At 38.1% G+C, this 57,671-nt stretch carries 57 protein-coding genes and 1 tRNA gene (1 of these 58 running past the window's edge); 14 read left to right on the forward strand and 44 right to left on the reverse strand.

Annotation, left to right across the window (positions count from 1 at the left end):
- Positions 1 to 127 precede the first annotated feature (127 nt).
- The 16 genes from atpG to R1T16_RS04720 all read right to left on the reverse strand — a co-directional run bounded on the left by atpG (position 128) and on the right by R1T16_RS04720 (position 13,909).
- Positions 128 to 994 carry an ATP synthase F1 subunit gamma gene (gene atpG / locus R1T16_RS04645; RefSeq protein WP_317499911.1) on the reverse strand — a complete coding sequence of 289 codons (867 nt, stop codon included), beginning with the start codon at positions 992 to 994 and terminating at the stop codon, positions 128 to 130.
- Positions 995 to 1,065: 71 nt separating this feature from the next.
- Positions 1,066 to 2,640 (reverse strand): F0F1 ATP synthase subunit alpha, encoded by a 1,575-nt coding sequence (gene atpA, locus R1T16_RS04650; protein ID WP_317499912.1) that lies wholly within the window; start codon positions 2,638 to 2,640, stop codon positions 1,066 to 1,068.
- A 39-nt stretch (positions 2,641 to 2,679) separates the two neighbouring features.
- Complete coding sequence (atpH, locus tag R1T16_RS04655; protein ID WP_317499913.1) at positions 2,680 to 3,213, reverse strand: ATP synthase F1 subunit delta; 534 nt, start codon at positions 3,211 to 3,213, stop codon at positions 2,680 to 2,682.
- 7 nt (positions 3,214 to 3,220) lie between these two features.
- Positions 3,221 to 3,721: a F0F1 ATP synthase subunit B gene (locus R1T16_RS04660; RefSeq protein WP_317499914.1), complete on the reverse strand. Its 501-nt coding sequence runs from the start codon at positions 3,719 to 3,721 to the stop codon at positions 3,221 to 3,223.
- Between the two features lie 89 nt (positions 3,722 to 3,810).
- The gene (gene atpE, locus R1T16_RS04665) at positions 3,811 to 4,005 is read right to left on the reverse strand and encodes an ATP synthase F0 subunit C (protein ID WP_317499915.1); all 195 of its coding nucleotides are present in this window, start codon (positions 4,003 to 4,005) and stop codon (positions 3,811 to 3,813) included.
- A 39-nt stretch (positions 4,006 to 4,044) separates the two neighbouring features.
- Positions 4,045 to 5,226, reverse strand: a complete 1,182-nt coding sequence (atpB, locus tag R1T16_RS04670; protein ID WP_317499916.1) for a F0F1 ATP synthase subunit A — start codon at positions 5,224 to 5,226, stop codon at positions 4,045 to 4,047.
- A 116-nt stretch (positions 5,227 to 5,342) separates the two neighbouring features.
- A complete protein-coding gene (locus tag R1T16_RS04675; protein ID WP_317499917.1) occupies positions 5,343 to 5,732 on the reverse strand; it encodes a DUF6168 family protein in 390 nt (129 codons plus the stop codon).
- A 3-nt stretch (positions 5,733 to 5,735) separates the two neighbouring features.
- Positions 5,736 to 5,957 (reverse strand): AtpZ/AtpI family protein, encoded by a 222-nt coding sequence (locus R1T16_RS04680; protein WP_317499918.1) that lies wholly within the window; start codon positions 5,955 to 5,957, stop codon positions 5,736 to 5,738.
- Entirely contained in the window at positions 5,938 to 6,333 is a 396-nt protein-coding gene (locus R1T16_RS04685) for a polymer-forming cytoskeletal protein (RefSeq protein ID WP_317499919.1), read from the reverse strand. Before R1T16_RS04685 ends, R1T16_RS04680 begins: the two co-directional genes overlap by 20 nt.
- A 2-nt stretch (positions 6,334 to 6,335) precedes the next feature.
- A complete protein-coding gene (locus R1T16_RS04690) occupies positions 6,336 to 9,197 on the reverse strand; it encodes a gliding motility protein (protein ID WP_317499920.1) in 2,862 nt (953 codons plus the stop codon).
- Between the two features lie 135 nt (positions 9,198 to 9,332).
- On the reverse strand, positions 9,333 to 10,028 hold the full coding sequence (locus tag R1T16_RS04695; protein ID WP_317499921.1) for an ABC transporter ATP-binding protein: 696 nt from the start codon (positions 10,026 to 10,028) through the stop codon (positions 9,333 to 9,335).
- A 22-nt stretch (positions 10,029 to 10,050) separates the two neighbouring features.
- Positions 10,051 to 11,523 carry a DUF5687 family protein gene (locus tag R1T16_RS04700; protein ID WP_317499922.1) on the reverse strand — a complete coding sequence of 491 codons (1,473 nt, stop codon included), beginning with the start codon at positions 11,521 to 11,523 and terminating at the stop codon, positions 10,051 to 10,053.
- A 62-nt stretch (positions 11,524 to 11,585) separates the two neighbouring features.
- The gene (locus R1T16_RS04705) at positions 11,586 to 12,293 is read right to left on the reverse strand and encodes a hypothetical protein (protein ID WP_317499923.1); all 708 of its coding nucleotides are present in this window, start codon (positions 12,291 to 12,293) and stop codon (positions 11,586 to 11,588) included.
- Between the two features lie 9 nt (positions 12,294 to 12,302).
- A complete protein-coding gene (locus R1T16_RS04710; protein WP_317499924.1) occupies positions 12,303 to 12,917 on the reverse strand; it encodes a hypothetical protein in 615 nt (204 codons plus the stop codon).
- A gap of 1 nt (position 12,918) precedes the next feature.
- Positions 12,919 to 13,548 carry a hypothetical protein gene (locus R1T16_RS04715; RefSeq protein WP_317499925.1) on the reverse strand — a complete coding sequence of 210 codons (630 nt, stop codon included), beginning with the start codon at positions 13,546 to 13,548 and terminating at the stop codon, positions 12,919 to 12,921.
- Between the two features lie 13 nt (positions 13,549 to 13,561).
- A complete protein-coding gene (locus tag R1T16_RS04720) occupies positions 13,562 to 13,909 on the reverse strand; it encodes a PadR family transcriptional regulator (RefSeq protein ID WP_317499926.1) in 348 nt (115 codons plus the stop codon).
- Positions 13,910 to 14,038: 129 nt separating this feature from the next.
- Here R1T16_RS04720 and R1T16_RS04725 point away from each other — a divergent pair, with 129 nt between their 5' ends.
- Entirely contained in the window at positions 14,039 to 15,091 is a 1,053-nt protein-coding gene (locus R1T16_RS04725) for a ferredoxin--NADP reductase (RefSeq protein ID WP_317499927.1), read from the forward strand.
- A gap of 101 nt (positions 15,092 to 15,192) precedes the next feature.
- Here the strand turns inward: R1T16_RS04725 and R1T16_RS04730 are convergent, their stop codons facing one another.
- The 3 genes from R1T16_RS04730 to R1T16_RS04740 form a co-directional block, all read right to left on the reverse strand.
- Positions 15,193 to 16,248: a glycosyltransferase family 9 protein gene (locus tag R1T16_RS04730; RefSeq protein ID WP_317499928.1), complete on the reverse strand. Its 1,056-nt coding sequence runs from the start codon at positions 16,246 to 16,248 to the stop codon at positions 15,193 to 15,195.
- Between the two features lie 12 nt (positions 16,249 to 16,260).
- Positions 16,261 to 16,866 carry a DUF4254 domain-containing protein gene (locus R1T16_RS04735; protein ID WP_317499929.1) on the reverse strand — a complete coding sequence of 202 codons (606 nt, stop codon included), beginning with the start codon at positions 16,864 to 16,866 and terminating at the stop codon, positions 16,261 to 16,263.
- A gap of 66 nt (positions 16,867 to 16,932) precedes the next feature.
- A complete protein-coding gene (locus R1T16_RS04740) occupies positions 16,933 to 17,862 on the reverse strand; it encodes a DUF6427 family protein (RefSeq protein ID WP_317499930.1) in 930 nt (309 codons plus the stop codon).
- A gap of 48 nt (positions 17,863 to 17,910) precedes the next feature.
- Between R1T16_RS04740 and R1T16_RS04745 the strand changes: the two genes are divergently transcribed.
- Positions 17,911 to 18,141 carry a DUF6341 family protein gene (locus R1T16_RS04745; protein ID WP_317499931.1) on the forward strand — a complete coding sequence of 77 codons (231 nt, stop codon included), beginning with the start codon at positions 17,911 to 17,913 and terminating at the stop codon, positions 18,139 to 18,141.
- Here the strand turns inward: R1T16_RS04745 and purD are convergent.
- From purD to R1T16_RS04775, 6 genes are read right to left on the reverse strand one after another with little or no spacing between them, the layout of a single operon-like run.
- Complete coding sequence (gene purD, locus R1T16_RS04750; RefSeq protein ID WP_317499932.1) at positions 18,136 to 19,407, reverse strand: phosphoribosylamine--glycine ligase; 1,272 nt, start codon at positions 19,405 to 19,407, stop codon at positions 18,136 to 18,138. The two genes, R1T16_RS04745 and purD, sit on opposite strands and share 6 nt — an antisense overlap.
- A 24-nt stretch (positions 19,408 to 19,431) precedes the next feature.
- Positions 19,432 to 20,799 carry an undecaprenyl-phosphate glucose phosphotransferase gene (locus tag R1T16_RS04755; protein ID WP_317499933.1) on the reverse strand — a complete coding sequence of 456 codons (1,368 nt, stop codon included), beginning with the start codon at positions 20,797 to 20,799 and terminating at the stop codon, positions 19,432 to 19,434.
- The gene (locus R1T16_RS04760; protein ID WP_317499934.1) at positions 20,796 to 21,779 is read right to left on the reverse strand and encodes a UDP-glucuronic acid decarboxylase family protein; all 984 of its coding nucleotides are present in this window, start codon (positions 21,777 to 21,779) and stop codon (positions 20,796 to 20,798) included. Before R1T16_RS04760 ends, R1T16_RS04755 begins: the two co-directional genes overlap by 4 nt.
- Positions 21,724 to 23,094: an O-antigen ligase family protein gene (locus R1T16_RS04765; RefSeq protein WP_317499935.1), complete on the reverse strand. Its 1,371-nt coding sequence runs from the start codon at positions 23,092 to 23,094 to the stop codon at positions 21,724 to 21,726. Before R1T16_RS04765 ends, R1T16_RS04760 begins: the two co-directional genes overlap by 56 nt.
- Positions 23,030 to 24,142, reverse strand: a complete 1,113-nt coding sequence (locus R1T16_RS04770; protein ID WP_317499936.1) for a DUF1972 domain-containing protein — start codon at positions 24,140 to 24,142, stop codon at positions 23,030 to 23,032. The genes R1T16_RS04765 and R1T16_RS04770 overlap by 65 nt, the downstream gene beginning before the upstream one ends.
- A 40-nt stretch (positions 24,143 to 24,182) precedes the next feature.
- Positions 24,183 to 25,289 carry a glycosyltransferase family 4 protein gene (locus tag R1T16_RS04775; protein WP_317499937.1) on the reverse strand — a complete coding sequence of 369 codons (1,107 nt, stop codon included), beginning with the start codon at positions 25,287 to 25,289 and terminating at the stop codon, positions 24,183 to 24,185.
- Positions 25,290 to 25,371: 82 nt separating this feature from the next.
- Here R1T16_RS04775 and wecB point away from each other — a divergent pair, with 82 nt between their 5' ends.
- Entirely contained in the window at positions 25,372 to 26,487 is a 1,116-nt protein-coding gene (wecB, locus tag R1T16_RS04780; protein WP_317499938.1) for a non-hydrolyzing UDP-N-acetylglucosamine 2-epimerase, read from the forward strand.
- Here the strand turns inward: wecB and R1T16_RS04785 are convergent.
- The 9 genes from R1T16_RS04785 to R1T16_RS04825 form a co-directional block, all read right to left on the reverse strand.
- Positions 26,477 to 27,739 carry an O-antigen ligase family protein gene (locus R1T16_RS04785; RefSeq protein ID WP_317499939.1) on the reverse strand — a complete coding sequence of 421 codons (1,263 nt, stop codon included), beginning with the start codon at positions 27,737 to 27,739 and terminating at the stop codon, positions 26,477 to 26,479. The two genes, wecB and R1T16_RS04785, sit on opposite strands and share 11 nt — an antisense overlap.
- Positions 27,740 to 27,769: 30 nt before the next feature.
- Complete coding sequence (locus R1T16_RS04790) at positions 27,770 to 29,035, reverse strand: oligosaccharide flippase family protein (RefSeq protein WP_317499940.1); 1,266 nt, start codon at positions 29,033 to 29,035, stop codon at positions 27,770 to 27,772.
- A complete protein-coding gene (locus R1T16_RS04795; protein ID WP_317499941.1) occupies positions 29,035 to 30,861 on the reverse strand; it encodes a glycosyltransferase family 39 protein in 1,827 nt (608 codons plus the stop codon). The genes R1T16_RS04790 and R1T16_RS04795 overlap by 1 nt, the downstream gene beginning before the upstream one ends.
- Positions 30,862 to 30,895: 34 nt before the next feature.
- Complete coding sequence (locus tag R1T16_RS04800; RefSeq protein WP_317499942.1) at positions 30,896 to 31,855, reverse strand: glycosyltransferase family 2 protein; 960 nt, start codon at positions 31,853 to 31,855, stop codon at positions 30,896 to 30,898.
- Positions 31,856 to 31,875: 20 nt separating this feature from the next.
- A complete protein-coding gene (locus tag R1T16_RS04805; RefSeq protein WP_317499943.1) occupies positions 31,876 to 32,868 on the reverse strand; it encodes a hypothetical protein in 993 nt (330 codons plus the stop codon).
- A gap of 8 nt (positions 32,869 to 32,876) precedes the next feature.
- Positions 32,877 to 34,562, reverse strand: coding sequence for a DUF6909 family protein (locus tag R1T16_RS04810; protein ID WP_317499944.1), 1,686 nt, complete (start codon positions 34,560 to 34,562; stop codon positions 32,877 to 32,879).
- A 103-nt stretch (positions 34,563 to 34,665) separates the two neighbouring features.
- Entirely contained in the window at positions 34,666 to 36,147 is a 1,482-nt protein-coding gene (locus tag R1T16_RS04815; RefSeq protein WP_317499945.1) for a GH3 auxin-responsive promoter family protein, read from the reverse strand.
- 11 nt (positions 36,148 to 36,158) lie between these two features.
- On the reverse strand, positions 36,159 to 36,509 hold the full coding sequence (locus R1T16_RS04820) for an SdpI family protein (protein WP_317499946.1): 351 nt from the start codon (positions 36,507 to 36,509) through the stop codon (positions 36,159 to 36,161).
- Complete coding sequence (locus tag R1T16_RS04825; RefSeq protein WP_317499947.1) at positions 36,509 to 37,378, reverse strand: M23 family metallopeptidase; 870 nt, start codon at positions 37,376 to 37,378, stop codon at positions 36,509 to 36,511. The genes R1T16_RS04820 and R1T16_RS04825 overlap by 1 nt, the downstream gene beginning before the upstream one ends.
- Before the next feature lie 194 nt (positions 37,379 to 37,572).
- On the opposite strand from R1T16_RS04825, the gene tatA reads away from it, so the two are divergent.
- Positions 37,573 to 37,770, forward strand: coding sequence for a twin-arginine translocase TatA/TatE family subunit (gene tatA / locus R1T16_RS04830; protein ID WP_317499948.1), 198 nt, complete (start codon positions 37,573 to 37,575; stop codon positions 37,768 to 37,770).
- A gap of 65 nt (positions 37,771 to 37,835) precedes the next feature.
- Here the strand turns inward: tatA and R1T16_RS04835 are convergent, their stop codons facing one another.
- The 6 genes from R1T16_RS04835 to R1T16_RS04860 all read right to left on the reverse strand — a co-directional run bounded on the left by R1T16_RS04835 (position 37,836) and on the right by R1T16_RS04860 (position 43,655).
- A complete protein-coding gene (locus R1T16_RS04835) occupies positions 37,836 to 38,234 on the reverse strand; it encodes a DUF5684 domain-containing protein (RefSeq protein WP_317499949.1) in 399 nt (132 codons plus the stop codon).
- Between the two features lie 26 nt (positions 38,235 to 38,260).
- The gene (locus R1T16_RS04840; protein ID WP_317499950.1) at positions 38,261 to 40,384 is read right to left on the reverse strand and encodes a Tex family protein; all 2,124 of its coding nucleotides are present in this window, start codon (positions 40,382 to 40,384) and stop codon (positions 38,261 to 38,263) included.
- 34 nt (positions 40,385 to 40,418) lie between these two features.
- Positions 40,419 to 41,000 carry a helix-turn-helix domain-containing protein gene (locus R1T16_RS04845; RefSeq protein WP_317499951.1) on the reverse strand — a complete coding sequence of 194 codons (582 nt, stop codon included), beginning with the start codon at positions 40,998 to 41,000 and terminating at the stop codon, positions 40,419 to 40,421.
- Positions 41,001 to 41,215: 215 nt separating this feature from the next.
- The gene (locus R1T16_RS04850; protein WP_317499952.1) at positions 41,216 to 42,118 is read right to left on the reverse strand and encodes a cation diffusion facilitator family transporter; all 903 of its coding nucleotides are present in this window, start codon (positions 42,116 to 42,118) and stop codon (positions 41,216 to 41,218) included.
- Positions 42,119 to 42,257: 139 nt separating this feature from the next.
- Entirely contained in the window at positions 42,258 to 42,686 is a 429-nt protein-coding gene (rpiB, locus tag R1T16_RS04855) for a ribose 5-phosphate isomerase B (RefSeq protein WP_317499953.1), read from the reverse strand.
- 729 nt (positions 42,687 to 43,415) lie between these two features.
- Positions 43,416 to 43,655 carry a DUF2007 domain-containing protein gene (locus R1T16_RS04860; protein WP_317499954.1) on the reverse strand — a complete coding sequence of 80 codons (240 nt, stop codon included), beginning with the start codon at positions 43,653 to 43,655 and terminating at the stop codon, positions 43,416 to 43,418.
- A gap of 118 nt (positions 43,656 to 43,773) precedes the next feature.
- Here R1T16_RS04860 and rnr point away from each other — a divergent pair, with 118 nt between their 5' ends.
- The 4 genes from rnr (at position 43,774) to R1T16_RS04880 (ending at position 48,286) form a co-directional block, all read left to right on the forward strand.
- Entirely contained in the window at positions 43,774 to 45,954 is a 2,181-nt protein-coding gene (rnr, locus tag R1T16_RS04865) for a ribonuclease R (RefSeq protein ID WP_317499955.1), read from the forward strand.
- Between the two features lie 60 nt (positions 45,955 to 46,014).
- A complete protein-coding gene (locus R1T16_RS04870; RefSeq protein WP_317499956.1) occupies positions 46,015 to 46,689 on the forward strand; it encodes a head GIN domain-containing protein in 675 nt (224 codons plus the stop codon).
- A 139-nt stretch (positions 46,690 to 46,828) separates the two neighbouring features.
- Positions 46,829 to 47,464 (forward strand): GIN domain-containing protein, encoded by a 636-nt coding sequence (locus R1T16_RS04875; RefSeq protein ID WP_317499957.1) that lies wholly within the window; start codon positions 46,829 to 46,831, stop codon positions 47,462 to 47,464.
- Positions 47,465 to 47,608: 144 nt separating this feature from the next.
- Positions 47,609 to 48,286: a LysE family translocator gene (locus R1T16_RS04880; RefSeq protein WP_317499958.1), complete on the forward strand. Its 678-nt coding sequence runs from the start codon at positions 47,609 to 47,611 to the stop codon at positions 48,284 to 48,286.
- Between the two features lie 57 nt (positions 48,287 to 48,343).
- Here the strand turns inward: R1T16_RS04880 and R1T16_RS04885 are convergent.
- Positions 48,344 to 48,414 (reverse strand) — tRNA-Cys (locus tag R1T16_RS04885).
- A gap of 157 nt (positions 48,415 to 48,571) precedes the next feature.
- On the opposite strand from R1T16_RS04885, the gene R1T16_RS04890 reads away from it, so the two are divergent.
- A complete protein-coding gene (locus R1T16_RS04890) occupies positions 48,572 to 50,521 on the forward strand; it encodes an LTA synthase family protein (protein WP_317499959.1) in 1,950 nt (649 codons plus the stop codon).
- 11 nt (positions 50,522 to 50,532) lie between these two features.
- Here the strand turns inward: R1T16_RS04890 and folB are convergent, their stop codons facing one another.
- Positions 50,533 to 50,889: a dihydroneopterin aldolase gene (gene folB / locus R1T16_RS04895; protein WP_317499960.1), complete on the reverse strand. Its 357-nt coding sequence runs from the start codon at positions 50,887 to 50,889 to the stop codon at positions 50,533 to 50,535.
- A gap of 181 nt (positions 50,890 to 51,070) precedes the next feature.
- Between folB and R1T16_RS04900 the strand changes: the two genes are divergently transcribed.
- The 4 genes from R1T16_RS04900 (at position 51,071) to R1T16_RS04915 (ending at position 54,340) form a co-directional block, all read left to right on the forward strand.
- On the forward strand, positions 51,071 to 52,759 hold the full coding sequence (locus R1T16_RS04900; protein ID WP_317499961.1) for a glutamine--tRNA ligase/YqeY domain fusion protein: 1,689 nt from the start codon (positions 51,071 to 51,073) through the stop codon (positions 52,757 to 52,759).
- 636 nt (positions 52,760 to 53,395) lie between these two features.
- The gene (locus tag R1T16_RS04905; protein WP_317499962.1) at positions 53,396 to 53,731 is read left to right on the forward strand and encodes a YtxH domain-containing protein; all 336 of its coding nucleotides are present in this window, start codon (positions 53,396 to 53,398) and stop codon (positions 53,729 to 53,731) included.
- Positions 53,732 to 53,743: 12 nt separating this feature from the next.
- Positions 53,744 to 54,097, forward strand: a complete 354-nt coding sequence (locus tag R1T16_RS04910; protein ID WP_317499963.1) for a competence protein — start codon at positions 53,744 to 53,746, stop codon at positions 54,095 to 54,097.
- A 6-nt stretch (positions 54,098 to 54,103) separates the two neighbouring features.
- Positions 54,104 to 54,340 carry a DUF6327 family protein gene (locus R1T16_RS04915; RefSeq protein WP_317499964.1) on the forward strand — a complete coding sequence of 79 codons (237 nt, stop codon included), beginning with the start codon at positions 54,104 to 54,106 and terminating at the stop codon, positions 54,338 to 54,340.
- Between the two features lie 39 nt (positions 54,341 to 54,379).
- Here the strand turns inward: R1T16_RS04915 and R1T16_RS04920 are convergent, their stop codons facing one another.
- The gene (locus R1T16_RS04920) at positions 54,380 to 55,387 is read right to left on the reverse strand and encodes an SPFH domain-containing protein (RefSeq protein ID WP_317499965.1); all 1,008 of its coding nucleotides are present in this window, start codon (positions 55,385 to 55,387) and stop codon (positions 54,380 to 54,382) included.
- An 81-nt stretch (positions 55,388 to 55,468) separates the two neighbouring features.
- Positions 55,469 to 56,977, reverse strand: coding sequence for a glutamate--tRNA ligase (gene gltX / locus R1T16_RS04925; RefSeq protein WP_317499966.1), 1,509 nt, complete (start codon positions 56,975 to 56,977; stop codon positions 55,469 to 55,471).
- Positions 56,978 to 57,178: 201 nt separating this feature from the next.
- Between gltX and R1T16_RS04930 the strand changes: the two genes are divergently transcribed.
- Positions 57,179 to 57,671, forward strand: the start of a protein-coding gene (locus R1T16_RS04930; protein WP_317499967.1) for a DUF4175 family protein. Its footprint extends 2,882 nt past the window's final position; only the first 493 of its 3,375 coding nucleotides appear in the window; the start codon lies at positions 57,179 to 57,181; the stop codon falls past the right edge of the window.

Raw genomic sequence — 57,671 nt, forward strand, 5'->3', positions numbered from 1 at the left:
TCAAAGTATATGTAAGCTGTGCTTAATACGCACGCTACTATTATTTATTGCGCCATATATACTAAAAGAAACATAAAAAAGGCCGCCCATTAAGGCAGCCTTTTTAAAATATGCTTGTTTTGTACTCTTAATTGTTCAATGCCTCTGCGCCACCTACGATCTCTAAGATCTCGTTTGTAATGGCAGCCTGACGGGCTTTGTTGTATGTAAGCTTAAGCTGATTTCTCAAATCTGTTGCGTTATCAGTAGCTTTATGCATTGCAGTCATACGCGCACCGTGCTCTGAAGCAAAAGAATCACGTACCGCTTTGTAAAGCTGCGTTTTTAACGAAAGCGGCACAAGGCTTAAAACGATTTCTTCTTTTGTAGGTTCAAAGATATAATCGGTAGCAGTATTTGCTGTTTTGTCGGTTACAGGAAGCGGTTCAAGCGGCAAGAACTGCTCTGTTAGAACAACCTGTGTCGCGGCATTTTTAAAATGGTTGTAAACAACCTCGATTTTATCATACTCGCCTTCAGCAAATTTATCCATTAAAGACTGTGCAACTTCGGCTACATGCTCAAATGTAAGGCTGTCAAAAAGCTCGCTTTTGTTGTCAACAACATTGCAGGTCTTTTTAAGTACGTCGTTACCTTTTTTACCAACAGCCAAAACATCAACCTGTTTACCGGCATAAGCCGTTTGAAGGTTTTTGATCTGCTTTATAACGTTGGCATTAAAAGCACCACATAATCCCCTGTTTGAGGTAATGGCAACAATAAGCACTTTATTTACCAGGCGCTGCTCGGCAAATACACCACCATTGTCGCTGTCAAGGGTAGCGCTAAGATTTTGCAGCAGCTCAGTAAGCTTTTCAGAATAAGGCCTCATAGCCGTAATAGCATCCTGTGCTTTTTTAAGCTTGGCTGCAGAAACCATTTTCATCGCACTTGTAATTTGCATCGTGGATGAAACGGAAGTAATCCTGTTACGTATTTCCTTTAAGTTTGCCATTTTCTAATTAAAAAATTAATCAATTAAGCAATGTAGCAATTGTTACATTGCTCAATTGTTAAATTATTATATTAATATTTAGCCGAGATTTCTGCAGCTGCTTTTTCAAGAACATCAGTGATCTCATCTGTAAATTTACCAGCTTTAAGACCATCAAGTGTTGGCCTGTGCTTAGCGTTTAGGTATTCGATATAATCTTTTTCGAATTCTTTTACTTTGTTTACGGGTACATTTCTAAGAAGGTTTTTAGAACCAGCATAGATAATAGCAACCTGATCTTCTACAGTATAAGGATCGTTAACAGCCTGTTTAAGGATCTCAACGTTTCTTCTACCTTTCTCGATAACGTTAAGTGTAACAGCATCAAGGTCAGAACCAAATTTAGCGAAAGCCTCAAGCTCACGGAACTGTGCCTGGTCAAGTTTAAGTGTACCAGATACTTTTTTCATTGATTTGATCTGTGCGTTACCACCCACACGAGATACAGAGATACCTACGTTGATTGCCGGACGTACACCTGAGTTGAAAAGATCTGACTCAAGGAATATCTGACCATCTGTAATAGAAATTACGTTTGTAGGGATATATGCAGAAACGTCACCAGCCTGAGTCTCGATGATAGGAAGCGCAGTAAGCGATCCACCACCTTTAACGATAGGTTTTAACGATTCCGGAAGGTCGTTCATGTTTTTAGCGATATCATCATCAGCGATAACTTTTGCAGCACGCTCAAGAAGCCTTGAGTGAAGGTAGAATACGTCACCCGGGTAAGCCTCACGTCCTGGCGGCCTTCTAAGAAGAAGAGATACCTCACGGTAAGCTACTGCCTGTTTTGATAAATCATCATAAATGATAAGGGCTGGACGGCCAGTATCACGGAAGTACTCTCCAATTGCAGCACCTGCAAAAGGAGCGTATACCTGCATCGCTGCAGGGTCAGAAGCATTAGCCGCAACAATAACTGTATAAGCCATTGCGCCTTTTTCCTCTAATGTTTTAGCGATACCTGCAACTGTAGACGCTTTTTGTCCTACAGCAACATATATACAGAATACTGGTTTACCAGCATCATAAAATTCTTTCTGGTTAAGGATGGTATCGATACAAACTGTTGTTTTACCAGTCTGACGGTCACCAATTACAAGCTCACGCTGTCCACGTCCTACAGGGATCATTGCATCTACTGCTTTTACACCTGTTTGTAGTGGCTCAGTTACCGGCTGACGGAAGATAACTCCGGGAGCTTTACGCTCAAGAGGCATCTCATAAAGGTCACCACCAATAGGGCCTTTACCATCAATTGGGTTACCAAGAGTATCTACCACACGGCCTACCATTTGTTCACCTACTCTAAGTGAAGCGATACGCTGTGTTCTTTTTACTGTAGATCCTTCTACGATACCTGAAGATGTACCAAACAATACTACGCCCACATTGTCTTCTTCAAGATTCAGGACCATAGCCTCTAACCCATTCTCAAACTGTACTAATTCACCATACTGTGCATTAGATAGTCCGTGAATACGGGCAATACCATCTCCTACATTAAGAACTGTTCCCACTTCTTCTAATGTAGCACCCGATTCAAAACCGGACAATTGTTTCTTTAATATTGCTGAAATTTCAGCAGCTTTAATTTCTGCCATGCTTACTTTATAGTTTAAACACTTTCGTGCGATAAAATACTAATTACTTAACTCTCTTCTTAATGTTGTCAGTCCGTTTGCAACAGATGCATTAAACTGCTTATCACCTATCCTGATAATGAAACCGCCAATGATTGCCGGATCCACTACATTATTTATGGTAATGTTCTTGCTTGAAAACTCTTTTATCTTAGCCATTACTTTGGCCTCAAGTTCTTCGGTAAGAGGTATAGCGGTAGTTACCGTTGCAGTCTCAACACCATTAAGTATATCAAACTGGTTTTTATATTCTTCTGCAATTAGCGGAAGTATCTCAAACCTTTTGTTTTCATGCAGCAGGTGGAATAATCCCTGAGTGATATTTTGCGATGAAGCAAAAATCTCTTTAAGCGCCGATTCCTTAACCTCTGCCTTCACCACCGGGCTTGCAACAAAATTGCTAAGCTCGGCATTATCTTTAATAGTAGATGCTATAAGGGCCATGTCTTCATTTACCTGACCTGCAGCTCCTGAAGCCTGAGCCATATCCAGGATAGCCTTTGCATATCGTATTGCAGCTCTTGAACCTGTCATATAGCTATTAGTTTAATTTTACGTCTTCAAGCATTCTCTCAACAAGTGAAGTTTGAGATTCCTTGTTAGACAATTCGTTTTTAAGAATTTTTTCAGCGATCTCAAGAGAGAAACCAGAAACCTGGTTTTTAAGCTCAGCCATAGCAGCGTTTTTCTCGCTTGCGATAGCAGCTTTTGCCTGCTCGATAATTTTTTCGCCCTGTACAGCAGCTTCCGCTTTTGCATCAGCAATCATCTTTTCTTTAATCTCCCTAGCTTCTTTAATCATAGCATCCCTTTCAGCACGTGCTTCGTTAAGAATCCTTTGGTTATCTGCCTGAAGATTGTGCATTTCTTTACGCGCAGCCTCAGCAGATGCTAAAGCATTAGCAATACCAGCTTCTCTTGCAACAATTGCAGTCATGATTGGCTTCCATGCAAACTTAACAAGTAATATTATTAATACCAGAAGGATAAATGCCTGCCAGAAAAATAAACCGTATGAAAAATCATTTACTAACTTTTCCATTGTAGAGTGTATATATTAGTTTCTAATTTAAATCAATCTTTTAAAACAACACCTGCAGCCAACCGCTGCAGGTATGTGTTTAAATTTAATTAAGCTGCGAAAAGAGCTGCGAAAGCAACACCTTCAAGAAGAGCAGCGATAATGATCATCGCAGTCTGGATTTTACCAGCAGCCTCAGGCTGACGAGCAATAGCGTCCATTGCTGAACCACCGATTTTACCTAAACCAAGGCCAGCACCTATTACTACTAAACCTGCTCCAATAATTCCTGGAATTGTTGTCATAACTATTTGATTTATATTAATTAAGATTCTTTATTTTACTTATATTATAATTGGCTCTTCATCTGTATGGCCATCGTGATCTTCTTCATGGTGGTGATCCTGAACTGCCATACCAATGAACAGCGAAGAAAGCATTGTAAATACAAATGCCTGAAGGAATGCCACCAACACCTCTATAACAGAGATGAAAAGAGTAAGACCAAAGAATGATGGTCCTGCAATCCAGTTCTTAAAGAAGAATATTAGGCTTATCAAACTCATAACTACAATGTGACCCGCAGAGATATTTGCATAAAGACGTATCATAAGTGCAAATGGTTTTGTAAGCGTACCTAATATCTCAATTGGTATAAGAGCTATCTTCATTGGTACCGGTACATCCGGCATCCAGAAAATGTGTTTCCAGTAATCTTTGTTTGCGCTAAACTGTGTAACAAAATAAGTAAACAATGCTAAACATGCTGTAATTGCAATGTTACCTGTAACGTTAATTCCAAGCGGCGTAAGACCGATAAGATTTAATATAAGTATAAAGAAAAATACTGTAAGCAGGTAGCCCATGAACTTTCTGTATTTTTTTTCTCCAATATTTGGAATCGCAACTTCATCCCTAACAAAAATGATAAGCGGTTCTAATACCCTGCCCATACCTGTAGGTATAGGACCTTTAGTATATGATTTAGCAAGACCAACAAAAAGGACAAACATAATGATTGCAGTGATAAGCATGGTCACTACGTTTTTCGTAATAGAAAAATCAAGTGGCATTGCATTTGTTGGGTGATGATGCGCATCAAGGTTTAGTGTACCCGCTGCATCTGTCTTATAGATTTTGTTGTGGTGAAGCATATAATAGTTACCATCTACTTCAGCCGGTTTTTCTCCGTGCTCAAATTTTGAAGAAGAGAAAACTTTAAGACCTCCGTCTATAAGTACTACAGGAAGTGGAAAACCAAAATGTTTACCGGTAGCCTCGTCAGAGAAAAAAGTAAAATCATAAGCATCCTGAAGGTGGTGCTGTATGAAAGCTTTGTTTTTTGCCTGACCATCAAGCGGCTCTTGTTCAGCAGCGTGATGAGCAGCTTCAGCATGTACAGGTACAGCAGCATTCTCGCTATGAACTGTTACTGTATCGTTTGCAGAATTTGCAAATGAGATAAAGGGAACTACAGCAAAAAGGGCTGTTAATGTATTTTTGACTATTCTTCCTGGTAACACCATCTTATTAAATATCTTAATTTTACGGTCCTAAAATTTTGTGCAAAGGTACATTTTAAATTAATATTCCAACAAGTCTGCTGAAATTTTTTTTGGATAATTTCAGATTATTCGGCGCTTTATTGTTTATTGTTCAATAAACGAGCAGTATAATATGCTTCGATTGCCAAAAACAAAATGAAAATCACAAAAAAATTAACTTTTTCTGTAGGATTTCCGCCTGCTTGTGCTATAATTGGCCTGGCAAATACGTAGCTTAATGCCATCTTAATACTGGTAAGTAATAAAAATGCATAGCCCAATTGTTCTTTGTTTTTGGTGCTTATTTTAATAAGTATGCCTATAATGATCAAGGAAAATACACAGAAGAAAATATAGGTAACTGGTAATGGATAATAGAACTCCTGGTCAGGAATTAAAATGAACTGAAAAAAAAGAATATTTATAACCAGTAAGACACCAGTAAACAGAATTGTTTTGAAAAAGAAGCTTAAGTAATTTTTATCCATTAATTATTTATTGAGTTGATTAACCTGTCGTATTACGTTATATAGGGATATAAAAACTCCAGCCATGGCAAAGATGATACGATTTGTATTCTTTACATTGCCATAGTGGTCATCAAGCCAGCTGCCAAACCAAGCGAATAAAAAAATGATTACACCCATTTGTACAGGTATATTAATAAGTGCTATCCACTTATTACGTTGTTTTTTATCCGGGGTGCTGCTCATCTGGCTTAGGGGTTTGCTTTTGAGGAGTTCTCATAATACAGGATGCGCTAAACTCTGCTCCCGGTTCTACCGAAAGCTTTCCTGTTATCACTTCGCCTAATATGTGTGCTTTAGATTTTACGTTAAGCATTTCGGCAACTTCAATCTTGCCGTTAAACCTGCCTTCTATATCGGCGCTTTTGCATTTGATGTCGCCGGTAACGCTTCCGGCAGGGCCTATTACAATTTTGCCTCTGGTGGTAAAATTACCTACAAGTTCGCCATCAAGCCTAAAATCGGCCTGAGAAATAATATCTCCTTTTATTGTTGTGCCCTCTACTATCCTGTTGGTTTTACCCAACAGGTCAGTATACGACTTTTGCTGTTTTTCAAACATCCTTACTCTACGGGTGAAAATTGGTTGAAATTCTTTTTGATCTGTACTACCTTATAATCCTCGGCAGACATGATTACCGGCACTTCAGCAACCTTATATTTTTTATAATCCTTTAGTACAGAAACGGCATCCTCGGCAGCAAGTTTACTAATAAAGCCGTGCACCACAAGCATATTTTCTGTTAAGGTGTAAATATCGTTAGAAAGGGTAATAGTGTTATTAAGACCTTCTTTTATAAATTTTTCAATCTTTTCGGTAAGCGGTTTTATTTTAGGGTCATCGGCACTGTCAAATTTGAATACGATTTTCCAGCTTACCGAAGGACGTCCAAATGCTAAAGCTTCAAGAGTTGGTATATCGGTCTTTAAAATCCTGTCTGCTTCTTTACCCTCAGAACTATTAGGATAATTAAGCGCTACATAATTTAGTCCTTTTGCATATTCTTCAAGTCCTGTAAGCCTCGCTGTAGCCTTAACCTTAAGCAATTCAAATTTAGACACGATCTCTTCTCCTGTATAATTATCTATATAATCGTCTACAGCAGCATATACCTCACGAACCTGGCCCTGGTTATATCTTTTAAAAAGTTCAGCATACGCCACATCAGGCGACAGGTTCCTTGCAGCATCAGAAGCAGGGTTCTTAATGATCTCTGCATAACGGCTGTCAGGATATTGAGACAGTATTTGGTTTTTATAGGTTTCGGCTTTTGCCGGATCTATGATCTGGTATATTTTATACAGGTTGTATTTTGACGGAAGCACGAGCCTTTCTTCAGGATTGCTTTTTAGTAATGCTTCAAGTTTATCGGCAGCCAGCCTGTATTCTTTAAACTTTTCCTTATATATAGAACCTAATTGATAATAAGCAAAATTACGGTCTTTAGCAAGGCTGTCTATTACTACCTGAGAGGTAGGCAGCTGAGAGGTATAAAATTCTATTGTAAATCTTGCCTCTACAGGTTTATCTTTTCCTGATTTAGCTGCATCTTGCCCATCTGCAACCGCATCGTCTGTTCCCGTATTCCCTTTTTTAGACTGCTCTGCCGACCAGCGCCAGTTGTCAGATAATGTCCTGCTTCCCCATTTCCTTTTAAATTCCTGCTTGCCATATGACACGGTTGAGGCTGTATAAAAATAGAACTTACCTCCTGCTCCGCCCGGATTGTATCCCGGTACCGACGAACCCGAAGAAGAAGGCGCCGCCGATGAAATACCTGGCCTTTGTTTTAATCCGGTATCAAAAGCGGGTGCATTTAGCATCATGTTTCCTGAACCGCCCGAAGCTGAGGCAAGATTCTCTTGTCGTATCGCTTCGGCTTCAAGCCTTTTTCTTTCTATTTCTTCTTTTTCTTTAATTTTTGCTATATGGTCTTCATAATATGCTTTTCGGCCTGCCTCATCCATCGCAACAACTGTAAGTATACTGTCGTTTGCCTGGGCTATGGCTTCATATTTTATAACATCGGCAAGATTATCCCTTTTCTTCTTGATGCTCCTGTATTCCCTTGACCTGTTATCAAGAAAGACCATTGTACTGTCATAGTACATTCCGGCAGAAACATATTTAGCTTCTTTAAAATTAATTTCTGCAATATTCCTGTGGTTTGAAGCCATCAGGTAACGATCGGCAGAATTTTGGCGAAGTGATTTGTTGTAGTATTCTTTTGCCCGTACAGGATCTTTTTGTTTATCATAAAAAAGAGCCACCTGATGATTTATGATATCAAGGTATGGCCTGTTTTCCCTGTCCTTAAGCAGCTTCCTGTATTTTTCCATAAAGGCAAGCGTATCTCCTTTTGTATGGTCAAACTGGCCTGCCTGCATAGCATGAGCCTGTATTACATATCGCCTTGGCGATTTACGCTTCATGTCTATTACTCTTTGATACTCGACATAAGAACTGTCAGCATTTTTTTCTTTCGCATAAAGCTGGCCAAGTATGAAATGGTACCTGGCCTTCTGATCGTTATTTTTTGTGAACTGCGCGGCGCTTTTAAGCACTGTTATAGCGCTGTCATTTGCCTGCATTTTTAAATAGCCTTCGGCAAGAATAGCGTTGGCATCGGCAAATGTTTGCTGATCCATAGTGTTCTTCTTGGTTTCGATAAGTTCTTTAAGATTTTTTACAGCGACACCTTCATTGTCCAGGCGGATGTTTGTTTTTTCCCTCCAGATCTTTGCGTCATCTATACCATCGCTCGACGGATACTTTAGAAGTATATAATTAAACGCCTCCATAGCCGGCAGGAAACGGTTTTCATAATATCTTGATTTACCTAAAAGCATGTGCGCTTCATCAATCTGCGGATTCCTTTCGGTACCGCCTATATTCATAGAATGCTTTTGTATTGCTTTGGTTGCTTTTTCTTCAGCTCTTTTAAAGTTGGCTGTTTGTCCTTGTGGCCCTGACTGGGCATTTGCCGCTACCTGGCCTCCGGCTGCCCCTGCATTACCTTTCCCTCCTTTTAAAGCGTTAATGCCGCCAGGAGATTCACCCCCACCCAATTTACCGCCGTCTTTTTGAAAACCTCCTTTAGTGTCCGGCTTTCCACCTGCTTTAGATGGGCTCGATGGCAATGTTGAAGCTGATGGCGCCCCTGCTGCTGCAACCGGTTCCTCTTTTGCGGGAAGTACTGGCTGGGTACGCTCTACAGGAAGCACATCCCAAAAATTATCCTGATAGGTGGCAGAAAGTTCTGTTAAACCCGCGTTAAGCGCAATGTTGCCGTTATACAGCACATTGTACTCTGTATTAACAGCATGGAAGTTTCGGTTTACAAACGAGTCTTTTTTGGTCGAGCACGCAATCGCGAAACCTACCGTACCAAAAAGAATAACATATTTAGAAGTACTGGTTTTCAATGTAAAAGCTTTTTTATCTTTTAACTTTCAAAATCTCAATTTAGTATAAAAGAGGGTAAAAATACGCTTCTTTTTGTTATATGGTGCTTTTTTGGCAAAAAAAATCCCCCTTGAAACAAGGAGGAGAATATTGCATTAAACCGCAAAGAATTCTTCGAGTTCCTTAAGCGTTTGTTCAGATGTCCTGATGTCTTTTACGATTTCGCCTTTATGCATGGCCACAATCCTGTCAGACACTTCTGTAGTATGCGCCAGGTCGTGGCTGGATACCAATATAGTTACATTTTTATCGTCGGCCAGTTCCTTGATTATCTTCTTTAGCCTGAACTGTGTTGTAGGGTCAAGGTTTGCAAAAGGCTCATCAAGAATTATAACTTCAGGATTACCTATAAGCGTGGCAATGATGCCTACTTTCTTTTGATTTCCTTTACTAAGGTCTCTCAGGTATTTCTTTTTATTTAGAATTTCTCCGTTAAAAAAGTCTTCGTGTTTTTTTAGCAGCGCATTAACGTCGGCTTTGTTTTGACCGCGCAATTCGCCAATAAAATAGAAGTACTCTTCAGGTGTAAGATACCCTATTAAAAACGTCTCGTCAAGAAATGCTGCTGTAAATGGTTTCCACGCTTCGCTCTCATTTACTTGGACACCATTGGATTTTATATATCCCCTGGTTGGCTCTATAAGATCCAGCAGCAGGCTGAATAACGTAGTCTTACCTGCGCCGTTGTTACCTACAAGGCCAAAGCTCTCGCCTTTTTGAATTTCAAGGTTATTTATATTTAGTACGGTTACCCCGTTATATACTTTTACAAGATTATTTATTTGTATCATGATCGTTTAGTTGATGTAGTGGTTAGTTCTTTTGTTTGTAAGCTGCAATTGTTTCGTACTTCTCTGTGATGTAAACTTTTTCTATCAAGGAGAATACTTTATTTCTCAAGGCAAATCCAAGTAATCCGGCAATGGCTACAAATGCAATACCTGCCATTGGGCTGATTGCGTAATTGCCAATAGCATAAAACATCATAGGGAATAAAAGTTTAGGTATTGTAAGCATCAATGTTTTGAGGTTAAATGCTTTTTTGTCACCAAAGGCCTGCTTGGCACTGGCAAGGTCTATTGGGGTTTTTATATATGCTCCGCCCAATAGCACAAGATGAGAATTTACACCTATATTATATACGGCGCCCGCTAAGATTAGAAGGTACATCTCTAAACCAAAGTAAAGGTAAAAACTTGCAACTACTGAACTTGCCAGGGTAACCACTACTATTAGCCACCATTTAGCGGTAATGTATTCGCGATACTTTATATTCTGACTCATCATTAACGGATAGTAAGCGCTATCCCAGCTAGGAACAAACTGTCCAAATGTAAACATGAAGCCCCCGGTAACAAATATTCCGCCAAATACTTTCCACATTGGCCCCTCATATACTTCTAATGCGCCGCTGCCAAATAACAATGCATAAAACAGGAACATTACGGTTGCAAGGATAGTCTGCTTAGACCTTTTGTTCCTAAGTATAAGTTTGATGTCATTTTTAATGAACGTCCCTGTAACGCCAAACCTGTTTAGCCAGGTGTAATCCTGTGTCTGGGCAATTTCGTGTTTGCCTTTAAGGCCGGTATCAAGGTACAGCGCTTTAGAAAAATATCTGAAACAAATGTAATACAGCCCGGCAAGTGCTGCTAACGGAATTAAAATCATATAATAGGTAGCATACAGTCCATGATAAAATACAGATGTTACCATTGTAATATCAAAATAGCTGTAATACTGTATAAAGCCAAGCCCTCCTAAAATTATAGCTACGGTCCAGAATACCCAGTCTTTATCATTTATAAGGATATTTATAAAGTTATTGCAGTAGATAAGCGCCATCATACCTATGTGCCAAAGTACCACACTTACAGGGTCATACCCCTCAATCAGCAGGACTACCGAAAATGGAATGAAAAAGAAAGAATGGATAATGTTGAAGAAAGACGTCACGGTTTTGCCCAACGCAAAATTGACTATCGTTCCTCTTTTTATGGGCAATACAAGCAAAGGCCTGATGTTGATTACGGGTATCTTCTGGATAAAGAAGCGCATAAGCAAATCTGCCACCATGTAATAGATCATAAATTTACTTACCACCACCAGCGGATCCTGATTAAGTCCTTCTTTAATAAGATAAAATGCACCTACACCAAGGGCAAGAAATGCGACTCCAAAATAAATTGCCCCAAGGATCATGAAAATCTTAATAACCACATTGGCCGTAAAAGACGATGATCTCCTGAATGCCTTCCATTCAAGGCTGATAAAACGTTTAAACATTTTAATTGATTGTTGGTTCTATACAATAGGTAATCAAAAAACCGAAAACGTTACAGTTTTTACTATGAAATCTCAAAATTATATTCAGGATACGTTTTTAACAGGTGTTCTTCGGCTCTGCGGGGTATAACAAAGAGTGTTACATAATTGAACAGCGCAAAAACAACAAAAAGTGCAGCCATGATCCACAGTAACAACATGGATGGCTCTTCCCTATAAAAATAATAAAGGATATGGTAAGGTGCAACCATGCTTCCTCCGGTTCTCATTAAAATGCTTTCCAGCAGCCATTTTTTACCTGTCTGCTTTACTTTTAACCTGTGCTGTATATTAAGCTGTATAAGCCTGGCTAAGCTAACCACTATTACACCCATAAGTAGTGTAGAATAAAGATCCATGCTATATCTCCCTAATTTATAAGCACATATAACCAGCACTAAAGTAAGTATAACCTTAGGCAGACTTAGAAAATCCTTAAGACAAGTCCATATTAGCTTTTCATATCTTTTACCTAATGCCAGTTGTCGTTTTTCTACAATACCTGTAAAGCCAAAAATACCAAACTTTTTGAACTCAAAATGAAGCGCTTCGTTAAAGCCAAGGTTTGGCTGCGTTTCCCAGCGCTCTTCAATGGCATTGGCAAGGTGGTCAACAAGTTCGCACTGCACATCATAGTATTCTACATAGTGTTTGCGGGTAAACTCAAACAACATATCCATCTGTTCTGCCGTAACTTTTTTAAGTTCCCGGTTCAAAGTTGTCACTTTCATTTGTGTCTTTTAAATATATTGTTTAGCATACTGTTTCCTGTAGCGGTAAAGGCTTATTAGCAACACAAGCATAAGGGCAGGCGTTAATGACGCACTAATCCTTATTAGTATTGTTCTAACGACTCTGTTGCCTATGCTGTAACTTGCAATTATGACGGTTTGGTAGGAAAAATAAAATACAGTCTGCAAAAGTACCATAGGGCGGAGAACAGAAATTTTTTTATGATCCCTGCCCAGCCAAAAAAGCGGAAGCGTCATTATAAACCAAACTAAACTTCCAAACATTGTAATATCTCTGTCATCTATATAATAAACAGACCCAAAATACAAAGCCAAGAACAACGCAGAACCAGATAAAAAGGCTACGGGGCTAAGCATCGTTTTAAGGTAAAACTTTATCGCGCTTACAATCGCAGTTAGCTTAGCGGCACGGTACTGTTTAATCAATTGTAGCCTATTCATAATGAAATATTCTTCAAAGTTATCTTCGAAATCGCCCTGCTTTTCTTCAAGAACAGAGGCTATATGGTCTACCATCTCATAGCGTATGTCAACATACTCGATACCTATATAGAAAAGTTCGTCATCAATATGTTCTATTTGTTCTGGCGTTAACTTCTTCATATTAAACAACCCTGTATCTTGATTTATAAAATTTTGTCAAAAAACTGTATGTAAACCAAATAGCAATATAAAAACTTATTACAAAGGCGTAATACAGCAATTTAACAGCATCGTTGATTTCCAATTTATCTATTATATCTCTTAGGGGAAAGGCCATTAGAAATATAATACCATTAACCCTCATTAAAAGTCTTTCAGCAGTAGAAAATAATTCTGTACTCCTCGTAAAATTTATAATTCCCCAGCATATCCAGAATACTGATATAGATACACAACAAATTATCAAAAATATATTTGTAGCATCCTCAAACTCCTCATACTTATACTCTGCAAATAGTAGCGCGTATACTGATGCCAATATCATGAAGAAACGAACCGTAAACATATTGCTTATCAGTAGTTTGACTGCCTTTATAGATGCATTCATGCTAAACTGGCGATAATTTTTTTTCAGTTCTTTTTTGTTCTCAAAAATGTACTTTTTAAGCCTTCTCTCAAAACTGCCTTCCATTGATTCTATTGTGGCAGCGGCATGATCTGTCATTTCTATACGGATGTCAAGGTATTTTATACCTATATCCCACAATGCCTTATCAACGGCGGTTATCTGTTCCTGTGTAAGCTTTTCCATAACTTATACTGTATTAAAACTGAAGGTCTGGTTTAGGAGCGGGGTTCACAAGATTCTGCATATTGCGAATAAATTCCTCAAGCTCAGCAAGGCGGTTTACCGTTTCTTTAGTGCCGCTTTCGGTAAGCTTATAGTATTTACGGAGCCTGTTATCTACCTTTTCTACCTCTACATCAAGAAAGCCGTCGGCTTCGAGTTTATGCAGCGCAGGGTACAATGCACCCTCAGTAATATTAAGTTCGCCGGCGGTTATAAGTTTTACCTTTTGGGTGATCTCATATCCATACATCCTGCCGTTCTCTTCCAAAAGCTTCATTATGATGGTGTTAAGACTGCCCTTATATAGTTGAGAGTTTTTCATCTTGTGTTTGTTCGTTAAAACAAATGTATACATAATTTTCTTATGCATAATAATTTGAGGTATTATTTTAAGTCAGGTAATTTTATAAACCTGTTTGGAATGCTTATTTTTGCAGTCAAATTAGCACACATGTCAACATTTCATACGCTTAAAATAAAGGAAGTAAGGAGAGAAACGCCCGATGCTGTCTCTATCGCTTTTGAGATTCCTGATAACCTGCGTGACGATTATAACTTCGTAGCAGGCCAGTACATTAATATAAAAACAATATTTGAAGGGCAGGATATCCGCAAAGCCTATTCAATATGTTCTGCACCGGGGAGCAATGAGCTTCGCGTTGCCATTAAAGCGGTAAAAAATGGAGGGTTCTCTGTTTATGCCAACGAAAAACTTGCTGCAGGCCATACTATGGAAGTAGGCACGCCAGAAGGTAAGTTTACATTTGAACCAAAGCCGGACCGCCAGCGCAACTATGCTGCATTTTCGGCAGGCAGCGGTATCACGCCGGTGTTATCTATCATACAATCGGTATTGCAAAGTGAGCCGGAAAGTACTTTTGTTCTTGTTTATGGCAATAAAACGCCACAGGATACTATCTTTCACCAGTTCCTGCACGATCTTCAGCAGGAGTATGTAGGCCGCTTTTTTGTGCATTTTGTGTACAGTCAGGCAAAAGCCGAAGAGGCATTATTTGGCCGAATAGAACGCGCTGCAGTAAACTTTGTAATCAAGAACAAGCATAAGGAAAAGGAATTTGAGAAATTTTACCTGTGCGGCCCTGAGCAAATGATACTTACTGTTAACGAAGTGCTTAGAGAAAATAACATTCCTGAAAAGAATATAAAGTTCGAACTTTTCTCTACGCCAATAGCCGAGAAAAAAATTGAAGAAAACCTTGACGGACAAACCAAGATCACGGTATTAGTAGACGATGACGAAGTTACTTTTGTAATGTCTCAGCAAATGACCATTCTTGATGCAGCCCTTAAACAGGGTGTAGATGCTCCTTACTCATGCCAGGGCGGTATTTGCAGCAGCTGTATGGCAAGGATAACTAACGGTACTGCAGAAATGAAAAAGAATGCCATCCTTACTGATGGCGAAATTGCCGAAGGCCTTATACTTACCTGCCAAGCACACCCTACATCTCCTGAAATTTATGTTGATTTTGATGATGTATAATCGTTAGTATATATGACTAGTCCTAAAATAGGTTGACTATTTTAGGACTAGTCATGTTTAATCTATCATTCTTATTACAGCGGAGCAGAGGAATCTCTAATTTATTTCGAATCAAATAACCTTCCTAAAATCCCACTTATCTTACCTACAACAGTCTGTGGTGTAATAGTGCGCATGGCATCTTCATAACCTTCTACAATTTTGTTACCGTAAATAGATGTGGGCAATAGCGGATATTTTTCTCTGTCGGCCGTCAACGTATAATCTAACGGCTGGCCAAAAGGCGCAAAACCGGCATAAGGATGTGTCGCGCCCCAAAGCGTAATAACCTTTATCCCAAAAATGGCGGCCATGTGGGCATTACCGCTATCCATACTCAACATAAGGTCAAGGTGGCTTATAAGGCTAAGTTCCTGCTGTAGTTTTAGCTTTCCTGCCGTAACGATTACATTGGCACGCCCTTGCGCAAACTGTTCCAGTAATGCTGTTTCTGCTGCACCTCCACCAAAAAGGAATAATGTATAACCCGGCCTTTCCGCCAGCAGATCTATTACCTCCTGCATTAGACCCTGAGGATATACCTTTCCCTGATGTTGTGCAAATGGTGCAATGCCTATCCAGTGTCCCGATTTGTTTCCTGCAATAACAGCAGCTTCGTTGCTAAGAGGTTTCGGGTCAGGAAACAAAGCTTTGGAAAGGTCTACAGGATAGCCTAATTTTGTTAACGTCTGCAAATGGCGTTCTACAATAGGTGTCAGTTGCCTGAAAATTTTATTTTCGGCTCTTGTAAGCGTTTTTTTCTCTTTACGTGCCTTATCAGTCGTCGCAGTGCGCTTTCCGGTAAGTGCAAACAGCCTAGTGATTATTTTGGAACGCAATACATTATGAAAATCTGCCACAGCATCAATATGCAATGCTCTCAGTTCGCCAAATAATTTTAGCAGCCCAAAAAAACCTTCGTGCTTTCCGTTTACATCGGCAGCAAAAAAGGCTGTGCGTGGAATATCGTCAAAAAAAGGCTTAAAGAAAGCTTTAGACAGTACCGTAACTTTTACGCCTGGGTATTGAGCAACTAAGGCTTTCAGCAGCGGAACCGTCATTGCGACGTCTCCCATTGCTGAAAGCCTTATAATCAGTATATTTTTAGTACCTGACATAATGATCAGGTATTATTTTTTGTTTTGGTACAATACCGGGTTTAGTTCCTCGTCATTGTACATTTTCATTTGCTTATACACTTTCATGTACTTATCACCATTCTCAATGTCAGTAATAAGATCATCAATAGCAGTCGTAAGGTCTTTTTTCTGCTCAAGCAATACATTCAGCTTCTCGCCGCATTTTGCCCTGTGCTCTTCAGATGCTTCTGCGCGGTTTGCCTCTTCGTCCATGTGGAATATCTTAAGGGCAAGAATAGAAAGCCTGTCTAATGCCCATGCCGGACTTTCAGAGTTTATCTTAGCATCTGCATTAGGCGTTACACCGCTGTATTTTTGCAAAAAATAGCTGTCTATGTATTCTACCATATCGGTACGCACCTGATTAGAAGCGTCTATCTTTCTTTTAAGTACAAGTGCCTCAACAGGGTCAATCTCCGGGTTACGGATAATATCCTCGTAATGCCATTGTACAGTGTCTACCCAGTTTTTAGCATACAGCAGGTGCTCTATCTGGTCCTTTGCATACGGATTGTCTATAGGCTGGTCTACGCTGTCATATTTATGATAGTCGTTTATGCTCTGCTCAAATATTGGGAAAGCGATTTTAGAAAACATAGTGTATGGTTTTAATTGTACAAATATAAGTTTATTACTTGTAACCTGCTAACAGGTTAATTCGTGTTATAACTGCGATGTAAAGAGCAGGAGTGCTATTGCTACGAAAAGGCCAAGCGCTATTTCTTTGAACCAATTATTCTCCTGGCTCTCAAAATAGTTAGCTCCCATTATTGCCAATGGCGCAAACGTAAAGGCCAGAAAGCTATTGTTTTTGTTAGCCGAAAGCACATAAATTGCCACGCCTATCAAAAAAGAATAAATTATCTTTTTGTGTGACGACTGAAGGTTAAGCGGTTTGCTGGTTATAGAAAAGATATATGGAAAAGCAAACAATACCGCAATTGCAGAGAATACTGCAAGGGCAATATTTTGGTAAATGTTCTCAAAATAGGTAAAATCAAAGCTGATTGCGATATTTTCTGAAATAGTTTCAAAAAATCCTTCGCCCATCATAAGGCCTGCCATAAGGTACAAAACACCTACTGCAAAAAAGGCTATAAAAGGTATAAGCCAGTTCCTGTAATCGCGCGATACGTGAAACACAATAGAGATGAAAACCAGCACGATATGAATGATGCTCCAAAAGTGAAATATAGCCGCAGCAAAAATCCAGAACGAGGCATCAAATATTTTTTCTTTAGGCGTGATAAGCGACTGAAGCGATATTAACCTCCTGAGCGCCAGCAATAAGAAAAAATTTGAGATTATCACATTAGTGTTAACCAGCGTGGTAGGCAGTAATATTAAAAACACCATAAAAAGGAACATGGCATAGGTATTTGCCTTGCTCAGCGTGTTGCGGCGGGTTATAAAATTTGTAAGGAAAAGCGCTCCTGCCAATAGCAGCAGGAGACCCGCCTTTTGTAGTATAAGAAGATAACTGTTTGTCCAGGAAGTGTCTTTTGTCAGGTACAAAAAGTAGCTCAAAACCAGGATAACGCCTATCAAAATATAATTTACAGGCCTTGATTTATTAAAAACACTTGCTAGCATGTGATTATTTTATATTTTTGTGACTGTAAATATAATACTTGTTTAAAAATGAAAGCATTTTTCGAAGCGATAGGCTACCTGTTTACAGATATCCTGTTTTTACCACTAAACTTTTTCCGCAGCCTTGAGCTTCAAAACTGGTGGCTTGCGAATATCATAACCTGGATCTTTATCCTTATCTGTATCGCTGCTAATGTATATTGGCTAAAACAGCTTAAGATCTTTAAAGAAAATAACGAAGACGATCAAGATACAACGGCACACTCTTTCTTATCATAAGTCAAAGCCGATATCTTTTCTAAAATACATCTTATCAAAACTTAGTTTATCTATGTTTTGGTAAGATTTTTTTATGGCTTCATTAAAGTCACTTCCGTATGATGTAACTGCAATTACACGGCCTCCGCTGGTTACAACATTTCCGTTATCAAGCTTTGTACCTGCATGAAAAGCTATAGATCCCTCTACATTTTCAAGGCCAGATATCACCATCCCTTTATCATAATCTTCGGGATATCCGCCAGATACAACCATAATTGTAGAAGCTGTCCTTTCGTCTATCTCTAAATTTACTGTATCCAGCTCCTGTTTTGCAACCGCCTGGAAAAGTTCCACAAGGTCAGACTTTAATCTTGGTATAACAACTTCTGTTTCGGGGTCACCCATCCTTACATTATATTCTATAACAAGCGGGTCGCCGCCTACATTAAACAGGCCAATAAATATAAAGCCTTTGTAATCTATATGGGCATCTTTAAGACCTTCTATTGTTGGCTTAACGATACGGTTTTCTATTTTCTCCATAAACGCAGCATCAGCAAAAGGAACCGGCGATACAGCACCCATACCACCTGTATTAAGGCCCGTGTCTCCTTCACCTATGCGTTTGTAATCTTTTGCTGTTGGCAAAATTTTATAGCTCTTGCCATCTGTAAGTACAAAGCAGCTAAGTTCTATTCCGTTAAGGAATTCTTCTATCACAACTTTAGTACTTGCCTGGCCAAATTTTTCGCCTACAAGCATGTTTCTAAGTTCGTCCTGGGCTTCTGAAAGGTCCTGGATAACAAGCACACCTTTACCGGCGGCAAGTCCGTCTGCTTTTAATACATATGGCGCCTTAAGCGTAGTAAGGAACGTACATCCCTCTTCTAAAGTTTCTTTAGTAAAACTCTCGTAAGCAGGAGTAGGAATGTTATTTTTTACCATGAACTGTTTTGCAAATTCCTTGCTTCCTTCCAGCTGTGCACCTACTTTAGATGGACCTATTACAGGGATGTTCTTAAGCGCTTCGTCTTTTTTAAAGTAATCATAAATACCTTTTACCAGCGGATCTTCGGGCCCTACAACAACCATGTTTATTTCTTCCTGCAGTACAAAGCCTTTAATAGATTCAAAATCCAGCGGATTGATATCTACATTTGCCGCGATGCCGGCAGTACCGGCATTACCCGGCGCAACAAACAGTTTATCGCAAAGCGGGCTTAGCAGCATTTTCCATGCCAGTGCATGTTCTCTTCCTCCAGATCCTAATAGTAAAATTTTCATGTCGCTATGTATTTCAGGTAAATATTAATAGGCTTTCTCATCGCCCATAAAAATATTTACAACAGTTTGTATTATAATTTTTATATCAAGCAAAATAGACCAGTTATCTATGTAAAATACGTCATATTTTATCCTGTTTATCATGTCTTCATCGGCATTTATCTCGCCACGCGCACCCCTTACCTGTGCCAGTCCTGTAATGCCCGGTTTAACCCTGTGTCTAAGCACATATTTCTTGATCCTGTCGCCGTACTTAGTATTTATGGGACCAATGTGCGGCCTCGGCCCAACTACCGACATATCGCCTAAAAACACGTTCATGAACTGTGGCATTTCATCAAGGCTTGTCTTTCTTAAAAAGCGCCCAACCTTAGTAACCCGCGGATCGTTTTTAACTGCTAGCTGGTCTGTATTATTGTTTACCTGCATAGACCGGAACTTAAAACAACTAAAATGATCTCCATTTATACCCGCCCTGCTTTGTTTAAAAAATATAGGCCCTTTAGATTCTATTCGTATAAAAAGAGCGATTATCGGCGTAAGCCAAGATAATAACAGCACGATTACTAAAAAAGAAAAGACAATATCAAACACCCTTTTTACCAGTTTTGCAATGGGCTCATCAAACGGACTTTTTTGCAAAGATAGTAACGGAAAAAATTCATAGTAGTCTATTCTCAGATTTTTTGAAAATATCTCGTTGCTGTCAGGAATAAATTTTATAGTCTTATTATTCGCCTCGGCATATGCAATAAGATCTTTTAAGTGTGTGTTGCTTATATCGCTTAGTGAACAGTAAATATCATCTATGTTATGCAACGTAGCATAAGCGGCAATATCCGCCGTTTTGCCTTTTACATCAATATTTGTTTTTTTGTCTGAAAAGAAACCCATAAAATGATAACCATAGTCTACCCTTGTTTCAAACAAGGCTTTTAAACGTAAAGCCTGCGGTGAACAACCTATAATTATTACTCTCCTTAGGTTGCTGCCTGAAACTATCCTGTGCTTTTTAAGCGCATAAAACGTTAAGAACTTAAACATTATAATAAATACAAAAGCAGTAACTAAAAATTCTGCTATGCGCTGGCCGCTAAAAACGGTATGTTTGGCAAAAGGGAAAAAGGCAATAACAGACAACAGGAAAATTGTACCCTGTTTCACTATTTTAGATAAAATAGTTATAGGCTCTGTATATCTGTACACTTCATAAAAGCCCGAAAAATAAGATATTACAGACCAACATGCAATTTGGTACATGGTATAATGAACATATTGCACTCCCAGTTCTTTAAAGAAATAGTGTGGCAGGATGCTTATAACCACTAAATCAAAAAGAATAGTGACTGGCCTTAAATATTTTGAATATCGTCCTCTACCGGATAAAATCATTTTATAAATCCTGAAAAGTCTTTATGTTCTTCTTTTAATAACTCTTCTTTAGAAAGCGACCTGAAATAATCGTACGTAATCTTCATTCCTTCCGCACGTCCTATTTTAGGCTCCCATCCCAGCAATTCTTTTGCACGGGTAATATCGGGCTGCCTTTGCAGCGGGTCGTTTACGGGAAGCGGCCTGTAAACCACTTTTTGATTCGTTCCTGTAAGCTTTATTATTTCTTCGGCAAAATCTTTTATCGTGATCTCGTCGGGGTTACCTATGTTTACCGGCTGTGTGTAATCCGAATGCAGTAACCTGAAGATACCTTCTACCTGGTCATCTACGAAACAAAAAGAACGCGTTTGCATACCATCACCAAAGATGGTAAGGTCTTCTCCACGTAATGCCTGGCCAATAAACGCCGGTATTACACGGCCGTCATTAAGCCTCATGCGCGGCCCATAGGTATTAAATATCCTTACTATCCTGGTTTCAACGCCATGAAAGGTGTAGTAGGCCATTGTAATGGATTCCTGAAAACGCTTTGCTTCGTCATACACTCCCCTTGGCCCAATGGTGTTTACGTTACCGTAATAATCTTCGGTTTGTGGATGTACTAAAGGATCTCCATACACTTCTGATGTTGAAGCTATAAGTATCCTGGCTTTTTTTACCCTTGCCAAACCTAAAAGGTTATGTGTGCCAAGGGAACCCACCTTCAGGGTTTGTATAGGTATTTTTAGATAATCTATAGGACTTGCAGGTGATGCAAAGTGCAGTATATAATCCAGCTGTCCCGGGATGTTTACAAACTTTGTAACATCATGGTGGTAGAACTCAAAATTTTCAAGCTTAAAAAGATGCTCAATATTTTTAAGGTCACCCGTTATAAGATTATCCATCCCAATAACAAAATAACCTTCTTTAATAAACCTGTCACACAGATGCGACCCCAGGAAGCCTGCTGCTCCCGTTATGAGTATTCTTTTCATATTTTTCTTTTTTAGCGCCTTTTAGCAATATTCCATTAAAAAGGCAATAAAATATTGTAAAAAACACTACACCTCTTTGTCTCCATAAAAAAGATTCGGTCAAAAATAAGGCTATCATAAGAATTGCAAAAGCAATATGTATAAAATCTTTGTTTTTAAGCGAATTTTTAAGGTTAACACCCAGCATTACAACAATGATCAGTAATCCAAAAATGCCAAGATCTGCAAATACCTCAACATATTGGTTATGAAAATTCATTTTGCTGTACGTCATCTGCTCATCATTAGACTGATAAAGTGTATGCTCCTCTCCTTTTTCAGTAATTTTCTCTAACGATGCATTAAGCCCATAGCCGGTAAAAAGAATTCTGTCGCGCTGCAGCATTTCTGTAAAAATACGTATCTGGTATACCCTGAAAGCTATGCCGTTAAAATAATCGTTGCCTTTAAAGTTTTGTTTTGTCCATGCCTCATGTATGGTTACATTATGCAACTCAGTTTCATCTACAGCTTCTGTTTGTACATTTGGCGTAAACTCTTCCACAATACGATCTTTAATCATACTGTTATACCCTATAACGCCAACAAACGCAAAAAATAAAACTACCGATGTTATTTTTGCTTTTACCGTTAATGGCGAATAAAATAGATAGTAGGCAGCTATAAGCAGCACATTAATTATGATTATAGTTTTTGACGATAGCAGGAATATAAAACCTAAAAGAAACAAAAATGAAGCATATCCCCAAAAACTTCTATGCTGCTTAACCAAGAACCAAAGCATTGCCGGAGAAACTATTGCCGAAAGGTATATTGCATTAATGGCATTTGTAGCCAGCTCATGATAAAAAAACACGTTAGCACCTTCGCCTCCAATGTATCTTATATAGGCCCTGATTAAAAAATATAGCGCGTAAACGCACATGCCCAGGCTATAATTGTTAAGCACCTGCAAAGCAAGTCGTTTTGTGTAGTGTCTGTTCAGGCAAAATGCAAGCGGAATAAACAGTAATGAAGCTTCTTTACTTAATGCTTTTGCAGAGCTCTTAAAATTTATGCTCCAAAAAAGCGATAGTGCCATCAAGACAAATAGCAGTATTGGTAGCAGCAGTTCCTTATTAAACGTAATGTTTTCTTTTTTTGCAGCCAGTATAGAGTAAAGCACAAACAAAATTATGGCTATACTGTTGTATGTGTTACCAAGAGGTATTGTAAGCATTACAGCCGATATAAGAAATACCAAAAGCCTTTTACCTGGTGACAGCCCTATTTTTTGCAGTAAAGCATTCCTTGAAAAATTGTAGATAGTCGCCATTTATTTTTTCCCAGTTAAAATCATTTTGTATTGCTTCAGCGTTATTCGCAATCAGTTTCAGGTTATCATTTTTAGTAAGGCTTGTAAGCAGTCCGGCTGCTTCTTTAGCCGTTTTAAAATAGTATGCATTGTCCTTAAGAACGCCCCGGTTAAAATCGTTATTGTGGGCAGCGATAAGCGTATTAGATGCCATTGCCTCTAACAATGAAGGATTTGTACCGCCCACAGAGTGCCCATGAAAATATATTTTAGAATAATACCTAAGGCTATTCAAGTGGTCTATATTATACAGGCCGCCAATAAAACGTATGTGCGGATAATCTTTAAACTTGTTTTTAAGATAAGTGCCATATTTGGTTTCATGTTTACCAATTACCAGTATAGGAGTTGTATCACCGCTTAAGGCAACCCCATCTAAAACCATATCGATGTTGTTCTCGGGCTCAAAGCGGGCCATAACCATATTATAGTTTTCCTTTTCAACACCGTACTCGGTAAGGATGGCATCATTTGGCGCAGTAAACAGGTTAGCGCCGTAAGCAATATAACGCGATTCTTTATTGTAGAGCTTTTTAAGCGATTTTTGTATACCTAATGAATCGGCTACAAGATAGTCACTGCTTTTTGCGGCTAGCCATTCGGCAAATCTTAAAAATTTACGCATAGGCCACGGGTATTTTGACCGTTTCCATTCCAGCCCGTCCATATTTGTAATAAGAACCGGTTTTTTAGGCATCATGTAGAACCATACCGAACTACTGGTATAACCTAGCTGAAGTATAATGTCAAAATCCCTTTTCCTGATGTCTTTAATGCAATTTCTGTCGTAGATAAATTGCCCAAACGAACCCATTTTATATTCGGGGTCATATTGATGAAGGATATTTACTCCATTAAAGGTTTTTTCCTGATACGGGTGATTGTGCGAGTTGTATACATAAACATCGTGCCCGTTGTCATGCAGGTAAACCGAAAAGTATTCGGCAAACTGCTCAAAGCCCCCATAATAATTTGGCACTCCCCTCGTACCTAATATAGCTATCTTCATTAACCTTTAGTTCTTACTGAACAACTCAGACATCTTTATTTTAAATGATACCTAACGCCAGTTTATATCCTTTAATTGTTTCTTCGGCTGTTTTTTCCCATATATAGTTTCTCAGCACTTTTTCTTTCAGCTCAGGATTTACATCTGCTTCATAAGCCGCATCTATTGCCATGCGTATTGAAGGAACATCGTCTGGCTCGCAGTAGTAAGCATAATCGCCAAAATAATCGTACGTATCGCCCTTTGGTGTAACCACAATATTGCAATCCATAGCTGCTGCCTCTAAAGAAGATAATCCGGGTGTTTCCATCCAGCTTATAAGCGCGTGGACTTTAGCAACATGGTATAACTCTCTCAACTCATTGTGCGGAAGTACTCCAAGAAAATGGATATTTGGCCCGGCCTCTTTGTGTACCTGCTCAACAAATTTCTTTTGATTAGTTGATTCTTTACCCACCAGTACAAGTTTATAAGGTGAATCGTTTACGGCTTGTACAAGGGTAAGGGTAGATTTTCTGCCCTCTATCCTTGCGGCGCAAATTATGCAATCTTTATACTTGTCATATTTACCTGAATAACCGCCCTGCATATCAAAAACACTTTTATCTATTGCATTTGGTACGCTAAAATAGGCTGGTTTCTTAATTTTAAATTCTGTAGCCACCCTGTTCATCTCAGAGTGCGAATTGGGCAGGAACACGCTCGTATTGTCTACAATCTCCTTCATAAGGCCGTAGTAGCCTTTAAAAAGCATCTTGTATACTCCTTTATGCATTTTCTTATCAGAATAGCTTTTTACCAGCGTTTTTATATAGCCTATCTGGTAAGGAGAGAGCACATTTGCAACACGCTGAAAAAGACCGCCCCTGGCTTTTCTTTCAAATTCGGTATAAAGTCCGTATATCGTAGAAAGCACTACTTTTTTTCCCTGTCTCTTGGCATTCATTACCTGTAGGTAAATGTCCTGGGGCTCCATAAGGTTAAAAACATGTACCAGGTCGTAACCTGACAAATCTGGTTCATAGTCTAAAGATATATCTACCTTCACACCTTGTTTTTCCAGATATTCGCGGGTTTTTTCCATTTGGACTAAATCTCCGCCCGGCGCACTGTAAAGGCTTGTCCTGGATTGAAAAAGTACTTTCATTCAAGCTTTTTTTTAAAGTGTTACAAATATAGTTTTTATTAGTAGTTTTACGCGCTGTTAAGCTACTTGTATATCTTTTGCTATGAAAAAAATACTGTTCCTTTTTGGTACCCGACCTGAAGCTATAAAAATGGCCCCACTTATTAAAGTCTTTTCGCAGGACAGTGATTTTGATGTCAGAGTAGGTGTAACTGCGCAACACAGGGAAATGCTGGACCAGGTGCTGGACTTTTTTAAGATAGATATACATTACGACCTAAACATCATGATGCCTAACCAAACCCTGCACGATCTTACTGCCGGGTTAATTTCCAGAATAACAAACGAAATATTGCTTAAGGAAAAATTTGACCTCGTTTTTGTACAGGGCGATACCACTACGGTACTTGCATCTGCGCTAGCGGCATTTTACCAAAAGATTAAAATAGCGCATATTGAAGCCGGATTGAGAAGCCATGATATGCAGTCTCCCTTTCCCGAAGAAATGAACAGGGTGATTACCTCAAGACTGGCTGATTTTCATTTTTGCCCTACCGAAAATTCTCGCGATAATCTGATCAAGGAAAATACGGCCAATGATGTTTATGTAGTGGGCAATACTGTAATAGATGCCCTGCTTGAAGGTCTTGCTATAACAAAACAAAACGGTGACGAACCGCTTTCCGAAAAATTTTCATTTATAGATTTTACTAAGAAAATAATATTGGTTACCTGCCACCGCAGGGAAAACTTTGGAGAACCTTTTTTGGACATATGCAATGCTTTACTTGAGATTGCAGACGAATATGCCGATGTGGAAATCGTTTATCCTGTACACCTTAATCCTAATATAAAAGAGATTGCGCATTCTACTCTTAAAAGAGATAATATAAAACTTATTCATCCGCTGGATTACAACGAGCTAATATGGATGATGGATAAAAGCACCATTATACTTACAGATTCGGGCGGAATTCAGGAAGAAGCGCCAAGCCTTGGTAAGCCCGTACTTGTGTTAAGAGAGGTTACAGAACGCATGGAAGGGGTAGATGCAGGAACAGCATTGCTTGTAGGCCATAATAAAACTACAATAACAGACGAAACAGCAAGACTGCTAAATGACACCGTTTACTACAGTAAGATTGCCACAGCCATAAATCCTTATGGTGACGGAACAACCGCTCTTAAAATAAAAAATATTATAAGCGCTACGCTGTAACTAGCGGTATATCTTCTTCTTGTTTTTGCCTTCTTATAAGTATTTCGCGATAGGCTATCATAAAGCCCACAACAATTGATTTGGTATCGGCAGAAAAATAGAAGCCCAAAAAAACCCAATAAGATAGTATCATATAAACGCCGGTTCCTAAAATAAGGTAATTAAGCGTTTGTATGAGCGGGTCGTTGTTTTTCTTATTCCTGAAAAAAAGCGATATTGAGTAGAGTAAGACCAGTATGCCTATTATCCCTGATTTCAAAAATACTGTCATAAAACCATTGTGCATAAACGGTATGTATCTCATATAACTCGTTTGCAGCCACACCTTTTTATGAAGATCTATAGACGATCCCGCCCCTTTACCAAAAATAACTGCTTCGGTTCCTGCCTGCGGCACCTGCCTAAGGGTTAGTATGGTTTCGTAAGAACGGTAATTGTCATTAAAGTCTTTCCAGTTATCTACATTTATCTTTGTCTTAAAAGGCTCAATAGGAGCATTTTTTATTTTATATAAAAGCGCTTCAAGGCCGTGCACACTCCTTTGCGGATTATAATAATAAATAGCTCCATACGCGCTGACAGCAAATATCACAGTAGCTATTAAAACTCTGACCGCCCTTTTGTTTAAAACAAAGTATCCTTTAAGTGCCATGAAAAGAAGCCCAAATTGTATAAAATTTGTTCGTGCAAAATAGAAGAAGATAGATATGGATAATAGCACCACACCGATAAAAAATAATTCATGAGATATCTTTAATCTAAAATCTTTTCTGAAAAGCAATACTATTATGGCATATACTTCAAAATCACTAAAGTAACCTGATTCTTCTCTTAAACGTGGCATATTAGGCACCCTCATTACAAATACCGCATATACTATTATGAGCAAATGCAGGATAGCAATAAGTAGTCCGGTATAGACAACAAGCTCCATGGGGTTCTTTAGATAATCTTTACAGAGCTGATATCCTGCAAGCAGCCCAACAATTGGTTTCAGCAGATAGGTTATGTCTTTTATAAACTCATACAAATGGGTTTCCCTAAACAATCCCACTATTAATGCAATTATTAAAATTGCCATAAATGAAGCCAACATCTTAATTAGCGTAACCGAATAGCTGTTTCTAAACGTTGCTAAAACCGTTGTAAGCCATATTGCCAGTGTGGCCTCATAAGTATCCAGATAAGGCACAGCAATACATGCAAAGAAAAGTATCTTATATATAATCTGCTTTTGTAGCACTACACTCATTATCTCGATTTATTTCTGTTAAATTTAAAATTATACTGTTTGGGCAGTTCCAAATAACTTTTCCCTAATCCCGTACATATATAGCAAGGCTGTTATGCCCTCTGTTATTATAAGCGAAGCAAACACTCCGGATATTCCATAAAAATGCAGCAGTGCTGCCATAAGCAAGCCGTTAAAAACAACTAATGCCATGGTTAACCTAACGTATAGTTTTTGATGATCCCAGCCAAGCAGTAATTGTCTTAAAGGCATAGAAATGGTAAGCATCACGGGTAAAGGGACCGCAAGGCGCAACAGCTTTGCAACCTCATCAGGATTTTTAGGGCCAAAATAAGCAACCACCGGTACTGCCATAACGTACAGTGTACCCATTGCTATAGCAACAAATATAAAATTTGCGCCATTGTATTGTTTCCAGAAACGCATGCCGGCTTTTAGGTTAACCTCTAAAAGGTAGCACACCTTTGGGTACACGTAGTTAGAAAACAAAATAATATACGTTTTAAACATACCCACTATCTGCTCAACTATTCTAAATATTCCGGCCATAATGCCGCCGCCCATAAAATTTATCAAAACGATTGGGAAATAAAGCTGTGCTGATACAAAAAGCTGCGAAAAGGATAGCGAAAAATTTGCCTTTATATATCCCGCTACCTTTTCTTTAGATGTGTTTCTTAAAGAAATATTATATTTTGACCTCAAGTAGATAAGCGATATAAGGTTTGCCGTTATAGTTCCCGCTCCCCACAGTAAATTAGAATAAATATAATCCCCGGAATCGTGTATGACTATAAAAACCCCGGCAGCATATAAAATCTTTGACAATATGTTCAGGATCGTAATCCACGAAAAGTTTTCTATCCCCTGCAAAATCCAGGTTGGGTTTATAAACTGCCCTATAACAATGGGAAGGCTCAGGAAATAAAGCATTTTTTCATTGCTAAAAAAAGGAACTATATAAAAAAGAAATGAAGCGATCGCTAAAATCCCTGTCAAAAGTAAAAATCGCGATACATAGGCAGTACTCATTATTTCTTCCAGTTTGGCCTTATTATGCCTGTTAACCGAAATATCCTTAACCCCTGTAATATCAATGCCGTAGTCTACCATGACTATCAGGAAAAAAGAGATAGCCATTGCCGTACCTATTTTTCCGTAGCCGTCTACCCCGCAAACATATACTAGGTATGGAGCGACTAGTAATGGTGTGACCAAATTAAATCCTTGCCCAATCCCATATATCACGAGATTAGAAAATTGTTTGTTTGATTTAATTCTGGTGAAATTAAGCATTATTCAATCTTATTAATCTTCACAGAATAAAGCGTTGCATTCCTATCCTGATTATTTTCGTAAATATCATTGTCATATATAAGTTCTATTCTGCCTTTTGAAGATTTTAAACAGGTAAATGATATAGTCTTTTCCGGCTTTTCCGGCTTCTCACTCAAATAAACCCTTCCTATAACATTACCGGCAAATTTTACTGTAAAATGAGCGTTTTCGCCTTTAACCGGAACTTCTGGCGTACTCACACCGCTTATCTTCAAATTATATAAACCTTTTTCCAAGCTTATCTTTTTTGATTTAAAAACGCCATTTTCAAGAAATACCTTAGTCCCTAAAAAAACATATTCTGATCCGTCGGGTTGTTTACCCATTCCCTTATATGATTTTGGCACATAATAATTAGCCCAAATATCGTACTGATTGAGTTTTTTAACGGTTATAAAATTAGCATCGAGATACTCCTGGCCCTGAACACTTAGTTCATATGGCCTTCCATTAAAATCAACATACCAAAATGGAGTTGTAGGCAGCTTTCCTTCCTTGATACCTTCAACCTGCTGTTCTAATGTGTTATTTATTATTTGCTGTTCTGGCAAATCGCTAAAATAATAAGGCAGTATCCAGCTGTAGAACGTAACTATAGTGGACATTTGCGAATTATCTTCTTTAAGCTCTGCTGCAAGTTCCTTGTATTGCGTCTTTGTAATTTTATTATAATAATCTGTTACTACAAACAAGTGTATCAATGAGAGGCTAACAATGGTGAACAAAACCGTTAACTGTAATAACCTATTTTTTATTAACACAACTCCAACTGATATAGTAATAATCAAAGCAGCGAGCACACTAATAAAATATCGGGTTACCATCATAGAAGCACCCAGGTAAGATTTGATTAGGGGCAATATCAAGGATATAGAAAGCCATACTAAGAGAAAAATAAAACTAAATACATTTTTATTACCCGCAATAAATGCAAAGTCATATCGTTGGTGTTTTTGCCCAAAAATCCTAAACATATAATATAAAACTACACTATTTAAAGTGAAAAGCAACATTTCAGACTGGCCAAAAAATTCTCTAAACATAGCGGTATAAACCGATGCATCAGGCTTTGTCATCCAAAAGGATTCTATTTTGAATACCCTTATAAAAGGTTCTGTGGCAGGTAATGCCAGTAAAAGCGCAACACCTGCTGAAATGAGCATATTTTTAAAGAAATGTGCCCTTTCCGCCTTAGGTTTGAGGCTTAAGAAATACAATAGAATGAGACTTTGAGAAAAGATAGTTATAACACCAAAAAAATGTGCGTTAAGTATTAGCCCTGTAAATATACCGTAGTAAACTGCATTTTTAATCGAAGGCACTTTTATAAAAACCGCCAGCCTATAGATTGAAAGTGTAGTAAATAGAAACAACATTCCGTAAGGCCTTATTTCCTGAGAATAGGAAATATGATATATGTTTACTGCCAGCAGTGTTGCAGCAACGAGACCCGCTTTTTTACTAAACAGCTCTTTGCCTAAAAGATAAATGGCATAAACTCCTATAACACCTATAACGGCCGAAAATAGTCTGGCAACAAGACTTGTATATCCAAAAATATCAAAAATTAGCCTGTTAAGAAAATAGTAAAGATGCGGAATATATTCCCAAAACATCACACTCCTATAAAATTCTTTTAAGCTTAGCTTAGGATTGGCAGAATTCATGGTTAGCACCTCATCCAGCCATAAATTTTGAAAGTCGCATTTATACAACCTCAATACTGCAGCGAGTATAAGAATTAAAGCTAATAAAAATTTCGTATTGCGTATAGGTAATTTCATCGACTGGTTTTGTATCGGTACTTTATTTGTACACTTATAATGTAGAATTCTGCTTTTTTATCTCTTTGCCCTCCTGCAGTAATTTATCTACTATAAACAAAGGCCTGTTTCTTACCTGGTTATATATCCTTAAAACATATTCGCCTATCAAGCCTAAGGAAATCAGCTGAACGCCACTAAACAGTATTATCGCCATAAGAGTAGCTGTAAATCCCTGCGGAACGTCGTCAAACACAACTTTTCTAACGATAATGTAACACAAATACAGCAGTGACAACAGTATTGTAAAAAAGCCAAGGCGCGTAATTACCCTTACAGGAAAATCGCTAAAATTAAAAATGCCGTTAAATGCAAGCTCAAATAACTTCTTCCAGCTATATTTTGTCTCGCCGGCCTGCCTTTCGTCCCTATTATATTCATATCCCGTCTGCTTAAAGCCTATCCAAGAGCGCATACCCCTCAAATAACGGCTTTGCTCAGGCATATCGTTCATGTGGTCCACCACTCTCCTGCTTAGCATAGAGAAATCGCCACTATCTATAGGAATATTAAAGTTTGATATTTTCTTCTGCAGCCTGTAGTATATCCAGTATGCAAACCTCTTTATTACGCTTTCTTTCCTGTTTTTTCTTACGGCATAGATAACATCATAACCCCGCATAAGAAGGTTATGAAATTCTGTTACTAATTCCGGCGGATCCTGCAGGTCACCATCAATGACCATTACACCCTGCCTTCCCCTTGTATGCGCAAGGCCTGCTGTAACCGCCAGCTGATGTCCGTGGTTGCGCGATAACAGCACACCGGTAAAGCGTGTGTCCTTATGACACAAATCTTCTAATAAATCTGCCGTCTTATCAGAGCTCCCGTCGTTTACCATAACTACTTCGCAGCTAAAAGGCACGCTATCCATTACATCTGTAAGCCTTTTGGCCAGCTGACTAAAAACCTGTTCTTCATTATAAAGCGGTACAACAATTGAAATATCTATCAAAACCGGTATTTTTAAATGTTTTATGCTTCTGTGATAACTATCTGGCGTTTATTAACCTGGCTTTTATAGTAATTTTTAAATCTGGCTGCAACGACAAATAGCAATAAAAATAAAATTGGCATTACGAATTTCATTTTACCATTCAGAAAACTATCATCACCTCCGTTAAATACTGCACTTGTATCGTTGATAATCTTATTAAAATTTACTTTATCTATCTTGTTTCTGCCCTGCTCTTTTACCAGTTTATTTTTTTGTTTTATAACTTCATCAAGGCTTGCATTATCATTTAATACAAGATTAGCTCCAGATCCTCCTGCTTTTGCAGTGCTGTTAAGAATGCCATCAATCTGCTTTATAAGCGTGTCATTAGCAGCTATCTTAACATCAAGATTTTTTATATATTCTGTCTGAAGCGTCTTATAATAAGGATTAGCGTTAAGGAAATCCATAATAGGCTTTATATCATTTTCAGATATAACCTTCTTAGTCGTTATGGTAAGAGTATGTAGTTTATAATTTTTACTCGTAACCTCATCCTTAAGCATTTTTGACATATCGCCATTTTCACTGATAAGCTTAAATAACTGATAATTCCTGTCATTTTCATCTATTTCTTTAGCAGGGTCGTCTATAAAATTATAGATATCAATTACAGGCTCAATCTTTAAACCTGATAACTTTTTATCCGCATTAATTCCTGTTTTTTTTCTAAATTCAGGGTTGTGCATTTTAGAACTCAGGTTTTTAACCTGATTGTATAGGTAATCTGTACTATTAAAATTAGGGGCTAAAAAAACCTTTGTCTGATACTTATAGCCTGTGATGTCTGCATAAAATCCATAAGCGGCACCGGCTATAACTACCATAGCTAACGCAATACTATTTCTTTTTATAAAAAGTATACCGTCAAAAAATGAATCGTTAACGCTTGAAAAATAACCTTTTACCTTTTTGGAAACATGTGTAAGATTAATTTCCTGGTTTTCGGTATTGTTTGTTTGGTTTGTCATAACACAAATTAAATGTTAAATATTTGTTCTAAAATTTTTATAGTAATTACGTATGTTGGTTTTACTCCTGTGGTACCTAAACCTCCCGAAGCAAGCGTGCTGCCTGTTTCAAGCGGATTATCTGATGCGTAATATGCATAACGCACCTTAACATTGGGATTGATGCTCTTTCTAATCCTTGATGCCGACTGCACCGCTTTTTGATAATGTGAGCCTTCCATTTCCAGGCCTATCACTCCCCAGCTCGATTCATTAAAGAATTTAAGAAGGTCTTTGTTTTGCAGTGATGTTCCAAGCACCGTTATCATGGGGCCGCTATATATCGGAATACCCTGTCCTTCAAACATCTCAGCTGTAAGCTCGTTCTCAAAAGGATAATTATCGCCTGTACCCTCATTTATATGAGCCGAAGGTATCATTATATCGCCCTTGCCGCCTTCAAGAATACCCGCTTTACCCATTATAGAAACCGATTCTACATTAAGCAGCGTCCTCAGTTTTCCTTCTTTAAACGGTTTCAGCAGCTCATCTATTGTTTCATATGCCTGCTCGCCAAAAGCATAGTCCATAACAACAATAACCGGTTTTTCTCCTGGTGGATTTGCATTTGGAAACGCCGTTTTGGTAAAATCTATTTTAGCAGTGTCAAATATCTGTACGTCTATGTTTGTGCCAGATGTATCGGGCATTGCAATCATACCGTTTGTAAGCGCCACCTCTTCTACCTTATCCCTAAGAGGGCCATTATTTGTTTTACTCAGATCTTCATAGATGCCAAAATCACTTTTGTCCTTGTACTTTCCCTTTAACACATGCGGGGCAAAAACAGAGTTCATTACACTGTGCATATTTGCACTAATAATGTGTATTGGCCTTTCTAAAAGCCCATTTTGCTTAAGCACCATCTTAATGTTATCTGCCCATATCTCACCGTGTATATGGTGACCCAGCCGCTCGCGAAGTATAGGGCTAAAAGTTATTGTACGTTTTGCACCTCCTGTAGCCTCATCCAATGCGAGTTTGCCCAGCCAGTAGATTACATGCAAAAACCGGTCGGGCTGAGCCGCAGTCGCAAAAGCATCATAAATATCAGTAACCTCTGCAAAAGAGCGGCCCAGTATGTTAGACGTATGCGATATAGCCTGTTCCCTTTCTATAAGATTAAGTTTTGCACCTGCCTGGATAACCTGTTCTAACTTTACCCAGTCGCGGGTTATTTCACCATTATCGTCTATTAAAATGCGGTTCTTTATCTTGTGCGATTCTATGTAAATAAACGTAAGATGGGTTAGAATATCGTAGATATCAGATCTTCCTCGTGTAATTTCAACGTTCATCTGCTCATCGTCTATCCTGTAACAGTTCCTTTTTCGCTTAGGCGGAACAATGGCCTTAAAATGCGATTTAGAATAACCTTCGTCTGACGTTAAATTTACAAACCGGCATTCTTCTATCCCCACAGGTAATCGCTCTATGACATAAAGCAAGCCGTTAAGCTCTGCCTTCTCTTCGGCGATAGAACCATATATCTCAGGGCGTAAAGACAACAATGCTTCGCGAAGCGAATCGCCCGACACGCCCATAGGCTTATAGAAACCCCTGTTAAAAAGGTGCCTCATGGTAATGTATAATCGCTCAATTGCCGCCGAAGATTCCTGCGCCCTTGATCGTGAAATATTTTTAGTGCCCTGCATAACTTTAAGTGCCTACGGCAAATGTAGGACTTTATTTTTAGTCATTATCGTAACCTAATTCTTCTTCTTAAGGATGAAAATAACCAACAATAGTTGCTTTTACCTATGTAAAGAAATCTGCAATTTTACGGTCATTGGCTAATCTCGGCAGCTTGTTCTGCCCCCCCAGCTTACCAATAGATTTCATATATTCCTGGAAACCGTTTTTCTGCACTTTCGTTATCACAACCGAACGCAACACACTGCCTACTATTAAATCATCATAATACACGTTCTGTTTTCGCATAGCTGTATCTATCTTCAACGCAAACGCATCCATGTCGGCCGGTTCTCTTTCAAACTCTATCAGCCACTCATGATATGGCAATCCATTATGCGGATTGATCTGAGGGGCAACGGTAAATTCGTTTACTGTAATTTCAGTCCCTTCCATCGCTTCTTTAAGCGCAGTCTCCACTTCTTTACCTATTACGTGCTCGCCAAAGGCTGATATGTAGTGTTTAATCCTTCCGCTTACTATTAACCTGTAAGGGCTTAATGAGGTGAACTGTACTGTATCACCTATGTTATACGCCCAAAGGCCCGCATTGGTAGAAATGACAAGTGCATAATTTACTCCTGTTTCCACCTCGCCAATAGTATATCGGCGCGGGTTTTCGGTAAAAAATTCATCGGCTTTTATAAATTCATAAAAGATGCCGGAGTTAAGCAGCAACAGCATACCTTTTTCTGTCTGTGTATCCTGGTAGGCAAAAAACCCTTCAGATGCGGGAAACAGCTCAATGCTATCTACCTTACGCCCTATAAGATTTTCAAATTTGGCCCTGTAAGGTTCATAATTAACGCCACCGTAAATAAAAAGGCTGAAGTTTTTAAATATATCGCCAACTTTCCTGCCTTCTTTTTGCTGCAGTTTTTCAAAATACATTTGTACCCACGACGGTATGCCAGATATTACAGCCATATCCTCTTTGTAGGTTTCTTCTACAATGGCATTTACTTTTGTTTCCCAGTCTTCAATGCAATTGGTTTCCCAGCTTGGCATGCGGTTTTTTTGCAGATAGGCAGGAACAAAATGGGCAACTATGCCTGATAGCCTGCCAAAGTTGATACCGTGTTTTTCATCAAGTTCAGGGCTTCCCTGTAGGAATATCATTTTACCGTCTACAAAGTCGGCATTGCCTGTTTCATGTACATACGAAAGTATGGCATTACGTGCCGCCTTAATATGAAAAGGCATAGACTCTTTTGTAAGCGGAATATATTTAGCCCCTGATGTAGTTCCCGATGTCTTTGCAAAATACAGCGGCTTTCCGGGCCACAGGATATCTTCTTCCCCATACACTACTTTATCTACATAACTTTTGAGCGCTTCATAGTCGCGTACCGGAACTTGTTTTGCAAAATCAGTATATGTATTTATAGACTCAAAATTATGGTCTTTTCCAAACTGGGTTGCTTTGGCAGCTGCCAAAAGTTTTTCAAAAACCTTTTGCTGGGTTTCCACAGGATGCTGTGCCCACTTTTGGGTGCTTTTGTGAATTATACCCGCGAATATTTTAGCACCGAATGTTTTTAAAGACATTGCCTGTGTATTTAATTCTTAAATCTTTTTTTTAATGCTGCTTCGGTAGTACCGTACATGTATCGTATAGCAAATACCACTATGAAAATTGAAATCCATAACCTAAGATCTTTGGATTCTGGAAGCCAAATTCCGATAATTGAAAAAGCTGCTACCATTATGGCTGCTTTTGCCATTTGTGTGGCAAAGTATTTCTGCGAAAAATCCCATTGCTCCTGAGATCGTATAGATCGTGGGGTACGGTATCCATAAAAATGATTCACTTTCTTTCTTGGAAAAAAATACAGTATGCCTGCCGTTACTAAAAAACAAACAGCAAACATAAGACTAAGCAGAAATGTATTATCTAAAAATGCTTTCATTATTCAAAATCAATAAACTGGGTTGGATTTATAGGGTATCCGTCTTTCCATAATTCAAAATGCAGGTGCACACCCGTAGACTGCGTTCCTGTAGAACCGGCCATAGCTATAACCTCGCCCGATTTTACAATATCACCCTGCTCTTTAGTCAGCGACGCAGCATGTTTATAAACCGATATGATCCCGTCATTATGGCGGACTATTATCACGTTGCCATTAGTAGGTGTCCAGTCGGCCAGGATAACTGTACCCGCCGCAACCGATTTTATAGGTGTGTCTTTTGCCAGGGCAATATCTACTGCAAAATGTTTGCTCTTGCTGCTGTAAGCGTCTGTGATATGTCCTTTAACCGGAGGGAAAAGCACAAGCCCCACTTTAGGTTTTGCCTGTTCAAAAAGATTATATTTGTCTTCAAGAGCTACCTCATCACGCAGTTTTTTATCCGCGTCAGACGGTCCGGGGTCTACATTATTCAAGTCCTTTTGTTCGGCAGGCTGTATGGAGTCACGGCTTAGCTTTGTGTGTTCAAGATCGCCGGTAAGCACTTTTTTTATGGATGCAAGGTAAACACCATTCTCATCTATAATTTTTTGCAGGGAGTCGCTTTTAATAGCATTTTGGGTGGCTTCGCGCTTAAGCTTTGTAGAAGCATACCCGGGAATGTATTCCCTTAGCGGAGTGAAGGCAATAATATAGGTGGTAAGGGCAATCATAACGATACTTATAGATGTTATGGCCACAAATACATTCATTAGGTTTAGCTTAAAAGAAAAAAGTTCTTCAAAAGTGTCTTCGTTCAATATAACCAGGCGGTTCTTAGTGAACAATTTTTTTTTGATTATCTGCCTTTTAAGCCTTTTTGCATTCATAGTAACTCTTTAATTGACAAATATAGTAATACTGCCCTATTTTATGATTTTATAAACAGTAAACATTAAGTCAAATCAACATGTTAAATTAAATTATCTTTATTTAACGCAAACCAAACTTAAATATTTGACGTAAATAGTTGCTGTAATTAGTTTTATATTTAACTTTGCCTTAATAATTTAAATTTGTTGTCATGGGAAAACTTGGTTTAACAGAAATACTGGTAATATTAGTGATTGTTGTACTGCTTTTCGGAGGAAGAAAAATTCCGGAACTAATGAAAGGGCTTGGTACCGGTATTAAAGAATTCAAGAACGCAGCTAAAGACGGTGATGACCACCAGACTTCTGCGCCAAGAAAGCAACAGTCACACGACGATAACAAACTATAATATTTTATATAGTATGACAAAGCCCGCTAAGATTTAGCGGGCTTTGTGTTTTATTAATGAACTGATTAGTAATTCTCTTTACCTATATAATCCATTTCGTTTGTATTGTTGTAAATGTATTGTGTCGATTTGCTAAAAGCCAATATAGGGTAAAAGATATACGGCAGGAACAATACTCCTATAGTAAAGCCCTCGTCTTTACCAAAACTTTTTACAAACAGGTTAACAGCCCATATTGCCCACACTATACCTGCAAACGGTATCATCATCAGCAATAGCCACCACCATGGTTTTCTAATGATTTCAAGCAATACCAGGGTACTGTAAATTGGCACAATTACTGCCCATCCCGGTTTATTTGCTTTTGTATACAGTTTCCACATACTTACAGTAATAAGTATAATGAATGGCAATGTTACTAAAAACATCATTAAAAAAATCTCTACAAATCCGATTCTGTCCATAGTATAGTTGTTTAATTGGTTGCAAATTATAAAATCATTGTAAGCGCTATCCTTTTCCTGGCCTCATCTACTTCGGTCACTTTTACCTGAACGTGCTGGTGCAGTTTTACCACCTCGTTTACATCGCTTACAAAACCTTCCTTAAGTTGAGAAATATGCACCAAGCCGCTTTCTTTAACCCCTACATCTACAAAACAGCCAAAGTTGGTAATGTTATTAACTATACCCGGTAATACCATCCCTGTACGCAGGTCGGCAATGGTTCTTATATTAGGGTCAAATTCAAACACTTTTGCCGCTTTACGAGGGTCGAGCCCCGGTTTTTCCAGTTCCTTCAATATATCTTTAAGGCCAAGAAGCCCAATAGTATCGGTTATATATTTGTCGGCAGGCACTTTTGCAATGGCTTCTTTGTTTGATATCAGGTCAGCCGGTTTGAGTTTCATGTCTTTCGCCATCTTTTCTACTACGGCATAAGCCTCGGGATGTACGGCAGAATTATCAAGCGGGTTCTTAGCATTCGGAATCCTTACGAATGCCGCTGCCTGCTGATAGGCCTTCTCCCCCAGCCTTGGCACTTTCTTTAGCTGCTTGCGGTCTTCAAACGGGCCGTTCTCGCTCCTGTAAGCTACAATGTTCTCTGCCAGCTTCTCACCAATGCCCGAAACGTAGCCCAGGAGCGATTTACTTGCCGTATTGATGTTAACACCCACCGAGTTCACACAGCGCATCACCACGGTGTCCAGTTCGTCTTTAAGCGCGCTTTGGTCTACATCGTGCTGGTACTGCCCTACACCTATCGCTTTCGGGTCTATTTTTACCAGTTCAGCTAACGGGTCGCTCAGCCTTCGCCCGATAGATACCGCTCCCCTAACCGTTACATCATAACTGCCAAATTCGTCCCGTGCTATTTTTGATGCCGAATATACCGATGCCCCGGCTTCGCTCACCACGAATACCTGAAGCGGTTTATCGAACGCAATTTTTTTGATGAAATGCTCTGTTTCGCGCGATGCTGTTCCGTTGCCTATAGATATCGCATCAATCTTGTAGGCATTCACCATAGAACGTATCTTTTTCATGGCGATAGCCGTTTCGTTTTGCGGCGCATGCGGAAAAATGGTTTCGTTGTATAGCAGGTCGCCTTTTTCGTCAAGGCATACTACTTTACAACCTGTTCTGAAACCCGGGTCTAATGCCAGGATACGCTTTTCGCCCAACGGCGGAGCAAGCAATAGCTGACCTAAATTTCCAGCGAATACCTGTATGGCAACAGCATCGGCTTTAGCCTTAGCTTCCTGCAATACTTCATTGCTTATGGCCGGGGCGAGCAGCCGCTTGTAACTGTCTTCTATTGCCAGCTTTAGCTGGCCCGCGGTTTCGCGGTTATTTTTTATGATCGATTGTTCTACCAGTTCGATGGCTTCCTCGTTCTCAATCTCAACCTTAAATTTAATGAAGCCTTCGTTCTCGGCGCGCAGCATAGCCAGCAGCCTGTGCGATGGCGCTTTGGCAAGATTTTCTGACCAGTCAAAATACTGTTCAAATTTCTTCGCCTTTTCGTCTTCCTTGCCGGCCTTTGTAATCTTGGTTGTTATTGCCGCTTTGCGGCCGAAAATCCTGCGAAGCGATTTACGCACGTACACATTTTCATTGACCCATTCGGCAATGATATCGCGTGCACCCTGAAGCGCAACATCTTCATTAACTACCTTATCATTGAGGTATTTTGAAGCGATAAAATCAATATCATCGGCATTTTGTGCCATAATTATTTTTGCCAGTGGCTCAAGCCCGTTTTCACGTGCCGTGTCGGCTCTGGTCTTCTTTTTCTTTTTGTATGGCAGGTAAAAGTCTTCCAGTTCGGTAAGGTCAAAGCTGGCGTTTATCTTAGCCGATAATTCACTCGTAAGAGCGTTTTGCTCAGTAATGCTTTTAATGATAGCATCTTTACGCTTTACAATAGCATCAAAACCCTGGTTTAGTTTTGCTATCTGTTCAATAATCACCTCATCAAGATTGCCGGTGGCATCTTTTCGGTAGCGTGCAATAAACGGAATGGTACAGTCTTCAGAAAGTAATTTCAATGTGGCTTCAATGCCTTTTTTTGGAGCAGTTACCTGTCCGGCAATGTATTCTAGGTTTGTCATCTGGATTTAAAATAGGAACACAAACATAGTGTTCTTATTTTATAAATCTAAACGCCGCAGGGTAGAAATTTTTAACCTGGCCCCTATTTATCTTTATCGCAATTACAATAGGATAAATGAAGTTTATACTACATATAAAGAAAAAGATATACATTATTAAATTCGGGTTTTTTAATGGCCATACCGAAAACATGTGTGTAATTTTAATCAACACATAAGATATAAAAAGCACATTGGTTATTATTGTCCAGAAGATTTGATAATTCAAAATATTGGCTCCCTGCTTTTGGACCTGCATTATTTTGTCACGTTTGTTAAGCCATAATATTAACGGCAGTATAATGTTTCCAAAAGGTATAACGGGAAATACAATTACCGAAAGATGCAGGTACATAAGATAGTTCTTATCCTCAAATTTACCATAGTCAACGATATCCTCTATGTTTATATGCAGGGCGTCACATATTCCTTTCAGGCTGTTACCGCGGGGTTCGGTTTCCCCTTTTTCGATGCGCTGCAATGTGCGAAGATTAATTTTTGCCTGCTCTGAAACTTCTTCCTGCGTTAAGCCTTTTTGCTTCCTGATCTCTGCAATTTTTTTACCGATGGTTTCCATAATTTTGGTTTTGATTTATGGGTCAAAATTAGCCGTGAAGATAGGCTTTTGATAACGGTTTTGCTACGGCATTTTTACGGCATTCGTGTCAAAGGGCTGAATTTATTGATGTTTGGAAGAAAACGATTTACTTACAATTTTTGTTTTTGTTTTATCTGGGATTTCTCCACTCCATTTCATTTCGGTCGAAATGACAGTGATGAACGAAAACTAAATCAATCCTGCACGATAAAATCCTTTGGGTCTTCTTTTTTAAATTCCGGCTGGATGTTCACGTGATTGATGCTGAATTTTTCATACAGCACATCTTCAATTTTGTGCAACAGTATGTTAAATTGGGATAGTGTCATATCATCAGAACAATCAAGGTGGGCCTCCAGGTGAAGTTCTTCTTCATTTAAATGCCACACATGAATATGATGCAAATGGGCGCAGCCCGAAATTTTGTGGACTTCGGAGATAATTTCTTCTATATTAACCTCGTCGGGCGTAAAAAGCATCAGCATGTGTGTTGATTGTTTTAGAAGGTCAAAGGCTACTACAATCAGGTATATCGCTATGCCTAATGTCATCACACTATCTATCCAATAGATTTGAAAATACTTCATAAGAATTCCTCCTATCAGTACAGCTATAGATGCCAGCATATCGGTAAGCAAATGCAGATAGGCCGATTTCATATTCAGGTTATGGTCGGCATCTTTCTTTAAAAGCACCACGCTTAATCCGTTAGCCACTATCCCCAAAGCCGAAAGCCATATTACAAGCGTTGGCGCAATAGCAACCGGATTAAAGAAACGCAGTGTAGCTTCATAGATAAGTATAATGGCGACAACTATAAGCGTAAGCGCATTTACAAAAGCGGCGATCAGCTCTGCTCTTTTTAGTCCGAAAGTTTGTTTAAGTGTAGCCGCCCTTTGCGAAAGCTTATGAGCAACAAAACTAATAACCAGCGACAACACATCGCTAAAATTGTGCAATGCATCAGACAATAGCGAAAGACTTCCTGATATGATACCTCCCACAACCTGTGCTGCAGTTATGATTACATTCAGAAATATAGAAACCAATAGGTTTTTTCCCTCTACGGTATGTTTATGAATTCTTGGGTTTGACACGGTATAAGCCAGTTGGATAAGCCGCCAAAGTTATTAGAAAACAATAACGGGCATATTACTTAATTGTTAATAATTTTTGCCAATGAAAAGGTATAAAAAAAGCTGCAATTACTTGCAGCTCTGTATATCATAATGCTTTTTAGCACGGAATCTTGTTTACCCTTTTCTGGTGACGGCCACCTTCAAAAGGAGTATTTAAAAACGTATCTACCATTTCTATACACTGCTGTATAGAAGTATATCTCGCAGGCAGGCTTATTACGTTAGCGTCATTATGCTGGCGCGCTAGCGCCGCGATTTCTTTTATCCAGCAAAGTGCTGCCCTAATCTTTTGGTGTTTGTTAACCGACATGGCTACTCCATTTCCGCTTCCGCAAATGATAATGCCAAAATCTGCAACACCGTTCTCTACATCATTAGCTACCGGGTGAACAAAATCAGGATAGTCTACGCTGTCAAAAGAATCAGTTCCGTGGTTTATCACTTCTATACCTTTATCTTCAAGGTATTTTACAATAGCTTTTTTGTAATCCGGTCCTGCGTGGTCGTTACCGATAGATATTTTCATGTAAAAATAGTTTAGGCTGTAAAATTATAAATAATTGCTTTGTACATAACTATAAACTTATATAATTGTTCTGTTCAATGCGATAAACAGTTTAAAGGCTATCCTGACACAGACTAAAAATAAAGGTTTATAAACAATGTCTGGACAATCGCATTCCTAAAACAGTTTATTCCTTAAAAATCAATATTTTACATTTTTTAAGCACTTAAAATATATCGATAAAATTGTTAAAATGCAACGATGTTGATAACATTCCTAATCTACTGACTTTAAAGGGAGTTGAAAATTAACATTATTTGTTGATAACTAAAGATGAAAAAAGAGAACATTTTTTAGAAGTCAGCGATATTTTTTCTAATCCAAAACCCAACTTAGAAATCCAAATTTATTTTTTACTTTTTTACAAAATGTTATGAAAACATTAAGAAGAGTTATTAACAACAATTAACAATGAAACTTATCAATAAAAGATATAGAAAAAAGGTAATCAACCATTGTTAATAACCTGTTTCAAAAAATACAAAACATACTGATTTCTAAAATTTTTCATTTACTTAACATTGTTGATAGCTTTGTATAAAATTGTATAACTCTAAAATCGGCAGTCTCAAAAAAAAGTTTTCGCACTTATCAACAAGCTATAATAACCATCAAAAATTTTAAATTTTTAAAAATCTTTTTTTGTTGTTTTTAATAACTGTTGAAAACCTTTTTTCTGATAAGCTTGTTTTAAACTATTTTTAGGTGTGTAGTTGTATTAAGTGTATCCAGAATTTCTTGTACAGTAGCTAAATCGTTTGGATGAACCTTAAGCCTGATACCTCCCATTGCGTAAGAATACATTGGAAGGAGATCTGCCATGGTTTCGTTTTCAAAATAGTACTGAAGTCCCTCATCCTCTAAAAGGTGTCTTAGAATTGTTATTTCATGTGGATAATTAAATACGGCAGCGGTAATAAAGTGTTCCATATAAATGAGTTTCAGTATTATCTGACTATAAAGTTATATACTTATGCGTTATTATTTCATTAAAAATTCTATAATATCTCCCAGTTATTTGTAATTTTCAGCATTATTTTAAGATTATATGAAGAAGAAGAACGGAAAACCGTCAGCAAAAAAGGAAAAAGATTTTTCCGCAAAAATTTACAAGATACTTTCTAAAGACCCTAATAAGTCGTTTAACTATAAACAGATAGCTGCTATATTATTGCTTGATGACACTAAAAGCAGGAACGAGATTATAAAAGAACTCAAGATACTTGCATCTCAGGAAAAGATAGAAGAAACCGAAAGAGGCAAGTACAAAGTATTGGCAAAAGCCGATTATGTAGAAGGGACAATAGACATGACGAGCAGGAAAACTGCTTATTTTGTTTCTCCTGAACTTGAAGATGATGTATTTATACCTACCAACAACCTTAACAAAGCACTTGATAAAGACAAGGTTAAGGTATATATCTATAACCGTAGAAGAGGCAGGAAGCCTGAAGGTGAAGTTGTTGAAATTATAGAAAGGGCTAAGACAGAATTTGTGGGTGTTATAGATATCCAAAAGAATTTCTCTTTTGTATCTACAGCTAACCCTAAGATGTACACTGATATCTTTATTCCTAAAGGAAAAGAAGGCAATGCAGAAAATGGCGATGTCGTACTGGTAAAACTTGACGACTGGCCGGCTAAGGCTGACAGTCCTTTTGGAGAAGTGATACGTGTTCTTGGTAAACCCGGAGAACACAATACAGAGATACATGCCATACTTGCAGAATACGGACTTCCGTATGATTTTCCTATTGATGTAGAGGTATATGCACAAAAGCTTGATACTGCGATACATCCTGAAGAAATAGCAAAAAGGAGGGATATGAGAGATGTACTTACATTTACCATTGACCCGCGTGATGCAAAAGACTTTGATGATGCCTTATCATTTCAAAAGCTTGATAATGGCAATTATGAGATAGGCGTTCACATTGCAGATGTTTCGTACTATCTGGAACCGGGAACTATTTTAGATGAGGAGGCTTATAACCGTGCAACATCGGTTTACCTGGTAGACAGGGTAGTACCTATGCTTCCTGAAGTGCTTTCTAACTTTGCCTGTTCGTTACGCCCGCATGAAGAGAAATATACATTCTCTGCCATTTTCCAGCTTAATGATAAAGCAGAAGTGGTAGAGCAGTGGTTTGGACGTACCGTTATTTATTCTGACCAGCGTTTTGCTTATGAAGAGGCACAGCATATTATTGAAACCGAAGGAAATGTAATTCCGGAAGAAATTTCGATAACAGGACAGGAGTACAGTGTCAGCGATGACATTCGTACTGCTACGCTTAAAATGAATGAGCTTGCTAAAATACTGAGAAGGAAAAGAATGGCAAACGGTGCTATTTCTTTTGATAAGGTAGAAGTAAAATTCCATCTTAACGAAGAAGCAGAGCCTACCGGTGTTTACTTTAAAGTAGCTAAAGATGCCAATCATCTTATCGAAGAATTCATGCTATTGGCTAACAGAAAAGTAGCTGAGTTTATTGGTAAGCAGGATAAGACTTTTGTATACCGTATTCACGACGAACCGGATGAAGACAAGCTTATGAACCTGCAGGGTGTGATCTCTAAATTTGGTTACAGCATTAATTTCAGGGATAAGTCATCAGTATCAAAATCGCTTAATAATTTATTGACCGAAGTACAAGGTAAAAAAGAACAAAACCTTGTAGATACACTGGCGATACGAACAATGAGCAAGGCAAAATATTCTACTCATAACATTGGGCATTATGGTTTGGCTTTCGACTATTATTCGCATTTTACATCGCCTATACGTAGGTATCCTGATGTTATGGCACACAGATTGCTTCAGTATTATTTAGATGGCGGTAAATCTGCCGACGAAGAGGTACTGGAAGAACAGTGTATGCATTCGTCTAACATGGAGAACCTGGCTGCAAATGCAGAGCGTGACAGTATTAAATACATGCAGGTTAAGTATATGTTAGACCATAAGGATGAAGAGTTCTTAGGAGTGATCTCTGGCGTTACTGAGTGGGGTATATACGTAGAGATCGTATCTAATAAGTGCGAAGGCATGTGCCGCATTCGCGAAATTAAAGATGATTATTACACCTTTGACGACAAACAATATGCACTGGTAGGAGAGGTTACAAATAATATCCTTCAGCTGGGTGACGAGGTTTACGTAAAAGTAAAAAATGCCGACCTTGTTAAAAAGCAGCTTGATTTCCAGTTCTTAAAAAAGAAAGACTAAGGCTGTAACAAATAGAATAGTATACAGTCTTTAAAAAGATAAAAACTAAAATAAACCATTATGAAAAAAATGATTGTATTTGCAGCAATCATGCTGTTTCAGTTAGTTTCTGCACAGGAACGTACACAAAACATAGGCGATTTTACAGCTGTAAGGGCTTTTGACCAGATTGATGTACTGCTTGTAAAGAGCAGCGAAAACAAGATTGTTATTAAAGGATCGCGTAAAGATGATGTAGAAGTTGTTACAAAGAACAATGAACTTAAGATCAGGATGAAGTTTAGTAAACTGCTTAAAGGAGATGATATAAGCGTTACCGTTTATTATAATACCAATATAGATCAGGTTGATGCCAGCGAAGGTGCGAGAGTAGCATCTCAGGATATATTTAAAGCTACTGCATTTGCTATAAGCGCTAAAGAAGGTGCTGAAGTAAAGTTGAAATTGGATGTTAAAAAGCTAACATCTAAAGCTTATTCAGGAGGTATACTTGATATTACCGGAACATCTGATAATCATGATATTGTAATCAATACAGGTGGTATTTTTAAAGGCAGGCAATTTATTACTAAACAAACCTCTGTAAGCGTTAATGCTGGTGGAGAAGCAGACGTAAATGCTACCGAATTTGTAGATGCCAGGACTAAAGCAGGTGGTAACATTAACGTTTATGGTAATCCTCCGCAGGTTAATAAAAAGACCTTTGCAGGTGGCGACATCAACATTAAAAGCTAATATCGCATATTAACAATACATTATCCCGGAGCGCATTATATGTACTTCGGGATTTTTTTTGCTTAAAAGTGTAACAATGAAACAAGAGACACAGTCTTTACTATTATATACACAACCAATCATTTAAAAATATATAATTATGAAAACAATTTTTGCAATTACAGCACTTATAAGTTTACAATTTGCATCAGCACAAAAAACTGTAAAGCTTCAGGATTTTAAAAGTATTACCGTAGGAAGTGAGATAAAAATAGATATGGTAAAAGGTAATGAAAACAAGCTTGTTTTTAACGGAGGAGAAGCTTTTGATGTACAGTATAACAATGGGGGAGTGGCATTTGAAGGAGAAGGCAGTGCAACCTTGTATTTTAAAAATGAACTTGAAAGTATTACCATTGGTTCTGATGCAGAAATCAGTGGTAAAGATGAAATAATAGGAAAACATTTTAATTTAACAGCTGGATCTGACAGTGAAGTAGCGCTTAACCTGAATGTCCAGGAATTGCATGTAACTGCTGGATCTGATTCTAAGGTTTCCCTTAGCGGAAAGGCCGGTTCAATGAGAGCTACTGTAGGATCTGACGGAGCATATCATACCGAAGAATTGAAGGTAGGAGATGTCACAGTAAACCTGGGCTCAGATGCTGAAGGAACTGTCTATTCAAACGGAATTGTAAATGCAAATGTAGGCTCAGATGGTTCACTTAAAGTATATGGAAAGCCTAAAAAAGTGAACGAAATAAAAGGTTCGGATGCATCAATCAAAGTGATGTAACATATTTTCTATTAAAGTGGTAATTACGAAATCCCTGAAAAAGTGTACTTCTTAGTGCCTTTTCAGGGATTTTTTTTGATGTATTCTAATGTTATGATTATTTAAAAATTTAAAATGGTAACTTGCATCACTTAATATAATTTGATGTTACAGGATATTTTAAGCGCCATTCCGTTAGGTTTTTTTTTAAGCATCATGCCCGGTGCAGTTTTTTTTGTACTGCTGGAAACCAGCGTTATAAAAGGCTTCAGGGCTGCAGTTGCATTTGACGCAGGTGCTATAACATCTGACATTATTTTTATACTCATAGCCTATTTCAGCAGTTATAAATTGCTTGAAAATATTAAGGATGATCCTTCATTGTTCATTTTTGGAGGATTAATAATGGTTACTTATGGCATCATTTCTTTTCTTAAAATAAAGAAATCGGCTAAGAATGACCTTTTAGATGATGAGGCAAAAGACATCCTTAAAAAGAATTACATAAGCCTTTTTATAAAAGGTTTCCTGCTTAATTTTATCAATATCGGTGTACTTGGTTTTTGGCTTGCTATTATTATTACCTGGGGGCCAAGGCTTGATATGCAGCCGTCAAGAATAATAATATTCTTTATCTCTGTTATAGCTTCATATTTTACATTAGATGTATGTAAGATTCTTTTAGCTAAACAGTTACGAAGCAAATTAACCATTAATAATATTATGAGGATAAAAAAGGCTATAAGCGTAATCCTGGTAGTATTTGGTGTAGCATTATTGTTTCAGGGATTGTTTCCTAACAAAGGAAATAAGATGATAGAACACTTTGAACATTCAAAATAAGATGATTGTCAAAAGGATATAAAAAAAGCTTCAGTATGTACTGAAGCTTTTTTGTTGAGGCATCTAGCGGATTCGAACCGCTGTAGCAGGTTTTGCAGACCTGTGCCTAGCCGCTCGGCCAAGATGCCCTTTGTTGTATGGATGGCAAATTTACATATATTTTATTCTAACGCAAGAAAAATTACACCAAATTTTATTTTCCTTTTTAATTGCTTAAATTTTAAATAATTCGGTATTGATTCAGAATAAGTTAATAATTTCGTAAAAATTTTTTAACATTTTATTATGAAGAGATTCGTATACCTCAGGTCAATTGCCAATTTTATACTTTTGGGTCTTGTAATTACTACGCTAAGCCGATTGATACTGTTTTTTATCTTTAAAGAGAGGATAAATGACACCCCTGACTACTGGTATATTTTTCCGATAGGTTTACGATTTGACCTTATACTTCTATGTTATTTATCGTTTTTACCTTTTTTATTACTAACGTTCATCCCGAATAAACATTTGCATTATATAGACAGGTTTTTAAATACTTATTACATACTTTTTATATCGCTGATACTTATCATGGAACTTTCCAGTCCTGATTTTATAAAACAATATGATACAAGGCCTAACAGGTTATTCCTGGATTATCTTATCTATCCTAAAGAGGTTATGGGCACGCTTATCAAAAGCTACCTGGGATCTATTATCCTTACAGTTGTTGTCATGGGCAGCTTTATCTATCTGTTGGTTAAAAAAAGGAGGTCTTTATTTAGTACCCCTAATGCAGAATATCGTTTTAAGCTTATTATGTTTCTTCCTGTAGCCTTTCTATTATTTTTTGGTGCCAGAGGAAGTTTGACATCAAAAAGGCCTATAAACGGCAGTAATGCCGTATTCTCGTTTGACCAGCTTACCAACTGTATGGGCCTAAATTCTTTTTATACGGTTGCCTTTGCTGCTTATTCTTTAAAAAACGAAGATAACCCCTCGAAGATGTACGGTAAAATGGATGAGAATGAGGCTTACAAAAGGGTTAAAAAATACATGACTGCTGAAACCGGAGATTTTACAGATCCTGAATTTCCTTTATTGCATACCCAAAATCCTGATACTCTTTCTGCCCAGCCTATGAATGTGGTAATCTTTCTTCAGGAAAGCCTTGGTGCAGAATATGTGGGGAGCCTTGGAGGTAAACCGCTTACACCAAATTTTGACAAGCTTACCAATGATGGGTTATTGTTTACCAATCTGTATTGTACAGGTACGCGAAGTGTTAGGGGTATTGAGGCAGTGGTGACAGGATTTTTACCTTCGCCATCTGAAAGTGTTGTGAAGTTAAGCAACTCGCAATCAGGATTCTTTACATTGGCAGACTTATTTAAAGAGAATGGATATGACACCAGCTTTATTTATGGAGGTATGGCGAACTTTGATAATATGGCTTCTTTTTTTAACGGTAATGGTTTTGATAACATTATAGATGAAGAAGATTTTGATAAGGATGGTAACAAGTATGCGCTTAAAGGGACATGGGGTTACAGCGATGAAGATCTTGTTGTAAAAGCCAACGATTATTTTAAAAGCCAGAGGGGTAAACCGTTCTTTTCTATGATGTTTTCAACATCAAATCATGAGCCTTTCGAATTTCCTGACGGTAGGATAGAATTGTTTGACAAGCAAAAGAATACTGTTAACAATGCCATGAAATATGCCGATTTTGCTATTGGTAAATTCTTTGAACTGGCTAAAAAGGAAGATTATTTTAAAAACACTATTTTCATCGTGGTAGCTGACCATAACACAAGGACTTACGGTAAGAATTTAGTACCTATCAATAAGTTTCACATACCGGCGCTTATCATTGGCCCGGGGGTTAAAAAAGGTTCTAAATTCACCAGGCTTTGCAGCCAGATAGACCTTGCACCAACGCTTTTAGACTTTGCAGGAATGAAGGTTGAAACACCGATGCCAGGGCGTAATCTAAAGAAACTGAAGGCAGATACTAAAGGCAGGTCTATCATGCAGTTTCACGAGATTAATGCTTTCAGGATAGAAGACCAGGTAGTAATTATGCAGCCTAAAAAGGAGCCGCTGCAGTTTAAGATTACTAAAGATACTGTACTTATAGAAGTACCGCTGGATAAGGAAATGGCAAAAGATGCATTGGCCCATGTAACCGCTGCATCTAATCTCTACAGTAAAGGAAAATATAAGATGAAACACAAAAAAGCCGGTAAGTAACCGGCTTTTTTTTATCTGTTTTCTTCTATTTGTATCGTTACCGACTGTACATCGCCACCTATTGGAGGATTGATTTTAGAAACGTCCACTATAACATTCATTACTGCAGGAATCTCCTTTAATACCCTGTTTACAATACGTTTAGCTACGTGTTCCAATAGCTTTGAGCGTATTGCCATTTCTTCGGTTACAATTTTATTAAGGTGCACATAATCAACAGTATCTTCAAGCTCATCGGTTTGCATAGAGCGTTTTAAATCTGCCTTTATCTGAAGGTCTACCGTATAATCAGAACCTATTTTAGATTCTTCCACAAGGCAGCCGTGATAAGAGAATGTACGTATGTTTTTGAGTTTAATGATATCCATTTTTTAAAAAGTTGCTTAGTTACTTAGGCGCTTAGTGCCTGAGAATAGGCAACAAAGGTACAAAGTTTTTGAAGTATCAAAATGTTAGCATGGTTTTTTAAAAACTCAGCACCTAAGACCCTTAGTTACTAAGGCTCTCATTAAAAAATTAACTACATTTGCAATCTTATTATTTATAGCTATGTCGACTGAAGAGAGATCACTTAATTTTATTGAGCAGATTATTGAAGAGGATTTAGGAAATGGGTTAACGCAGGATAAATTGCGTTTTCGTTTTCCTCCTGAACCTAACGGTTACCTGCACATAGGCCATGCCAGTTCTATATGCCTTAATTTTGGATTAGGACTTAGGTATAATGCGCCTGTTAACTTGCGTTTTGATGATACAAATCCTGCAAAAGAAGAGCAGGAATATGTAGATGCCATTAAAAAAGACGTACAGTGGTTAGGTTACGAATGGGCAGAGGAGCGTTACGCATCAGACTATTTCCAGGAGTTGTATGACTGGGCCGTTCAGTTCATTAAGAACGGAAAAGCGTATGTAGACAGCCAGAGCAGTGAAGATATGGCAAAACAAAAAGGAACCCCGTCTCAACCGGGTACAGACAGCCCATACAGAAATCGTTCTGTAGAGGAAAACCTTGACCTTTTTGAACGCATGAAAAATGGTGAATTCCCTGAAGGGACACACATTTTAAGGGCTAAGATAGACATGGCATCAAACAATATGCTTATGCGTGACCCTATCATGTACAGAATTTTACACAAACATCATCACCGTACAGGTGAGGCCTGGAAAATATACCCAATGTATGATTGGGCGCATGGAGAAAGTGATTATGTTGAAGAAATTTCGCATTCATTTTGTACCCTTGAGTTCCTTATGCACAGGGAATTATACGACTGGTTCCTTGACCAGGTGTATAGCGAAGGGAGAGTAAGGCCAAAACAGCGCGAGTTTGCACGCCGTAACCTTAGCCATACCGTAGTTAGTAAAAGAAAGCTGTTGCAACTCGTTCAGGAAGGCCATGTAAAAGGCTGGGATGACCCAAGGATGTCTACCATTTCGGGGATGAGAAGAAGGGGTTATACCGCTGCAGCTATCCGTAATTTTGCCGATACAATTGGTATTGCAAAACGTACAAATCTTATAGATGTTTCATTATTAGAGTTTTGCGTAAGGGAAGATTTAAATAAGATTGCCCCAAGGGTAATGGCAGTTCTTGATCCTGTTAAGCTTATTATCACTAATTATCCTGAAGGAAAAGAAGAGTGGCTGGAGGCTGAAAACAATCCGGAAGATCAAAGCGCAGGCTTTAGGGAGGTACCTTTTTCAAGAGAACTTTTTATTGAAAGGGAAGACTTTATGGAAGCGGCCAACAATAAATATTTCCGTCTTACTTTAGGTAAAGAAGTTCGCCTTAAAAATGCATATATCATTAAAGGAGAAAGCGTTGTAAAAGATGCTGAAGGAAATATAACCGAAATTCACTGTACGTATGATACTGACAGTAAGAGCGGTAGTGGTAGCGAAGCAAGCTTGCGTAAAATAAAAGGGACTATACATTGGGTTTCTATACCTCATGCTGTTGAAGCAGAAGTAAGGATCTACGATCGTTTATTTACGCATGAAGCTCCGGATGCTGATAAAGAAATTGACTTTAAAGATTATATCAACCCAAAATCACTGGAAGTTATTAAAGGTTACCTTGAACCAAGCCTGAAAAGTGCCGAAGCAGGGGAGCGTTATCAATTCCAGAGATTAGGATATTTCTGTGTAGATTCTGATACAAATGCCGAAAGGTTAGTTTTCAACAAAACTGTTGATCTTAGAGACACCTGGGCAAAAGTTGAAAGTAAAGAATCATAAAAATAGATTTTATTGATTAAGCTCCGTAATTATTACGGAGCTTTTTTATTATATATATTTACTATTGAATTTTTATTTTTAATAGATAGAATATTAAAAAAATGGCTTTACATAACTATCCGTAATCAATAAATAAATCTATCTAATGTACTTGTGAGTTTGAGTTAGTGAACGTTTCTTAAAACGGCTTATTTTAATTTTTTACCGAGTATGTATTAAAATATTTATAATTATTGTTTTTTACTATGCATTTTTAAATATTTTTAGTTTTATACTATAATATAAAATTACTATTGAAAACAGAATATAATAGTTTTAAGTGATATAACTTTAATATCTGATATTGATAGTTTAAAAACATTAATATAAAAAAGTATATAGTTTTGCTTTATTATATTTAAAAATTATATATTTTAAATTTAATATAGATTTAATCTTTTAAAAGTGGCTTAATTTGATTGTTCCTAATCTAATATTTTTTGTAGGAAAGGTGTTTGTATATTTTATATTCTAAAAGTCCTTAAAATGAGCTTATTTCAGTTTTTGCATAGTTTGGCTTTCAATTAACGGTGCATTAACACCCTACAAATGTTAAAACGGGTATCTTTATGTTATTAATCAAAAAAAAATAATATTATGGCTGGTAAAACAGGAACAATAGTAGCTGTACTTGCAGGTGCAGCAGTAGGAGCGGCAATCGGAATTTTATTTGCTCCGGACGAAGGCGTAAAAACTAGAAAAAAAATTAAAGACGGAGCTCTTGCTAAAAAAGATGAGCTTAAAGATAAAATCAGCGAGCTTACCGAAACTGTAAAAAGTAAATTTGGTGTAGCTAAACAGGACCTTGAGTCTTCTCTTGATACTCTTGTTGCTAATGTTGAGCACAAGGCTGAGGATGTAATTTCGCTGCTTGAGAAAAAACTTGAAGACCTTAAAAATGATGCAAAGTCTAAAGCGGCTTCTGCAAAATAATAAAAAACTTGTATGGCATTTGACGAAATAAAAGAAAACGCGGAAGATCTTAAACAGGAAGTAAAAAAGCTAATAGATGCAAATCTTAATTATTACAAGCTTTGGGGATTTAAGATACTGATGAAATCTACAACCATGATGCTGAAGTTATTTCTTTTGGCTGTCATGCTTATGATCGTTACCGTATTTTTCTCAATTGCCGCAGCGTTAGGTATAGGATACTGGCTACATAATTTTGCCTATGGCTTTCTTATTGTGGGAGTTATCTATCTTATTATGGCTATCGTGGTGTATTATGTACAGGATAAAATTGTTGAAGGCCCTATGTTATCAAGGTTTTCAAGGATATTTTTAAAAAAATACTAGGCAGTTATGAACACTAAAGTATACCAAAGCTACGACGAGATAAACAGGGATTTAGAGATACTTAAAGTAGAAAAAGACCTGGCCTATGCCAAATTCAAAAAAAGTTTAGACGAGACTAAGGATAGTCTACAGCCTATGAACATGATAGGGGAGACTCCTAAAAAAGTTTTAGGAGTGTTGGGTGCAATGTCCGGTCCGTTAAAGAGTGCAGCATTAACCTGGCTCTTTAAAAAGATATTTTAAATAAAAAGTCCCGCTCTATTGGCGGGACTTTCTTTTTTGTTATTCCGGTTGCGGAGCATCCGGTTCATGAGACTGATGAAGATCGTGTGGCGATGAAAAATCGTCTTTTTTGTTACGTTTTTCATTCTTCCTTTTCTCATTTCCTTTCCTGATAGATTCACCTACCTGGTTAGAAGCTGTAAAAGAAGCCACCATATTGTTTAGCATATCGCTGCCAGCTTGTGGTGAATTTGGTAGCAGTATCAGGTTTGAATTTGTATCAGATCCTATCGCCTGAAGCGTGTCATAATGCTGTGTTACAACAATTAATGCCGATGCTTCCTGAGAATTGATTCCTACTTCGTTAAGTACATTAACGCTTTCTACAAGTCCTCTTGCAATCTCACGGCGCTGATCTGCAATACCCTGACCCTGTAATCTTTTGCTTTCTGCTTCAGCTTTTGCTTTAGCTACGATTCTGATTCTTTGTGCTTCAGCCTCATATTCTGCAGCCGATTTTTCCCTGTCGGCGGCGTTAATACGGTTCATCGCATTTTTAACCTGAATATCCGGGTCAATATCTGTTATCAGTGTATTAATAATATCGTAACCATAGGTAGTCATTGCTTCGTTAAGTTCTCTTTTTACAGCAATTGCGATATCGTCTTTGCGTTCAAAAACGTCATCTAATTTTAGTTTAGGAACTTCGGCGCGCACAACGTCAAACACATACGACGTTATCTGGTCATGCGGATACTGCAGCTTATAAAATGCTTCATATACTTTTTCCTGGATAACAACAAACTGTACAGATACCTTCATTTTAACGAATACATTTTCTTTTGTTTTTGTTTCAATAATAACATCAAGCTGCTGTATCTTAAGGTTTATCCGTCCTGCAATTTTATCTATTACAGGTATTTTTAGCTGAAGACCGGCGTGGCGTATGCTCAGGTATTTACCAAAGCGTTCTACAATGACAGCAGTCTGCTGTTTTACGGTAAAAAAAGATGAAAGAAAAATTAAGAATCCAAAAAAGAGGATTACATACAAGAACACATTTTCCATATAAAAGGTTTTAAGTTGATTGGTGGTAAGATACGATTTTCTGTAAAATAAAAAACCTTCCGTAAGGGAAGGTTTTATTATCTATAGTGCTGTAATTGCATTATTAATTCTGCTAATTGTTTCTTCTTTGCCTATTATTGCAATAATATCAAACAAATGAGGGCCTTTTAAAGAGCCTACAAGGCTTAAACGCAGTGGCTGCATAACTTTGCCTATCCCAATGCCGTTTTCTTCCATCCAGGCTTTTACAACGCTTTCTATGTGCGACGACGAAAAATCAAGTATATTTTCAAGCACATCTGTAAGTTTAGTCATTACTTCCACCGTCTCAGGCTTCCAGTTTTTAGCTGCTTTTTCATCATAGGCTGTTGGAGCAACAAAGAAAAAGTCACTTAGGTTCCACAGCTCACTTGCAAAGCTTGCGCGTTCTTTTACAAGGCCTACAATTTCGTTAACTGTTTCAATTGGCCTGTTAATTCCTTTTTCGATCAGGTGATGTGACAATTCTTTAGCAAGAACTGCATTATCCTGTCTTCCAAAATACTGGTGGTTGAACCATTTGTTTTTCTCAGGGTCAAATTTTGCACCCGCTTTGTGTACCCTTTCCAGGTCAAATAACTGAACTAGTTCGTCAAGTGTGAATAACTCCTGATCAGTGCCCGGATTCCAACCTAACAAGGCAAGGAAGTTGATAACAGCTTCCGGTAAGAAACCTTTCTCCCTGTAACCCGAAGATACTGTTCCGTCAGGGTTTGTCCATTCAAGTGGGAATACCGGGAAGCCCAGTTTATCTCCATCCCTTTTAGAAAGCTTACCGTTACCAACAGGTTTAAGTATAAGCGGCAGGTGGGCAAACTGAGGTGCTTCCCATCCAAAAGCCCTATACAATAGTTCGTGCAGCGGCATAGATGGTAACCACTCTTCACCACGTATTACATGGCTTGTTTCCATCAAGTGATCATCAACTATATTAGCCAGGTGATAGGTTGGCATACCATCGCTCTTGAACAAAACCTTATCATCAAGCAGGTTGGTTTCAAACTTTATATCACCACGGATGATGTCTTTTAAATGCAACGTTTCATCAACCGGTGTCTTAAAACGAATAACATAATCTACTCCATCATTAAGTTTTGACTGCACTTCTTCAGCAGAAAGTTTTAATGATGTTTCCATTGTTTCACGAATGGTATGGTTGTAAATAAATGTTTTTCCTTCAGCTTCTGCTGTTGCCCTTAAGGCATCCAGTGTTTCCGGCGTATCAAAGGCATAATATGCCCAGCCTGTTTCTATCAGGTTAAGCGCATATTGTTTATATATTTCTTTTCTTTCGCTCTGGCGGTAAGGTCCATATTTTCCTTCTTTACCCACACCTTCATCAAATGGGATACCGCACCAGTTAAGTGCTTCTATAATATATTCTTCTGCTCCTTCAACGTATCGGTTTTGGTCGGTATCTTCTATTCGAAGGTAGAATACGCCTCCATGTTTTTTGGCAAATAAATAATTAAAGAGGGCAGTCCTTACACCACCTATGTGTAATGGCCCGGTAGGACTTGGTGCAAAACGCACGCGAACTTGCTTAGACATTGTTACTTAAATTTAAGATGCAAAGATACAATTATGAAAATTCCGTCATAGCTAAATTAGATATGTAATTTGATAAGAAGGTTAAGTTATTAACAAAGGTGTGTTGCCAAATGCTGATAACCTATCAGATAATACCACTTTTAACGTTTAATAGTTCGCGGGAATTTGTATTTTTATCAGTTATTAACAATTGACGATATTTTGGAAGCAAAAAATGTTATTTATTCCAAGCTGGAAGCCTTTATCAGGAAGTATTATACCAATGAACTTTTGCGTGGTACGATCTTTTTTATTGGGCTTGGCCTGCTGTATTTTATTTTCACGCTGCTGGTAGAATATTTTTTATGGCTGCCGCAGGGTGGGCGTACTTTTTTATTCTGGATGTTTATCGCAGTAGAGGTTTTCCTTTTGTTCAGGTTTATCCTGTTTCCTGTGTTTAAACTTTTCAAATTACAGAAAGGTATAGACTACCGTCAGGCATCAGATATTATCGGTCGCCATTTTTCTGAGATAAATGACAAGCTTACCAATTTCCTTCAGTTGTCTTCGCAGGAAGAACAATCAGAATTATTGGTAGCATCTATAGAGCAAAAGTCAAACAATTTGCAGCCGGTGCCTTTTAGCAATGCAATTAATTTTAAGAAGAATGTAAGGTACATTCCGTATGCAGCAATACCGTTATTGCTTATCCTGT

Origin of the sequence: Flavobacterium sp. DG1-102-2, from assembly GCF_033042555.1 — a bacterium.
Classification (GTDB): domain Bacteria; phylum Bacteroidota; class Bacteroidia; order Flavobacteriales; family Flavobacteriaceae; genus Flavobacterium.

Coding starts and splice junctions, on each gene's coding strand:
- atpG (WP_317499911.1), bottom strand. CDS start 994: ATGGCAAACTTAAAGGAAATACGTAACAGGATTACTTCCGTTTCATCC.
- atpA (WP_317499912.1), bottom strand. CDS start 2,640: ATGGCAGAAATTAAAGCTGCTGAAATTTCAGCAATATTAAAGAAACAA.
- atpH (WP_317499913.1), bottom strand. CDS start 3,213: ATGACAGGTTCAAGAGCTGCAATACGATATGCAAAGGCTATCCTGGAT.
- R1T16_RS04660 (WP_317499914.1), bottom strand. CDS start 3,721: ATGGAAAAGTTAGTAAATGATTTTTCATACGGTTTATTTTTCTGGCAG.
- atpE (WP_317499915.1), bottom strand. CDS start 4,005: ATGACAACAATTCCAGGAATTATTGGAGCAGGTTTAGTAGTAATAGGT.
- atpB (WP_317499916.1), bottom strand. CDS start 5,226: ATGGTGTTACCAGGAAGAATAGTCAAAAATACATTAACAGCCCTTTTT.
- R1T16_RS04675 (WP_317499917.1), bottom strand. CDS start 5,732: ATGGATAAAAATTACTTAAGCTTCTTTTTCAAAACAATTCTGTTTACT.
- R1T16_RS04680 (WP_317499918.1), bottom strand. CDS start 5,957: ATGAGCAGCACCCCGGATAAAAAACAACGTAATAAGTGGATAGCACTT.
- R1T16_RS04685 (WP_317499919.1), bottom strand. CDS start 6,333: ATGTTTGAAAAACAGCAAAAGTCGTATACTGACCTGTTGGGTAAAACC.
- R1T16_RS04695 (WP_317499921.1), bottom strand. CDS start 10,028: ATGATACAAATAAATAATCTTGTAAAAGTATATAACGGGGTAACCGTA.
- R1T16_RS04700 (WP_317499922.1), bottom strand. CDS start 11,523: ATGTTTAAACGTTTTATCAGCCTTGAATGGAAGGCATTCAGGAGATCA.
- R1T16_RS04705 (WP_317499923.1), bottom strand. CDS start 12,293: ATGAAAGTGACAACTTTGAACCGGGAACTTAAAAAAGTTACGGCAGAA.
- R1T16_RS04710 (WP_317499924.1), bottom strand. CDS start 12,917: ATGAAGAAGTTAACGCCAGAACAAATAGAACATATTGATGACGAACTT.
- R1T16_RS04715 (WP_317499925.1), bottom strand. CDS start 13,548: ATGGAAAAGCTTACACAGGAACAGATAACCGCCGTTGATAAGGCATTG.
- R1T16_RS04720 (WP_317499926.1), bottom strand. CDS start 13,909: ATGAAAAACTCTCAACTATATAAGGGCAGTCTTAACACCATCATAATG.
- R1T16_RS04725 (WP_317499927.1), top strand. CDS start 14,039: ATGTCAACATTTCATACGCTTAAAATAAAGGAAGTAAGGAGAGAAACG.
- R1T16_RS04730 (WP_317499928.1), bottom strand. CDS start 16,248: ATGTCAGGTACTAAAAATATACTGATTATAAGGCTTTCAGCAATGGGA.
- R1T16_RS04735 (WP_317499929.1), bottom strand. CDS start 16,866: ATGTTTTCTAAAATCGCTTTCCCAATATTTGAGCAGAGCATAAACGAC.
- R1T16_RS04740 (WP_317499930.1), bottom strand. CDS start 17,862: ATGCTAGCAAGTGTTTTTAATAAATCAAGGCCTGTAAATTATATTTTG.
- R1T16_RS04745 (WP_317499931.1), top strand. CDS start 17,911: ATGAAAGCATTTTTCGAAGCGATAGGCTACCTGTTTACAGATATCCTG.
- purD (WP_317499932.1), bottom strand. CDS start 19,407: ATGAAAATTTTACTATTAGGATCTGGAGGAAGAGAACATGCACTGGCA.
- R1T16_RS04755 (WP_317499933.1), bottom strand. CDS start 20,799: ATGATTTTATCCGGTAGAGGACGATATTCAAAATATTTAAGGCCAGTC.
- R1T16_RS04760 (WP_317499934.1), bottom strand. CDS start 21,779: ATGAAAAGAATACTCATAACGGGAGCAGCAGGCTTCCTGGGGTCGCAT.
- R1T16_RS04765 (WP_317499935.1), bottom strand. CDS start 23,094: ATGGCGACTATCTACAATTTTTCAAGGAATGCTTTACTGCAAAAAATA.
- R1T16_RS04770 (WP_317499936.1), bottom strand. CDS start 24,142: ATGAAGATAGCTATATTAGGTACGAGGGGAGTGCCAAATTATTATGGG.
- R1T16_RS04775 (WP_317499937.1), bottom strand. CDS start 25,289: ATGAAAGTACTTTTTCAATCCAGGACAAGCCTTTACAGTGCGCCGGGC.
- wecB (WP_317499938.1), top strand. CDS start 25,372: ATGAAAAAAATACTGTTCCTTTTTGGTACCCGACCTGAAGCTATAAAA.
- R1T16_RS04785 (WP_317499939.1), bottom strand. CDS start 27,739: ATGAGTGTAGTGCTACAAAAGCAGATTATATATAAGATACTTTTCTTT.
- R1T16_RS04790 (WP_317499940.1), bottom strand. CDS start 29,035: ATGCTTAATTTCACCAGAATTAAATCAAACAAACAATTTTCTAATCTC.
- R1T16_RS04795 (WP_317499941.1), bottom strand. CDS start 30,861: ATGAAATTACCTATACGCAATACGAAATTTTTATTAGCTTTAATTCTT.
- R1T16_RS04805 (WP_317499943.1), bottom strand. CDS start 32,868: ATGACAAACCAAACAAACAATACCGAAAACCAGGAAATTAATCTTACA.
- R1T16_RS04810 (WP_317499944.1), bottom strand. CDS start 34,562: ATGCAGGGCACTAAAAATATTTCACGATCAAGGGCGCAGGAATCTTCG.
- R1T16_RS04815 (WP_317499945.1), bottom strand. CDS start 36,147: ATGTCTTTAAAAACATTCGGTGCTAAAATATTCGCGGGTATAATTCAC.
- R1T16_RS04820 (WP_317499946.1), bottom strand. CDS start 36,509: ATGAAAGCATTTTTAGATAATACATTTCTGCTTAGTCTTATGTTTGCT.
- R1T16_RS04825 (WP_317499947.1), bottom strand. CDS start 37,378: ATGAATGCAAAAAGGCTTAAAAGGCAGATAATCAAAAAAAAATTGTTC.
- tatA (WP_317499948.1), top strand. CDS start 37,573: ATGGGAAAACTTGGTTTAACAGAAATACTGGTAATATTAGTGATTGTT.
- R1T16_RS04835 (WP_317499949.1), bottom strand. CDS start 38,234: ATGGACAGAATCGGATTTGTAGAGATTTTTTTAATGATGTTTTTAGTA.
- R1T16_RS04840 (WP_317499950.1), bottom strand. CDS start 40,384: ATGACAAACCTAGAATACATTGCCGGACAGGTAACTGCTCCAAAAAAA.
- R1T16_RS04845 (WP_317499951.1), bottom strand. CDS start 41,000: ATGGAAACCATCGGTAAAAAAATTGCAGAGATCAGGAAGCAAAAAGGC.
- rpiB (WP_317499953.1), bottom strand. CDS start 42,686: ATGAAAATATCTATCGGTAACGACCACGCAGGACCGGATTACAAAAAA.
- R1T16_RS04860 (WP_317499954.1), bottom strand. CDS start 43,655: ATGGAACACTTTATTACCGCTGCCGTATTTAATTATCCACATGAAATA.
- rnr (WP_317499955.1), top strand. CDS start 43,774: ATGAAGAAGAAGAACGGAAAACCGTCAGCAAAAAAGGAAAAAGATTTT.
- R1T16_RS04870 (WP_317499956.1), top strand. CDS start 46,015: ATGAAAAAAATGATTGTATTTGCAGCAATCATGCTGTTTCAGTTAGTT.
- R1T16_RS04875 (WP_317499957.1), top strand. CDS start 46,829: ATGAAAACAATTTTTGCAATTACAGCACTTATAAGTTTACAATTTGCA.
- R1T16_RS04880 (WP_317499958.1), top strand. CDS start 47,609: ATGTTACAGGATATTTTAAGCGCCATTCCGTTAGGTTTTTTTTTAAGC.
- R1T16_RS04890 (WP_317499959.1), top strand. CDS start 48,572: ATGAAGAGATTCGTATACCTCAGGTCAATTGCCAATTTTATACTTTTG.
- folB (WP_317499960.1), bottom strand. CDS start 50,889: ATGGATATCATTAAACTCAAAAACATACGTACATTCTCTTATCACGGC.
- R1T16_RS04900 (WP_317499961.1), top strand. CDS start 51,071: ATGTCGACTGAAGAGAGATCACTTAATTTTATTGAGCAGATTATTGAA.
- R1T16_RS04905 (WP_317499962.1), top strand. CDS start 53,396: ATGGCTGGTAAAACAGGAACAATAGTAGCTGTACTTGCAGGTGCAGCA.
- R1T16_RS04910 (WP_317499963.1), top strand. CDS start 53,744: ATGGCATTTGACGAAATAAAAGAAAACGCGGAAGATCTTAAACAGGAA.
- R1T16_RS04915 (WP_317499964.1), top strand. CDS start 54,104: ATGAACACTAAAGTATACCAAAGCTACGACGAGATAAACAGGGATTTA.
- R1T16_RS04920 (WP_317499965.1), bottom strand. CDS start 55,387: ATGGAAAATGTGTTCTTGTATGTAATCCTCTTTTTTGGATTCTTAATT.
- gltX (WP_317499966.1), bottom strand. CDS start 56,977: ATGTCTAAGCAAGTTCGCGTGCGTTTTGCACCAAGTCCTACCGGGCCA.